Raw genomic sequence first — 57,671 nt, 5'->3', positions numbered from 1 at the left:
TCGGTGAGGGGCGTCATCCTGCGAGCATAGCCGGTTTGCCGCTGGACGGTCGTTTCGACCATAATCCGTCTATCGTTACCCGCTATCGTTACCCGCCGCACGGCCTTGCAGGAGCACCATGGAGCAATTTCGCAATATCGGTATCATCGGCCGCCTGGGCAGCTCACAGGTGCTCGACACCATTCGCCGACTGAAAACGTTCCTCCTTGATCGCCATATGCACGTGATCCTCGAGGACACGATTGCCGAAGTGCTGCCAGGGCATGGCCTGCAGACCTCGACCCGCAAGCTGCTCGGCGAGGTCTGTGACCTGGTCATCGTGGTCGGCGGCGATGGCAGCCTGCTCGGCGCCGCCCGCGCGCTGGCCCGGCACAATGTGCCGGTGCTCGGTATCAACCGCGGCAACCTGGGCTTTCTCACCGACATCCGCCCGGATGAGCTCGAGGTCAAGGTCGCCGAAGTGCTCGACGGCCACTATCTGGTGGAAAACCGCTTCTTGCTGCAGGCCGAAGTGCGCCGTCACGGTGAAGCCATTGGCCAGGGCGACGCGCTCAACGACGTGGTCCTGCACCCGGGCAAGTCGACGCGGATGATCGAGTTCGAAATCTACATTGACGGCCAGTTCGTCTGCAGCCAGAAGGCCGACGGCCTGATCGTCGCCACCCCCACCGGCTCGACCGCCTATGCGCTGTCGGCCGGCGGGCCGATCATGCACCCCAAGCTCGACGCCATCGTCATCGTGCCGATGTACCCGCACACCCTGTCGGGCCGGCCGATCGTGGTCGATGGCAACAGCGAGCTGAAGATCGTCGTCTCGCAGGACCTGCAGATCTATCCGCAAGTGTCCTGTGACGGCCAGAACCACTTCACCTGCGCCCCCGGCGATACCATCACGGTGAGCAAGAAGCCGCAGAAACTGCGCCTGATCCACCCGCTCGATCACAACTACTACGAAGTCTGCCGCACCAAGCTCGGCTGGGGCAGCCGCCTGGGGGGTGGGGGCGACTGATGCTCGATCCGGCGCGCAGTTTCGATATCATCGGCGACGTGCACGGTTGTGCACATACCCTCGAACGCCTGCTCGATACCCTCGGCTACAAGCGCGTGGGCGGGGTCTGGCGGCATCCACGGCGCCAGGCACTGTTCCTCGGCGATATCGTCGATCGCGGCCCGCGAATTCGCGAGGCGCTGCATATCGTCCACGACATGGTCGTGGCCGGTCAGGCGTTCTGCATCATGGGTAACCATGAGTACAACGCCTTGGCCTGGTTCACGCCGGCGCTGCCCAGCAGTGGCAAGGCATTTGTCCGTGAGCACACGCCGCGCAACGCGCGCCTGATCGACGAAACCCTGACCCAGTTCGCCCAGCACCCGGGCGACTGGCACGATTTTTTGGCCTGGTTCTACCAGCTGCCGCTGTTTGTCGATGCCGGGCGCTTCCGGCTGGTGCACGCCTGCTGGGACCCGAGCCTGATCGAGCAGTTGCGCCCGCAGTACCCAAGCGGCTGCATCGACGAGCACTTCATTCAGGCCTCGGGTGTGTCCGGCAGCTTTGCCTCGACCGTGTGCAATCGCCTCCTGCGCGGCACCGACATGCGCCTGCCGGATGGCCTCACCCTGACCGGTGGCGATGGCCTGACGCGGGCGTTCTTCCGCACCAAGTTCTGGGAAGAAGACCCGCAGACCTACGGCGACATCGTGTTCCAGCCCGATGCCTTGCCGGACGAGGTGGCCAGCGCGCCGCTCAGCCACACGCAGAAAAACACCTTGCTGCGCTATGACGAAGCGCAACCGATGCTGTTCGTCGGCCATTACTGGCGCAGCGGTCGCCCGGCGCCGATCCGGCCCAATCTGGCCTGCCTGGATTACAGCGCCGTGCTCTACGGCAAACTGGCGGCCTATCGCCTGGATGACGAAACCGGCATCGACCCGCACAAGTTCGTCTGGGTCGATGTCGAGCGCCCACAGGACACTCAATGAATGTGATCGAAGTGCTGCGCCTGCCGTTGACCGTCGACCTCAGTGGTTTTGTCAGCCTGCTGCGCCGCCTGCAGGTGCCGCACCGGGTCAGCGAGGAGGGCGAAGAGCAGGTGCTGTGGGCGCCGCAGGCCTTGCTCGAGGATGTCCGCCAGCTGTACGAGCGCTACCCCGAAGGCAACGACCAGATCGAACTGCCGGCCTCGGCTCAGGCCAGCCTGCCCAGGCAACCGTCCCTGGCCCAGCAGGCCCGCGCATGCAAGGTCACGGCTGGCGTACTGCTGCTGTGCGTGGTGGTCGCGGCAATCACCGGGCTGGGCGACAACCTGTCGACTCTGAGCTGGTTCACCTTTCTCGATTTCCGTGTGCAGGGCGAGTACCTGTACTTCAGCTCGCTGGCCCAAGGCCTCAGCGATGGCCAGTGGTGGCGGCTGGTGTCACCGATGCTGCTGCACTTCGGCTTCCTCCACCTGGCCATGAATGGCATGTGGTACTGGGAGCTGGGCAAGCGCATCGAGCTGCGCCAGGGGCCTTGGTTGCTGCTGTTGCTGACGCTGCTGTTCAGCCTGATCTCCAACCTGGCCCAGCACCTGGTCGGCGGCCCGAGCCTGTTCGGCGGGCTGTCCGGCGTGTTGTACGGCTTGCTCGGCTACGTCTGGCTGTACCAGTGGCTGGCACCCAACCCGCATTACCGCCTGCCCAAGGGCGTACTGGTGATGATGCTGATCTGGCTGGTGGTGTGCCTGACCGGCGTGGTCGGCCAGCTCGGCTTCGGCCAGATCGCCAATGCCGCGCATGTCGGTGGCCTGCTCATCGGATGCCTGACTGGGCTCTTGGGTGGCGCGCTGGCGCGGCGTAAACTGTCGGCTTGATTGAGGAGAGACAATGTCCACGTTCGCCCAAATGATTGAAAACATCACCCCCGAGATCTACCAGAGCCTCAAGCTTGCGGTCGAGCTGGGCAAATGGTCCGACGGGCGCAAGCTCACCGTCGAGCAGAAAGAGCTGTCGCTGCAGGCGGTCATCGCCTGGGAACTGCAGAACCTGCCGGAAGACCAGCGTACCGGTTACATGGGCCCGCAAGAGTGTGCCTCGAAGTCGGCGCCCATCGCCAATATTCTGTTCAAGTCGGACTCGGTACATTGATCGAACTCGCTCGTGGCTCTTTGAGCAAGATGTCGGTGCAGTTGCAGGCACCGGTTGTGCAATACAGCTTTCGCCTGGGTGATTCGCTGGTGCCGGTCAACCCGATGATCGGCAAGACCCTGCGTCTTGAATACCTCGGTGCCATCCACTGTAGCCACTGCGGCAAGCGCACCAAGACCAGCTACAGCCAGGGCTACTGCTACCCGTGCATGACCAAGCTGGCCCAGTGCGACCTGTGCATCATGGCTCCGGAACGTTGCCACTACGACGCCGGCACCTGCCGCGAGCCGTCCTGGGGCGAGCAGTTCTGCATGACCGATCACGTGGTCTACCTGGCCAACTCGTCGGGGGTCAAGGTCGGTATCACCCGCGCTACCCAACTGCCAACCCGCTGGCTCGATCAGGGCGCCATCCAGGCCCTGCCGATCATGCGCGTTTCCACTCGGCAGCAGTCGGGCCTGGTCGAGGATGTATTGCGCAGCCAGGTGCCAGACCGCACCAACTGGCGCAACCTGCTCAAGGGCGATGCCGAGGTGCTCGACCTGGCGGCGATTCGCGAGCAGATCTTCGACGCCTGCGCCGACGGTATTCGCACCCTGCACGAACGTTTTGGCCTGCAGGCGATCCAGCCGCTGCCCGATGCCGAGGTGGTCGAGATCCGTTACCCGGTCGAGGCCTATCCGAAAAAGATCGTCAGCCTCAACCTGGACAAGACCCCGGTCATCGAAGGCACTCTGCTCGGGATCAAGGGCCAGTACCTGATCTTCGATACCGGCGTGATCAATATTCGCAAATACACGGCCTACCAGTTGGCCGTGCATCAGTAAAAGGACAGCCACATGCGCACCGAACAACCGCAAGTGATCTACCTCAAGGATTACCAGGCGCCCGAGTACCTGATCGACGAGACGCACCTGACCTTCGAGTTGTTCGAGGACCACAGCCTGGTCCATGCGCAACTGCTGATGCGCCGCAACCCGGCGCGTGGCGAAGGCTTGCCGCCGCTGGTGCTGAACGGTCAACAGCTGCAACTGGTCAGTGTGCAACTGGATGACCAGGCCCTGAGCGCGGGCGATTACCAGCTTGATGACGACAGCCTGACCCTGCATCCGAAAGCGCAGACGTTCACCCTCGACACCACGGTGAAGATCCACCCCGAGAGCAACACGGCTCTGGAGGGCCTGTACAAGTCGGGGTCGATGTACTGCACCCAGTGCGAGGCCGAGGGCTTTCGCAAGATCACCTACTACCTCGACCGCCCGGATGTGATGAGCACGTTCACCACCACGGTGATCGCCGAGCAGCATCGCTATCCGATCCTGTTGTCCAACGGCAACCCGATCGGCAGCGGCCCGGCTGACGACGGCCGTCACTGGGCAACCTGGGAAGACCCGTTCAAGAAGCCGGCCTACCTGTTCGCCCTGGTGGCGGGCGACCTCTGGTGCGTCGAAGACACCTTCACCCGCCAGTCCGGCCGTGACGTGGCGCTGCGCATCTATGTCGAGCCAGAAAACATCGACAAGTGCCAGCACGCGATGGTCAGCCTCAAGAAGTCGATGCGCTGGGACGAGGAAGTCTACGGCCGCGAGTACGACCTGGACATCTTCATGATCGTCGCGGTCAACGACTTCAACATGGGCGCCATGGAAAACAAAGGCCTCAACATCTTCAACTCCAGCTGTGTGCTGGCGCGTGCCGAAACGGCCACCGACGCCGCTCACCAGCGCGTTGAAGGGGTGGTCGCGCACGAGTACTTCCACAACTGGACCGGCAACCGCATCACCTGCCGCGACTGGTTCCAGCTGTCGCTCAAGGAAGGCTTCACGGTGTTCCGCGACGCCGAATTCAGCGCCGACATGAACTCGCGCACGGTCAAGCGCATTGAGGACGTGGCGTATCTGCGCACCCATCAGTTTGCCGAAGACGCAGGCCCGATGGCCCACCCGGTGCGCCCGGACAGCTTCATTGAAATCTCCAACTTCTACACCCTGACCATCTACGAGAAGGGCGCAGAAGTGGTCGGCATGGTCCGCACCCTGCTGGGCGCCGAGGGCTTCCGCAAGGGCAGCGACCTGTACTTCGAGCGTCACGATGGCCAGGCCGTTACCTGCGATGACTTCATCAAGGCCATGGAAGACGCCAACGGCGTTGACCTGACTCAGTTCAAACGCTGGTACAGCCAGGCCGGCACGCCGCGCCTCGAGGTCAGCGAAGCCTATGACAGCACAGCGCAGCGCTACAGCCTGACCTTCCGCCAGAGCTGCCCGCAGACGCCGGACAAGCGCGAGAAACTGCCGTTCGTGATTCCGGTCGCGCTGGGCCTGCTCGACGCCGACGGCAACGACCTGCCGCTGCGCCTGGACGGCGAAGCCAGCGCCCAGGGCAGCAGCCGCGTGCTGTCGCTGACCGACACCGAGCAGACCTTCACCTTCCTCGACATCGCCGCCAAGCCATTGCCGTCGCTGCTGCGCGGCTTCAGTGCGCCGGTCAAGCTGAGCTTCCCGTACAACCGCGACCAGCTGATGTTCCTCATGCAGCACGACAGCGACGGTTTCAATCGCTGGGAAGCCGGCCAGCAATTGTCGGTGCAAGTGCTGCAGGAGCTGATCGGCCAGCATCAGGCTGGCCAGCCGTTGAGCCTCGATCCGCGTTTGATCACTGCCCTGGCCACGGTCATCGGCAATGACGCGCTGGACCCGGCCATGGTCGCGGAAATGCTCTCGCTGCCAGGTGAGGCCTACCTGACCGAGATCAGCCAGGTGGCCGACGTCGACGCGATCCACGCGGCCCGCGAATTTGCCCGCAAGCAGATCGCCGAGCAGCTGTTCGACGCCTTGTGGTCGCGCTATCAGGCCAACCGTGAAGTGTCGCGGCGCACGCCATATGTGGCGGCCGCCGAGCACTTCGCCCGGCGCAGCCTGCAGAACATCGCCCTGTCGTACCTGATGCTCAGCGGCAAGCCGCAGGTGCTGGCGGCGACCCTTGAGCAGTTCAAGGACAGCGACAACATGACCGAGCGCCTGACCGCGCTGGCGGTGTTGGTCAACTCGCCGTTCGAGGCCGAGCGCGCCGAAGTGCTGCAAGCCTTCGCCGAGCACTTCAAGGACAACCCGCTGGTCATGGACCAGTGGTTCAGCGTGCAGGCAGCCAGCTCGTTGCCGGGCGGCCTGGCGCGGGTCAAGGCGCTGATGCAGCACCCGGCATTCACCTTGAAGAACCCGAACAAGGTGCGCGCACTGATCGGCGCGTTTGCCGGGCAGAACCTGGTCAACTTCCACGCGGCCGACGGTTCCGGCTATCGCTTCCTGGCGGACCTGGTCATCGAGCTTAATGCGCTCAACCCGCAGATCGCCTCGCGCCAGCTCGCGCCGCTGACCCGCTGGCGCAAGTACGATAGCGCGCGTCAGGCGTTGATGAAGGCCGAGCTGGAGCGGATTCTGGCGTCGGGCACCTTGTCCAGCGACGTTTACGAGGTGGTCAGCAAGAGCCTGGTATGAACCTGGCGAGCGCCCGCGATCTGGCGTAGGAGCGGCCTTGCCGGGGCGCCGGACCGGTCGGAAAGGCCAGCGTAGCTGGCCCGGGGATATCGGCTGCGAAGCTGAAATCTGGGGCCGCTGCGCAGCCCTTTCGCGACACAAGGCCGCTCCTACGCCGACCGCGCAGCACCCCGGCGACGCGGTCGAAACAACAGGGCGCTGTCGCCGTTAACAAAACATAACGTCCCGCCAATTGTGTTGCCGCAGAACTCCCCGCTAGGATGGTTCGAAGCTGTTGCAGGCCTCTGAATCAGGCTTCTTGCAGTGCCTGCACTGGATGACCCACCAAGAAAAATACAATAGGGGAAGGGCATGAGGGAACGGGTGATGGCGCACGCCAGGCCACTGGCCGCGGGCGCACTGTTGCTGCTGGGTATGTGGAGCGGCACTGTCGTCGCTGCTGCCGCCGAGGAGTACTCGACTGAATCGGCCAAGGCAGTCGACAACCTGCTGATCGACGCCGCCCACGCCGGCAAGCGCCTGGTGGTGGTCGGTGATCGTGGCCATATCCTGTTCTCCGACGACCAGGGCAAGACCTGGAGCCAGGCGCGCGTGCCGACCCGGCAACTGCTCACCGCGGTGTTCTTCATCGATGACAAGCGCGGCTGGGCAGTCGGTCACGACGCGCAGATCCTCGCCAGCAGCGATGGCGGCGCCACCTGGAGCAAGCAGTTCGAAGACCTCGCCCGCGAAGCGCCGTTGCTCGACGTCAGCTTTGTCGATGCCCAGCATGGCTTTGCCGTCGGTGCCTACGGCGCGCTGCTCGAGACCACCGACGGCGGCCAGCATTGGCAGGACGTCGCCGAGCGCCTCGACAACCCCGATCAACTGCACCTGAATGGCATCGCCGCGATCAAGGACTCCGGCCTGTTCATCGTCGGCGAGCAGGGCAGCATGTTCCGCTCCGGCGATAACGGCGCCACTTGGTCGCGCGTCGAGGGCCCGTACGAGGGCTCGTTGTTCGGCGTACTCGGCACTGCCCAGGCGCACACCTTGTTGGCCTACGGACTGCGGGGCAACCTCTACCGCTCCAGTGACTTCGGCGACAGCTGGCAGCAGATCGCCCTGACCGCCAGTCGCGGCCCGCTGCAGTTCGGCCTGGCCAGCGCGGCGCTGCTCGAGGACGGCAGTATCGTCCTGGTCGGCAACGGCGGCAGTGTGCTGCGCAGCCGTGACGATGGCTTGACCTTCAGCGTATTCAACCGCGCCGACCGCATCGCGCTGGCCGGCGTCACCAGCCTGGCCGACGGCGGCTTGCTGCTGGTCGGGCAGGGCGGCATCCACCTGGCCAACGGCCAAGGCGCCGAGGAGCAGCAACCATGACCGGCCCGGAGCGCTTCGACATGCCCCAGCATCATCAGGACAAACCCACCCTGCTCGAGCGGATGATCTTCAACAACCGCCCGGTAGTGATCGGCCTCTGCCTGCTGGTGAGCATCCTGCTGTTCTGGCAGGCCACGCAGATTCGCCCCTCGACCAGTTTCGAGAAGATGATCCCACTGCAGCACCCGTTCATCGAACAGATGCTCGAGCACCGCAATGACCTGGCCAACCTCGGCAACACCGTGCGCATCTCGGTCGAGGCGGTCAACGGCGACATCTTCGACAAGGATTACATGGAGACCCTGCGCCAGATCCATGACGAGGTGTTCTATATCCCGGGTGTCGACCGCGCCGGCTTGAAGTCGCTGTGGAGCCCCAGCGTGCGCTGGACCGAGGTCACCGAAGAAGGCTTCGCCGGTGGCGAGGTGATCCCCAACACCTACGATGGCAGCGCACAAAGCCTCGATCAGCTGCGCGACAACGTGCTCAAGTCCGGCCAGGTCGGGCGCCTGGTGGCGAACAACTTCAAGTCGAGCATCGTCGACGTGCCGCTGCTGGAGAGCTACCCCGATCCGCAGGACCCGGGCAAGCAGGTCAAGCTCGACTACCAGCAGTTCTCGCACCAGCTGGAAGAGAAAATCCGCGACAAGTTCCAGGCGCAGAACCCCAATGTGAAAATCCACATCGTCGGCTTTGCGAAAAAAGTCGGTGACCTGATCGACGGCCTGGTGATGGTGGTGCTGTTCTTCGGCGTGGCGCTGGCGATCACCTGGGTCCTGCTGTACTGGTTCACCTGGTGTATCCGCAGCACCATTGCCGTGTTGATCACCACCCTGGTAGCGGTGGTCTGGCAGTTGGGCCTGATGCACGCGGTGGGCTTCGGCCTCGACCCTTACTCGATGCTGGTGCCGTTCCTGATCTTTGCCATCGGTATTTCCCACGGGGTGCAGAAGATCAACGGCATCGCCCTGCAGTCCAGTGGCGCCGACAATGCCCTGACCGCTGCACGGCGGACCTTCCGCCAGCTGTTCCTGCCGGGGATGATCGCGATTCTGGCCGACGCGGTGGGCTTCATCACTCTGTTGATCATCGACATTGGCGTGATCCGCGAGCTGGCCATCGGCGCCTCGATCGGCGTGGCGGTGATTGTCTTCACCAACCTGATCCTGCTGCCGGTGGCGATCTCCTATGTCGGCATCAGCAAAAAGGCCGTCGAGCGCTCCAAGCGTGACGCCACCCGCGAGCACCCGTTCTGGCGCCTGCTGGCCAACTTCGCCAGCCCTAAAGTGGCACCGGTGTCGGTTGCGCTGGCACTGGTCGCCTTTGGCGGCGGCCTCTGGTACAGCCAGAACCTGAAGATCGGCGACCTCGACCCGGGTGCCCCGGAGCTGCGCCCGGACTCACGCTACAACCAGGACAACCACTTCATCATCAGCAACTACTCGACCAGTTCCGATGTGCTGGTGATCATGGTCAAGACGCCCTCGGAGAGCTGCTCGATCCACTCGACCCTGGCCCCCATCGACGAGCTGATGTGGACCATGCAGAACACCCCCGGGGTGCAGTCGGCAATCTCCCTGGTGAGTGTGTCCAAGCAGATGATCCGCGGCATGAACGAGGGCAACCTGAAATGGGAAACCCTCTCGCGCAACCCGGATGTGCTCAACAGCTCGGTGGCCCGCGCTGACGGCCTGTACAACGCTGACTGTTCGCTGGCGCCGGTGCTGGTGTTCCTCAACGACCACAAGGCAGAAACCCTTGAGCGCGTCACCGCCGCAGCCAAGGCCTTTGCCGATACGCACAACCGTGACGGCTTGCAGTTCCTTCTGGCGGCGGGCAATGCCGGCATCGAGGCGGCCACCAACGAGGTGATCAAGTCGGCCGAGCTGACCATTCTGATTCTGGTCTACCTGTGCGTGGCGATCATGTGCCTGATCACATTCCGCTCGTTTGCCGCGATGCTGTGCATCGTCCTGCCGCTGGTGCTGACCTCGGTGCTGGGCAACGCGCTGATGGCGTTCATGGGCATCGGCGTCAAGGTCGCGACCTTGCCGGTGGTGGCGCTTGGCGTGGGTATCGGGGTCGACTACGGGATCTATATCTACAGCCGTCTGGAGAGCTTCCTGCGTGCTGGTCTGCCGTTGCAGGAGGCCTATTACCAGACCCTGCGCTCGACCGGCAAGGCGGTGCTGTTCACTGGTTTGTGCCTGGCCATCGGCGTGTGCACCTGGATCTTCTCGGCGATCAAGTTCCAGGCCGATATGGGCCTGATGCTGACCTTCATGCTGCTCTGGAATATGTTCGGTGCACTCTGGCTGCTGCCGGCACTGGCGCGCTTCCTGATCAAGCCGGAAAAACTGGCAGGCAAGCAGGGCGGCTCGATCTTCGCCCACTGACGCTTGTGCGGTCAGGCCGCTGCGGTGAGCAGCGGGCCTGGCCCGGGTTTGGTTATACTGGACGCTTTGCGCATCAAGGTAGCCCCATGACCACCCTCGCCACTGCCCTCGCCACCAGCGACATGCTCCTGATCGATGGCCTGCACGCCTTCGGTTTCACCTTCGACGCCAGCGGCCTGGTGATCGAATGCATGGACGGGCGCAACCTCAAACGCTGGAAATTCACTGCCGAACAGGTCGCGGCCGCGGTCGGCGCAGGCGAAGAGTGGCGCCTCAACGATGACCAGGGCGAGCATGAGCTAGTCTGCATGAGTGCCGTGTACGGCTCGGACGAAGACGATGATGACCAGGAAGATGATCAGCCGCAGCTGGAAAACCCTGTTGAGCGCTAGCGCATTGGGCGCGGTGCTCGGCACTGCGCAGGCGGCCACCCTGCTGGTTGGCAGCTATACCGAAGGCACTGCCAGCGAGGGTATCTATCGATATCAGTTCGATACAGCCAAGGGCCGTATCGAGCCGACCCCGCTGCAGGTGGTCAAGACGGTCAGCCCGTCCTGGCTGGTGCTGTCGGCCGACCAGCGCTTGCTGTTCGCCGTCAATGAAACCCCGCGCGGCCATGTCAGCAGTTTTGCAGTGAGCAGCAAGGGCGTGATCACGCCACTGAACCAGGTGTCCAGCGCCGGCGATGAGCCGACCCACGCCAGCCTCAGCCAGGATCAGCGCTACCTGTTCGTCGCCAACTACGCGGTCGCGCCCGACCCGGGTGGCAGCCTGGTGGTGCTACCAGTGGCCAAGGACGGCAAGCTCGGCGACAAGGTGCAGCAGTTGGCGCACATGCCAAGCAAGGTCAACTCGGAGCGCCAGGCCGGCGCCCATGTGCATTCGGTCGTGCCTTCGGCCGAAGGCCTGCATCTGTACGCCAGCGATCTGGGCGCCGACCGGGTGTTTGTCTACGCCTATGACGGCGCCAGCCCGATGCAGCCGCTGAGCCCGGCAACGCCGGCTTCGGTGAGCCTGCCGCCGGGCAGCGGCCCGCGCCATCTGTTGTTTGACGCGCTGGGCAAGCACGCCTATCTGACCCTCGAGATGAGCGCTGAAGTGGTGATGTTCGATGTGCGTGACGATGCCCTGATCGAGCGCCAGCGCCTGCCGCTGACCGACAGCCAAGACCCTGCCGCCAAGGCCGGCGGCGGCTTGCACCTATCGGCCGATGGGCGTTTCCTCTATGTCAGCAATCGCGGCACGGCCAATCAGATCGTGGTGTTTGCGATCGGCAAGCAAGATGGCCAGTTGAGCCTGTTGCAGCGGCGTTCGGTTGAGGGCGACCACCCACGTGAATTCGCTATCGATCCAAGCGGCAAGTATTTGCTGGTGGCCAACCAGAAGAGTAATCAGATCGTGGTCATGCACCGCGACCCACGCACTGGCCAACTCGGTGAAACGCTGCAGAAGTTCGACCAGCCGGCCCCGTCGGACCTGAAGTTTCTCGACTGAGTCAGCGCGCCATCACGGCCTTGAACAGGTCTGACGCAAGCCAGCCCTGCAACCAGTCACGCAGCTGGGGGTAGGGCGCCTCGGCGAACCATAAAGGCTCGACCCCGGCGAACTGACGCAGCAACGGCAACAACGCGGCGTCGGCCAGGCTTGGGTGCTGGGCCAGCAGGTACGGCCTGCCTTGCAGCAGCGCCTCCAGCTCCTCAAGCCATGATTCGGCCTGCAGGCGGTACTCCTCGCGAGTGTGCTCGGGGTAACGCTCGGCATACTTGTACAGGTTGACCTGAGCCTTGAAGGTGCTGTCATTGCGAGCAATCAGGGCGTCCACCTGCACAGCTGCCGCTGGATCATCGCGTAGTAGCCAGTCCTGCGGGTCATGCTGAAGCAAGGCCCAGCGCATGATATCCAGGCTCTCTTCCAGCACCCCGGCGCCGGTGTCCAGCACCGGCACCGTGCCTTTGGGCGACAACGCCAGCAGCTCGGCCGGCTTGTGCTTCATCGACACTTCACACACCTCGACGGTGCAGCCAGCATACGCCAGCGCCAGCCGCGCGCGCATGGCCCAGGGGCAGCGGCGAAACGAGTAGAGGATCATCCGCAGACCTCCACCTCGCTCAGGCCATTGCCCTGGCGCCGGACCTGGATCTGCACCGGGATGCGCTCGTGCATCTCCTGCACGTGGGAGATCACTGCCACCTTGCGCCCTTGCGCCTGCAGGCCGTCCAGCGCATCCATCGCCAGTTGCAGTGACTCGGGGTCAAGGCTGCCGAAACCTTCGTCGATGAACAGCGATTCGATGCGCAGGGTGCTCGAGGCCATCGAGGCCAGGCCCAGGGCCAAGGCCAGCGATACCAGGAAGGTCTCGCCGCCGGACAACGAGTGCACCGAGCGCAGTTCGTCGCCCATTTCGGTATCCAGCACCAAGAGGCCCAGTGCGCTGCCGCCACGCTTGAGGCGGTAGCGCTTGGCCAACTGGCGCAGTTGGCTGTTGGCATGGTGCAGCAGCAGGTCGAGGTTGTAGCCCTGAGCGATCTTGCGGAACACATCGCCCGAAGCCGAGCCGATCAAGCTGTTCAGGCGCGCCCAGCGTTGCCACTGTTGCTGGGCCTGCTCGATTTCAGCGGCAAGGGCGCTGTGCGCGTGCTGCCGGCGTTGGTCGTCGGCCTGCTGCGCGCGCAGCTCGGCGCATTGTTGCTCATGCCCGACCAGCTGTTGCTGCAAGTCGGCGAGGTGCTGCTCGAGTTGCTCGCTGGACAGCTCGGTCCGAGCCTGTTGGTTGTGCTGTTGCAGGCGCTGCTCGCGCTCCTGCAGCAGTACCCGGCCTTGCTCGATGGCCTTGTCGACGCTATGCAGTTGCTGGCGCAGCGCGTCCAGCGTGGCTTCATCGACACTGAGCAAGCGCTCAAGGCCCGCATCATCGAGTTCTGGATGGGCCGCTCGCCATTGGCTGATCTGGCCCTGCAGCGTCTGCTGTTCCTGCTCCAAGGCCTGCTGGCGTTGCTGATTGGCCTTGAGTTCAGCAGCCAGTTGCACGCTTTGGCTGTGGGCGTCCTGCAGCGCTTGCACGGTGCTGGCCTCAACGCTGCGGGCGTGCTCGACCTGCTGCTCAAGGTGCTGCTGCCAGGCACCGGCATTGGCGTGTTCGCCAAGCAGTTCGGCGAGCACGCTGCGCGCCTGTTGCTGCTGCTCGGCAAGGCTTGCGAGTTGTCTGTGCAGCTCGCTCTGGCGTTGCAGCCGGCTCTGCTGCTGGTCGGCCAGACGCTGCTGCTGTTGCAGGCGTTGTTGCTGCTCGTTTTGCTCGTCCTTTTGCTGCTCCAGCTGTTGCAGGCGCTGGGCCACCTGTTGATCGAGGGCGAGAAACGCATGGGCTGGCTCGTCGCGCAGGGCCTTGAGGATATCGCCGGGCAGGATCTCGGCAAAATCGGCCAGGGTCTGCTCCAGGCGTTGCTGATCGGCGGCCATGGCCTGGTGCTGCTGATCCAGGCGCTGCTGTGCTTGCTGCTGCGCGTCGCTGGCGGCCTGCAGTTGCTGGGTCAGTCGGGCGGCGTCTTTCTGCAGGGTGAGCAGGGCGCTCTGGCGCTGCTCGTCGCGGTTGATTTCTTCTTCGAGGCGGCGCAGCTGGCCGTCCAGCCAGGCACTGCGGGTGCTGTCGGTTTGGGTGCTGAGCGATGGCCACAAGGCGTGCGCTTGCAGCTCCTGCTGCAGCGGTAGCAGTTGTTCGCTCAGCTGTAGCTGTTGCTGCTGGTACTCCTTGCCCTGGCTGTTGAGCATGCCGACCTGGGTGCGCAACTCGACCACGCGGGCATTGAGCGCCTCGACCTGAGCCAGCGCTGCAGCCTCTTCGACCTGGTCATGCCGGCCCAGGCTTTGCAGCAGGGCTTCAGGCTGATGGAACGGGTGCTCGGCGCTGCCGCACACCGGGCACGGCTCGCCATCACGCAGTTGCCCGCGCAGCTCCTCGACACTGGTGTTGCGCGCCAGGCGTTGGCGTTCAAGCAGTTGCCGGGTCAATGTCAGAGCCTGCTCGGCGGTGTCCAGTTCGGCCTTGGCCGCCTGGCCTTCGCTGATCAGTTGCTGACGCTGCTGCAAGCCTTGCTGCTGACGTTCGCGCACGCTGTGCAGGGTGTGCTGCAGTTCCTGCTCGCGAGCGTGCAGGCGGGACAATTGCTCGACCGCGCGCTGCTGCTTGCGCTGCTCCTGGAGCAAGGTCCCGAGCAGGTCCAGCTGTTCGGCCAGGGCGTGCGGTTCGGCGCCGGCTTCGTGGAACAGCAGCTCGATGGCGGCGCGTTGCTCCTGCAGCAGGGCATTGGCCTGGCTGGCCTGGGCTTGCAGGCTGGGCAACTCGTCGCGGCCTTGGCTGAGGCGGTTGCCGATCTGCAGCAGTTGCTGCAACTGGCCGCGGTAGGCCTGCCAGGCGCTGCTGATAGCAGCCAGTGCGGCGCTGTCGGCCAGCGCGGCGTCGATGGCGGCGAGCTGCTGCTGGCTGTGCTGCTGCTGTTGCTCAAGCTGCTGCAGCTGCGACTGGCCTTCGCTGACGGCCTGATCGGCTTGGGCACCGACAGTGGCCAACTGCGCCAGCTCTGTGTCGAGGCGGGCCAGGTTGTCCTGAGCAGCAAACGCCTGGCGCAGGTTCGCGGCGCTGTCGGTGTGTTTAGCCTGCGCTTGTGCCAGCGCCTCGCGGGCAGCTTGCAGGGCCTGCTGCAACTGCTCGCTATGGCTGTGCAGGTTGCGCTGCTCAACCAGTTGCGCCGCGACCGCTGCGGCCAGCGGAGTAAGCTCGCCGGCCAGCGCCAGTTGCCGCTGGAACTGATGACGCTGCGGCGCCAGGCGCTCGAGGTGTTGCAGGTCCAGGCGCTGTCCGGCCAGTTGCTGCCAGTCGTGTTCGGCACTGTGCGAGGCCTCGCGAGCCGCGCTGAGTTGCTGCTGCAGCTGCACCTGATCGCGCAGCCAGGCGCGTTGCTGGTCCAGTTCGCGTTCGCGCGCCTGCTCGGCCTTGAGCAGCTGTTGCGCCTGCTCCAGGCGCTGGTCAAGCTCGGTACGCTCGGTTTCGACCATCGGCAGCAGGTGGCTGGCGCGCTCCTGCAGGCCCTGATAGACCTCGCCGGCCTGCTTGGCCTTGGCAAACGCCCGTTGGCCGAGGCGGGTGTAGATGGCGGTGTTGGTGAGCTTTTCCAGCAAGTCGCTGCGCTCGCGGTCATCGGCCTTGAGAAACGCGCTGAACTCGCTCTGGGCGAGCATCACGGCGCGGGTGAACTGCTCGAAGTTCAGGCCCAGGCGTGCCTCGACCAGTTGCTTGTATTCGTTCTTGCCGCTGCCCAGCAGTTGCTCGCCATCCAGGTCGTAGAGGCTCTGGCGACTCATCTGCAACTTGCCATTGGCCTTGTCGCGGGCGCGGTTGGCCTCCCAGCGGGCGCGGTAACGCTTGCTGTCGATACCGACGAAGTCGACTTCGGCATAGCCGCTGCCGGTGCCGCGCCGCAGCAGGTTGCGCGGGTCATAGGTGGGGATGTCGCCATCGGCGTCCGGCACCTTGGCCTCACGGCCGATGTCATTGAGCCGCGGCACGCTGCCGAACAGCGCCAGGCACAGGGCGTCGAGCAGGGTGCTCTTGCCGGCACCGGTGGGTCCGGTAATCGCGAACAGGCCGGCACTGGCCAGCGGTTCGGCGGTGAAGTCGATGTCGATCGGGCCTGCCAGCGAGGCGAGGTTTTTCAGGCGAATGGCCAGAATTTTCATGGCTGTTCCTCCTCCAGCTGCACATCCTGCAGGAGCAGGGCAAAGTCGCTCAGGGTCTGCTCATCGACCGGGTTGCCGTAGGCCTGCTCCCAGACGCGGCTGAACAGGTCTTGCGGAGTCATCTGACTGAGTTCGACGAACTGCAATTGGTCCTCGTCCAGCGCGCTGCGGCCGGCGTACTCGGCGCTGATCCGCACCAGCCGCACCGCTTTGCCTTGCAGGGCGCTCTCGATCTGCTGGCGCAGGTCGGGCTGCGGTTCGTCGAGGCGCACACGTACTTCCAGCCACGGTTGACGGTTGGGGTCTTCCAGCAGGTCGATCACCGGCAGCTCGGCCAGTTGCTCGAGCAGCTCGGCCAGCGGCGCCGGGCCGATCCGCTGCAGCGCCACCGCCCGTGGGACCAGGCGCGGCTCGACGCTGACCAGTTGGCTGCCTTCAAGCTCGATCTCCAGCACCTGGTGCGGATAGCCGATCTCGGCAAACGACAACGGAATCGGCGAGCCGCTGTAGCGGATGCGCTCCTCGCGGTTGACCTTCTGCGGCTTGTGCAGATGGCCCAGGGCAACGTAACTGATGGCGGGATCGAACAGCTTGGCCGGCAGCGCTTCGGCGTTGCCGATGATCAGGCTGCGTTCGGAGTCTTCCGAGATCGAGCCACCGGCCATGTGCGCATGGCTGATGGCGACCAGCGCCTGGTCTTTCTTGCGCTTGGCCATGGCGGCTTTGATCAGTTGCTGGTGCACCTGGGTGATGCCCTGCACATAGTCGTCGCCCAGCTGTGGGCCGGTGACTTCGGCCGGGCGCAGGAACGGCAGCGCCAGGCACCAGGCGGCGACCTTGCCACGGCTGTTGGTCAGCGGGATCAGCAAGCGCTCAGCGTCGAGCTGGCCCTCATCGAGCCAGTGCACCCGGCCCAGGGCATGGGTGCGCAGGCGGCGCATGAGCAGGCCGGGCAGCTCGATGCGCGAGCCGGAGTCGTGGTTGCCGGCGATCATCACGATGTCCAGCTTGGGCTGTTGCTCGTGGGCCTCGACGATGAACTGGTAGAGCCGCTCCTGGGCTTTGACCGGCGGGTTGACCGTGTCGAAGATATCGCCGGCGATCAGCAGCGCATCGGGTTGGCGCAAGTGCAACTGGCCCAGCAGCCAGGTGAGAAAGCAGGCGTGTTCGAAGTCGCGTTCCTGGCCATGCAGGCTTTGGCCAAGGTGCCAGTCGGAGGTGTGGAACAGACGCATGAATAACCTGTTTGAAGTGAATTCGAGGGAAGCAGCGGTCGCGGCGCATGGTAACTCAACGGGTCAGCCGCGCCGGGCTACTTCGGATAGAGCGGCGGCAAGCTGCCGCCATCGCCGACCGGGTCGAGCAACTGCTCGGCCGGCGGAATCGCATTGATCGCACGCCACAGATCGTCGCCCTGCCAGTGCTGGCCGCTCTCGCTGTACAGCGCGCCGTTCAAGCCATCCAGCGCATCCGACAGCGGCACGAAGCGCGCCGCCATCTCGGCCAGCGTCTCCGGATGCTGGCGCGCCCAGGCATCCAGGGCCTGGCGGGTCGCCTGCGGGTCGTTGGCCTGGCACGCGCGTTTAAGGTCATCGAGCAAGGTCCGCGGGCTCGGGCCGGTCTGCGCCGCACGCAGCACCGCTGGCTGCGAGCGGGCTCGCCACCACAGGGTGAAACCGAGCACAGTGCTCAGGGCCAGCAGCAGGGTTGCCAGTTGCCACGGCCAGAGCAGGCGACTGGATGAACTGCTGTCACCCACCGGCGTCTCGGCGCTCAGGGCCGGGTTGTCCTGCACGCTGAGGCTGCGCGCCGGCAGGCTGGTGTTTTCCAGATGGTCTTCGCGGGTGTTCCACCAGGTGACTTCCAGCGCCGGCAGGGTCAACTCGCCGCTGTGGGTCGGCACCAGCGCTTCGCGCTCTTCGCGGTTGGCGGTCATGCCGCGCTCGGTGACCTCGTTGCGCAGCAGTGGCTGGTCCGGGTAGCGGCGCAGGCCGATGATTTCGGTGGCCGGCAGCGGCGCCAGCTGGGTGCTGGAGAGGCCGTCGGCGCGCAGCGTAATACTGCGCGTCAGCGAGTCGCCGATCTGCACGGTTTGTTTGCTCGGGTCCGGGTTCCAGTGTTCTTCCAGGGTCAGGCTGCGCGCCGGTAGCCAGGCGGCGCCGGCTGGGTAATTGGCCGGTATCGGCCGCACGCTCAGGCGCAGCGGCAACGAGCTGACCTGGACCTGGCGGCCTGCGCGCGGGGCAGCAGACGGCTGCTCGCCGGTATCAGCGGCAGCAGCGGTGGCGGTAAAGGTCATCGGTGGAATATCGAGCGTGCCGCTTTGCTGCGGATACAGCGCGTAGCGCGTTTCGATCACGCCATGGCGCACGCCGTTGATCTCTTTCTCATAAGTACGCGACTCACCCAGCGGCTCGACCTTGGCGTTGTCCAGTTGCAATGGGCTGAGGCTACTGTCGTCATACAGCGACACCGAATGATAGATGCGCAGGGTCAGCACGGCCTGGGCCTGAACGTAGACATCGTTGTTGTCCAGGGTCGCCTCGACGAACACCTGCGAGGCGCTTTCCGGGCGGTTGTCGCCGGCCTGCAGCACTTGCACCTCGATCGGCTGGCTGAACGACTGGCCCAGTTGCAGCGCGGGAATGCTCAGGCTGCCGCTGCGCCTTGGCAGCAGGGTGATGATCCAGCGGGTGCTGGCGCGGGTCTCGCCATCCAGCGTGTGCAGGCTGTTGAGCTGGCGCGTGCCACGCACATCGAAGTCGCCCTCCAGCGCACGCAGGTCGGGTTTGCCGAACTGGGTGACGTCCTCGCTTTCGAGGATCAGCTCCAAGGTTTCGCCGGCTTCCAGGCGGGTGCGATCGACGCTGGCCTGCAGCGGCGGTTGGGCCTGGACCTGAAGCATCCAGAGCAGACTGACAAGCAAGACGCCGCAGCGACTCATCGTGGGGTTTCCTGATGCAATTGCTGTTCATACCAGAATTTGCGCCGCAGCAGCTGCGCAGGGTTGTCCGGGATCTCCCGCAGCCACTGTTCCAGGGCCTGGCGTTGTTCGCCATCGAGGCTGGTGGAAACCGGGCGTTGCGGCGGTTGGGTAAGGTTATCGTCGTCACCCGCCTGATTGCCGGCGGGGGGCGGGGTGTTGCTGGCGCTGTCGCCTTGCTCCTGGCCGGCCTTGGCCTGGGGCTGGTCGGCATCGCCGGGTGCCTGATCGCTGGCCGAGCTGCTGTTGCCGTCGGTGTCCTTGCCGGGGGCGCCTTGTGCATCTTCCTTGGCTTGCTGCTCTTCGGCTTGGGCCTTGGCCTGGCGCTGCAGCAACAATTGCTGGACCAGCGCCTGGTTATCCAGCGCCGCTTGTAGATCCGGGCGCCGTTCCAGGGCCTGCTCGTAGGCGTCCAAGGCGGCTTCCAGCTGATCGGCGCGAGCCAGTGCGTTGCCTCGATTGTAGTGTGCGGCGGCGGAACTGCCTTGGGCGAAGGCCTTGGCCGCGCCTTCATAGTCGCCGGCCTGGTACAGGGCCATGCCGCGCCATTGCGGGTCTTCGAAGTGGCGCGCGGCAGCGGCGGGGCGTTGCTGTTCCAGCAGGCGCTGGCCTTGCTGGTCGGGGCGCAGCCACAGGTCGTTGAATTCAAAGGCCTGGCTGGGCTGCGGCAGGGAGAACAGCAGCGGCAGGCAGAACAGCCAGCCACGCCGCCCGGCGCAGGCGGCCAACAGCAGCAGCGGTAGCAGCAACCAGTAACCCTGATCAGCCCAGCTGTCCAGTTGCACGGTCTGGCCGTCGCTGCGCAGGGCGCGTGGATTGTCGTACAGGCCCAGCCCGCGCAGGTCGAGGTCGTCGATGCGGGCGTGGCGGTAGCGGCCACCGGTGCTGTTGATGAAGCCCTTGAGGCTGGCGCTGTCCAGTCGTGGCAAGAGGATTGCGCCTTGCTCATCCTTGAGGAACTCGCCGTTTGCCTGGCGGACCGGCGCGCCTTCGCTGCTGCCGATGCCGAGCATCAACAGGTTTGGTCCTTGCCGGCCCAGGGCACGCAGAATGCCATCGCGTTCGCTATTGCTCAGGGATGAGCCGATCAATAGCAGGCGGCCTTGGCCGAGGCCGCTCTGGGCGAGCAGGGCCAGCCCCTTTTGCACGGCGAGGTCGGCGCGTTGGCCGGGTTGCGGCATGATCGACGGGTCGATCGCTTCCAGCAGGTTACGCGTGGTGCCAAGGTCATCCGACAGCGGCACCAGCGTGTGCGCACTGCCGGCGTAGACCACCAGCGCGGTCTGGCTGTCGCGGCGGTGCTCGAGCAGGTCGAGGATCTTGCGCCGGGCCTGTTCGAGGCGATTCGGCGTGCTGTCCTCGGCGAGCATCTGCGGGGTCAGCTCGAGCATGATCACCAGCGGGTCGGCCGGGCGCTGGCGGGTTTCCTCGACGCGTTGCCAGCTGCTGCCGAGCAGGGCCAGTACGATCAGTAGCCAGGCACCGCCGAGGGCGATCCATGGCAGCTTGCTGTTGCTGCCACTGCCGCCACCGAGCAATACCGCATGAAACTGCGCCGGCAGAATCATCTGCCAGCGGCCCGCGCGCTTGCGCCGATGCCACAGCTTGAACAGCAGCCAGACCAGCAGCGGCACGGCCAGCAACCACAGCGGGCGCAGCCATTGGGGCCACAGATCGATCATCGCCGCCTCCGCAGGCGCAGACGCTTGAGGCGCTGGCGCCATTCAGGGTGCGGTTGCAGAAAACGTGGCCGGCGCAGGGCGCGCTGCAGCAGGTTGTCAGGCCATAGCGTGGTAATCACCAATAACACGCTGAGCAGCAGCACCAGAGCCAGCGGCCAGGCGTAGAGTTCTTTCGCGGTGCGGGTCTGGGTCGGTTGCTGAGCGACCGGTTCAAGCTGATCGAGGCTGTCGCCGATGGCATCCAGTTCAGCACCATCATGGGCGCGGAAGTATTTGCCGTGGGTGATGTCGGCGATTTCGCGCAGCGACGCTTCGTCCAAGTCCAGACTTGGGTTGAGGCCGAGTAAACCGGGAGTGCCGCTGGCTTCGGGGTTGGCACCAATGCCGATGGTATAAATGCGCACGTTCTCCTGGGCCGCCAGGCGGGCCGCGGTCAGCGGATGAATCTGCCCGCCGTTGTTGGCGCCGTCGGTGATCAGCACCAGCACCCGGCTCTGCGCCGGGCGTTGGCGCAGGCGCTTGACGGCCAGGCCAATGGCGTCGCCGATGGCGGTATTTTTGCCGGCGATGCCGATTTGCGCTTCGTCGAGGAAGGTGCGCACGGTACGTCGGTCGAAGGTCAGCGGCGCTTGCAGGTAGGCCTCGCTGCCGAACAGGATCAAGCCGACCCGGTCGCCCTGGCGATCCTGGAGAAAGTCGCCCATCAGCGCCTTGACCAGGTCCAGCCGGCTGATTTCGTCGTTCTGCCACTGCATGTCGGGGAAGTCCATCGAGCCGGACACATCAACGGCCACCAGCAGGTCGCGACCGCTGGCTTCCACCGGTACCGGTTCGCCCAGCCACTGCGGGCGCGCCGCTGCCAACAGCAGCAGCAGCCAGATCAGCACGAACGGCGCCTGCTGGCGCCAGGTGGGCAGATTGAGACGGGCACGGCGCCCGGCCAGGCCTTCGAGTTCGTTCATGAAGCCGACCTTGAGCACCGGCTCGCCGCTGTCGGCAGCCGGCAGCACCAGCCGTGCCAGCCACGGCAGCGGCAGCAGCACGAAGATCCACGGCCAGGCCAGTTCAAACATGCTTGCGAATCCAGATTTCGACCGCCTGGCTGAGGCCGACGATGGCTTTGTCGTCGAGCTTGCACTCGGGCTTGTAGGTGCCTTCGACCAGCACCATCCAGCGGGTCAAGCCTGCCGCCGGGCAGCGGTTGTCGAGAAACGCCAGCCACTGCCGGCCACTCAGGGTATGGCTGTTGGCGCCCGGATAATGGTTGCGGCACAGGCGTTTGAGCAGCGCGTTGATCTGCTGCAGCCAGGCACCGGCCGGCGCGCCGTCGTAGGGGCGCGGCAGGCGCGCGAGTTCGGCCAGGGCTGCTTCGCGGACCGGGTCAAGCGGCAGTTCGGCGCGCACTACGCGGCGTTTGCCCGGGCGCCAGTAGCGTTGTCGCCACAGGCCCCAGGCGAGCACCGGCAGCAGTGCCAGCAGCAGCCACCAGCCGGGCGCCGGCGGCCACAGGCTGATCGCCGGCGGCGCCAGCAACGGTTGCAGCTCGTCCAGCGGGTTCACTTGCGGTGCCCCGGGCGCTGCGCGTTGAGGTATTCACGCAGTTGCTCGACCATCTCGCTCTGGGTGCTCAGCGGCATCAGCACCACACGCAGTTTCTGCGCCAGCAGTTCCCAGCGCTCGATCCGCGCTTCGGCTTGCTGGCGGTAGGCCTGGCGCAGATTGCCGTCGAGGGTATCCAGCTCCAACTGCGCGCCGCGTTGGCCGAAGCGCAGCAGGCCGGCGGCAGGCAGGGCATGATCGAGTGGGTCGGAAACCGGCATCAGCAGCACATCGCAATGGCGTGAGAGCATCGACAGATGCTGCTCGATGCCTTCGCTGAGGGCGCGCTCATCGCAGATGACGATGGCCAGGCTGCCTGGGCGCAGGACTTCGCGCGCCCGGCGCAGGGCCAGCGACAGGCTGTCGGCCTGAGGCACGGCCTCGGGGTGCAGTGACTGATTGACCTTGGCCAGGCGGTTGAGCAGCTGCAACAGGCTTTGCTTGCTGCGCCTTGGCTTGACTTCATAGTGCTCGTTATCGCCGAACACCAGCCCGCCGATGCGGTCGTTGTGGCCCAGTGCCGCCCAACCGAACAGCGCAGCCGCCTGAGCCGCCAGCACCGATTTGAAGGTCAGCCCGGAGCTGAAGAACAGGCGCTGGCTCTGCTCGACCATGATGAAGATCGGCCGCTCGCGCTCTTCATGGAACAGCTTGGTGTGCGGCTCCTGGGTGCGCGCGGTCACCCGCCAGTCGATGTTGCGCACGTCGTCGCCGGCCTGGTAGACCCGCACCTGGTCGAAATCGACCCCACGCCCGCGCAGCTTCGACAGGTGCAGGCCCACCAGCGGGCTGCGCTGGCCGGGCCGCGAGAACAGCTGAATCTCGCGCACGCGGTGGCGCATGTCGATCAGCTCGCTGAGACTGGTGCGGATACCGGGTTCGGCCAATTGTGCGGTGGGCATGGGCGTCAGGCGACCGCGAAGCCGCGCAGGTCTTGCCGCGCTATGCGTGCGTCAGGATGGTGCATGGTTGACGGTTCCTGGGTAGGGAGCGCATCGGCCAGGGGGCGAGCTGCGCAGAGCGCAATACTTTAAAGCATCCGCAGCATTGCCGACCAACGTGAATGCTAAAAAACTGACTGCAACTGCGGCGTGTGGCCTTCGTCTGCACCGCTGATCACACGGTACTCACAGATTTGGCTGATGCTCGCGTGCAGGCCGTGTGCCGTTCAATGGTGCCCTTGATCACGGAGGTTCAACCATGGCAACGGAACATGAGCCAACCACGCTGCGTATCGGCGTGTTTTTCGATGGCACAGGCAACAACCGCAGCAACGCCGTCAAAGGGGACGAGCCTGTGCCCGAGCAGGCAACGGGTAGCTACGCGAGTGCACTCTCCAATATAGCCTTGTTGTATGACGCCTACCCAGTCGCGCGAGGATTTCTGAGCCTGTATGTTGAAGGGCCAGGAACCCTCCAGGGCAAACCGGATTCCGACATTGGCTGGTATACCGGTAGCGGCGGAACCGGGGTTCGTCAACGCCTCGGGCAAGCTGCCTTGGCCCTGGCCGCGAAATTACAGGCCTGGCGACAGAGCCATCCCTCGGTGCAGCTTCAGGCGCTGAAATTTGACCTGTTTGGTTTCAGTCGCGGTGCGGCTGGCGCGCGAGCGTTTGCCAATGACCTAGGCAAAGGCACTCAAAGCCTGCTTGCGCAAGCCTGCGATTTCTCACCATGCCTGGGATGGGAGCAGGGCGTCGCTATCGACTTCATAGGTCTATTTGACACCGTCGGGGCCATCGTCGAACCGCTGAAGTTCAATTTCACCTCGACCAATGGCGACTACGGACAGTTGCATCTGGCCCTGGCGCCGGGCGTCGCCGGCAAGGTCATACAGTTGGTAGCGGCTGACGAGCATCGCTACAACTATCCGCTGGTCGCGACCGGCAACGACCTGCGTTTGCCCGGTGCCCATGCCGATCTCGGCGGCGGCTATCTGCAAGTGAGCCGCGAAAAAATCGACCTGTCTCGTGTGCAAACGAGTGATTTGAATGCGGATGCCGATCCGTTCGACAGCGAGGCTTACGCTGCGGCGCTCGCGCTGGCCGCAGACTATACCGATGTACCTGGGCTCACGCCGCAAGTGCGGGTGTGGGAAGCGCTGGCAGGCTTGCTTGGACACCGCAAGACCGTGAATGCCGTGCTGCATCGTGAGCGCGAGGTTCATGGTCATTTGTCGCGAGTCTATCTGAGGATCATGCATGCCCTTGCGGTCGACTCGCAGGTGCCGATGCAGCCGCTGTCGGCGCCCTCGCCAGGATGGGAGCTGCCTCAGGATTTGCTGGTTATCGCTGGCAAACTGGAAGATTTCGCCCTAGGCCGCTCGGCGGAGATTGGCCTGACCGAGACAGAGCGACACTTGCTGTACCGCAAATACGTGCACACCACGGCGAATTGGGAGGCATTCACTGCCTGCGGGTTTCTGCCAGACGATCTGGTCTATCTCAACCGCCCGGCTGATGAGGGGCGGTTGGTAGAGCCAAACGTCTGATCGGCCTCAGGCAACGGCAACCACATCAAGGATGCGCTGGACCACGCGGTCCTGATCGACCCCGGCCGCTTCCGCCTCGAACGACAGGATCACCCGGTGGCGCAGCACGTCGAACAGCACCGCCTGGATATCCTCGGGGCTGACGAAGTCGCGCCCGGCCAGCCAGGCGTGCGCACGGGCGCAACGGTCAAGCGCGATAGATCCACGCGGGCTGGCGCCGTAGGCGATCCAGTCAGCCAGGTCGCTGTCGAACTTGGCCGGGGTGCGCGTGGCCATCACCAGTTGCACCAGGTATTCCTCCACTGCATCGGCCATGTACAGGCCGAGGATTTCCTTGCGCGCAGCAAAAATCGCCTGCTGGCTGACCCGCCGCTCGGGCTTGGTCTCGCCATTGAGCGCCTCGCCGCGGGCCTGCTGCAGAATGCGCCGTTCGACTGCCGCGTCGGGGAAGCCCATCTTGACGTGCATCAGGAAGCGGTCGAGCTGAGCTTCGGGCAGCGGGTAGGTGCCTTCCTGCTCGATCGGGTTCTGCGTGGCCATCACCAGAAACAGCGGCGACAGGTCGTAGGTGCTGCGGCCGACACTGACCTGGCGCTCGGCCATGGCCTCGAGCAGTGCTGACTGAACCTTGGCCGGCGCGCGGTTGATCTCGTCGGCCAGCACCAAGTTGTGAAAGATCGGCCCCTGCTGGAAGACAAAGCTGCCGGTTTCCGGGCGGTAGATCTCGGTTCCGGTGATATCGGCGGGGAGCAGGTCGGGGGTGAACTGGATGCGGTGGAATTGCGCCTCGACGCCCTCGGCCAGCTCCTTGATCGCCTTGGTCTTGGCCAGCCCCGGGGCGCCTTCGACCAGCATGTGGCCATCGGCAAGGAGGACGATCAGCAGGCGTTCGACCAGTTTTTCCTGGCCCAGAATCTGGGAGGAAAGAAAGGTGCGTAGCGCGTTCAGCGCTTCACGGTGTTCCATCGGCGACGGTTCCTGGAGAGAGGCCGGGGAGTTGCCAGCAGGCAGCCCGGGCAGGGCCTGCTACTTTAATCCATCCGGGGTGGTGACGACCAATGGCAGAGGCGAAATTTATCGCTGGCACAGGCTGTTGGGTGTCACAGGCCACTGCCCTGTTTGCAGTGAGGTCGCCAACAGGGCGGTGGCGCTGGGCGGCCGTCAGTTTTTCGAGCTGGAGTGCTTGCGGCCTTGATCAAAGAACGCAAACACCACAACCAATATCCCGGCAATGGTCAGCATCAGCGCGACGCCGTCGGTGGAATGCGTCGCCGAGCTGGCCACCAGGGCCAGCCCGCCCAACGGCGCCAGGCCGCCGGCCACGGCGGTACCGACTTCGCGGCCCGTGCCAAACCCGGATGAGCGGGTCTGGGTCGGGAACTGGCGGCTGAGGAACGAGCCCTGCGGGGCAAACATCATCGGTGCCAGAATCCCGGTGCCGATCCCGATCGCCAGGTAGATCATGCTCGTCTCGCCGGTGCTCAGCAACTGCAGGAATGGGTAGGCGAACAGGGCAGACAGCACGCCACCCAGCATCAACACGGTCTTGCTGCTCCAACGGTCGCACAGCCAACCGAAGAACGGCACGGCAAAGATCGCAACCAGGCTGGCGATGGTCACCGACAGCGACGTGACGTGCGCCTCTACACCTTTGAACTGGGTCAGGTAGGCCAGCGAGAATGTCTTGAAGATGTAGCTCAGGGCGTTGTAGCCGATGGCGACGAAGAACACCACTGCGAGGCCTTTCAGGTCATTTTTGAACAGCAGTTTCAGCGGTGATATCTGCGGCTTGGCGTCGGAGCGATCGAGTTCCTTGAAGTCTGGGGTTTCCGGAATGCTCTTGCGCACCCACAGGCCCACTGCCACCAGCACGATGCTGGCAATGAACGGGATGCGCCAGCCACCGGCGAGCAGGAAGTCATTGCCATTCATGGTCAGCAGGTAGACGGTCAGCGACGACAGCAGCAGGCCCAGATTCAAGCCCAGTGCCGGCCAGGCGCCTTGGCTGCCGCGCTTGCCTTCGCTGGCATGTTCATAGGAGGTAACGGCCGCCCCCGACAGCTCTGCGCCCGCACCCAGGCCTTGAATGATCCGGATCACCACCAGCAGGATCGGCGCCCACACGCCGATCGTTGCATAGCTTGGAATCAAGCCGATCAGCGCGGTGCATACGCCCATCATGCAAAAGGTGATCACCAGTACGTGTTTGCGTCCGAACCGGTCGCCCAGGTAGCCGAACAGGACGCCGCCGAAGGGCCGGGCGATGAAGCCGATGGCGAATGTCGAGAACGCCAGCAGCGATGCCACGGCAGGGTTGCTAGCGTCGAAGAAGATCTTCGAGAAGACGATCGCGGCCATGGTGGCGTACAGGTAAAAGTCGTACCACTCCAGCATCGAGCCGAAAATGGTCGCCGCGGCCACTTTGCGCAGGCGTTTGCGTGTCTGTTCTGGCGTTTCACTTGCGGTCACTGCTGCTTGATGTACCGACATCTGATTGTCCTTATTGTCTTTGTAGTTAGGGGTGCAGCTCAGCGGGCGTTGAGGATCTTTTCGGCGATCATCTGACCGATCGGGATGGCCGAGGTGGCAGCGGGCGAGGGCGCATTGCAGACATGCACCATGCGCGGTGTCTCGGCGAACAGAAAGTCATGTACCAGGCTGCCGTCACGCATCACCGCCTGGGCACGGATGCCGGCTTCGTAGGGCAGCAGGTCGTCGACCTCGAGCGACGGGCAGTACTTGCGGCACTGCTGCAGATAGCCGCGTTTGAACAGCGAGTTCTTCATCTCGGCGGTACCCGAGCCGAGGTTGTTCCAGAGGGTTTTCCAGAAGCCTGGGAAACGCGCGAATTCGCCGATATCGGCCCAGTTGCGGGCGAACTTGCGGTAATCCTCGCGGGCAAAACCGAGTACCGCGTTAGGTCCGACGGTTACACTGCCGTCGATCATGCGGGTCAGGTGGACCCCTAGAAACGGCAGTTGCGGATCCGGAATCGGGTAGATCAGGTGGTTGACGATCTGGCTTTTGCTCGCAGGCAAGCGGTAGTACTCGCCACGGAACGGGATGATCTGGTGATCGATGCGCACGCCGGCCAGGCGTGCCAGGCGGTCGGACTGCAAACCAGCGCAGGCCACCAACTGGCGCGCCTGCCAGCGGTACTCGTCGCTGCATACCTCGACATGCTCGGAGTATTCCTTGATCGAGCGGACGCTGGTCGACAGGCGCAGCTCGCCGCCAGCGCGTTCGATTACCTTGGCCATTGCCTGGCACACCTGGCGGTAATCGACGATCCCGGTGGCATCGACGAACAGCGCGCCCAGCCCTGCGATGTTGGGTTCGCGGTGGTTGAGCTCAGCGGCGTCGAGCTGCTCGACCTTCAACCCGTTTTCCTGCGAGCGCTGATACAGCGCCTGCATGCGCTGCATCTCCAGTTCGTTGGAGGCAACCAGCAGTTTGCCGCAGACCTGGAAATGGATGCCGTGTTCGCTGCAGAAGTCTTTGGTCGCTTGCGCGCCGCGTTTGCACAGCTCGGCCTTGAGGCTGCCAGGCGCGTAGTAAATCCCGGCATGGATCACGCCGCTGTTGTGGCCTGTCTGGTGGCGGCCGAGGCTGGCCTCTTTTTCCACGATCAGCAACGAAGCGCCGGGGCGCTGCTCGAGCAGTGCCATCGCTGTGGCCAGGCCGACGATGCCGCCGCCGATGATCAAGTAGTCGTAAGTCATGCAGGGTACCTTGGCATTCTTGTCAGTGGATCTGCTTATCAGGTTGTCAGACTAAGTGGTGCGTTAAAAACCCTGCCTTGATTGGGCAGGGTCGGTTTGCTCGGTTCAGTTCAGTTCAGGAAGCTCAATTTTCAGGCGTTTGGCCGAGGCCCGCAGATGCGCTTCGGCGCAGCTCGCAGCGGCGTGACGGTCGCCATCGGCGATGGCCTGGTACAACGCCTGATGTTCCCGGTTGGCGTCTGCCGGGCCGCCTACCGCAGGCGACGCCGAGTTTTCCCAGGCACGCTGCCGCGCGGCGGCCAACTGGCTGCCGAGAAAGTCATGAAAGGCGACGAAGTAGTCGTTCTTGCTCGCCTCGGCGATGGCCCGGTGAAAGGCCACGTCGGCGGCCGCGGCGGCGGCCAGGTCATTGCGCGGGTCGAGCATCTGCTCCAGTGCTGCAGCGATGTTGCTCAGGTCGCCGGCATCGCGGCGACGGGCAGCGATGGCGGCCGCTTGGGTTTCGATCCACAGGCGCATTTCGAACATCTGCACCAGATCAGGCTTGCGCCCGTTGCTGCCGGGGAAGCGAAACACCGTGCCATGGGGCGTCTGCGAGATATACGAGCCCAGGCCACGACGGGCGATCAGCACCCCGTCGGCCTTGAGCTGAGCCACTGCCTCGCGCACCACCGAGCGGCTGACGTTGAGTTGCTCGGCCAGTTGCTGTTCGGTGGGCAGGCGTGCTTCGGCAGCCAGGCGGCCGCTGTCGATTTCCGCACGGATGGCGCCGACAACCCTTTCTACCAGAGTATCTGGGCGCTGTAGCTCTAACATGGACGGAGTGCCTATTGATCAGGTTGTCAGACAATGCCCGCTATCCGCTGTGTCTGTCAATTATTTCCCCAGCTCAGCCAGATTACAGCTCGCTGACGTAAGTGCCGGTGCCGTTCAGAATGATCCGTAAAGTCTCGTCGATCTCGGCCAGGTCATTGCCGTCACTGGTCAATACGATCTCCAGGGTCTCATCGCCCTTGAGGGCGTCGGTGTCACCGGCGGCAACTTCCAGCAGCAGGCGCTTGGCGCTGAAGGTGATTTTGATACCGTCCAGGGTCGACGGCTCATCGTCCAGGGTCAGGTCGACGGTGTCTTCGTCCGGGTAGCGGGTCAGCAGGAACATCTGGCCCTGGTCGCTGTGGCAGCACAGGGTCGCCATGTTGTCTTCTTCATCATCGCAAGGGGTGGCGAACAGCAGGGGGGTGGTCAGTTGCATGGTCGGCTCGAATTGACGAAATGAAATGGAATTCTGCCAGTCTTGGGCCGTTCCATAAACGAATGTTACCGGGCATTGACCGAATATGTCGCAGCGCTGCAAGCCGCGGTGACCGCTCAGTCGTTAAGCTGCGCAGTCGATGGGTCCCCGTAAAGGCACAGCCACAGGCAGTCGCTTTTGCAGGTACCCAACAGATGAGCGTGGCAAACACGCTCAGCGCCTGGTTTCATCGGCCTGTTTTGCCCCGGGTTGCTATTGTTGATCCCAGGCAACACGCACATGCACGACGCTTCACTACAAAACAAAGCCCAAGCGGAGTACCACAGATGGCGTTTTTCACCGCAGCCAGCAAAGCCGACTTCCAGCACCAACTGCAAGCGGCCCTGGCGCAGCACATCAGCGAACAGTCACTGCCACAAGTGGCACTGTTCGCCGAACAGTTCTTCGGCATCATCTCTCTGGACGAACTTACCCAGCGGCGGCTTTCCGACCTGGCTGGCTGCACCCTGTCTGCCTGGCGCATCATCGAGCGCTTCGACCCTGAAACCCCGCTGGTGCGGGTGTACAACCCCGACTACGAGCGCAATGGCTGGCAGTCGACCCACAGTGTGGTCGAAGTCCTGCACCATGACCTGCCGTTCCTGGTCGACTCGGTACGCACCGAGCTGAACCGCCGCGGCTACAGCATCCACACCCTGCAGACCACCGTGCTCAGCGTGCGCCGCGGCGCCAAGGGCGAACTGCTCGAGCTGCTGCCCAAAGGCACCCACGGTGACGGCGTTCAACATGAATCGCTGATGTACCTGGAAATCGACCGTTGTGCCAACGCAGCCGAACTGAGCTCGCTGGCCCGGGAAATCGAACAGGTCCTGGCTGAAGTGCGCGTTGCGGTTGCCGACTTCGAACCGATGAAAGCCAAGCTGCGCGAAGTGGCGGCGCTGGTCGAGCAGACCCCGTACCCGCAAGCCCAGCACGAGAAGGCCGAGGTCAAGGCGTTCCTCGAATGGTTGCTGGACAACCACTTTACCTTCCTCGGCTATGAAGAATTCACCGTCGAGGGCGGCGCCGATGGCGGCCGCATGAACTACGACGAGCAGTCCTTCCTCGGCCTGCCACGTCGCCTGCGCATCGGCCTGACCGCCGAAGAGCTGCGCATCGAAGACTACGCTGTGGCCTACCTCAACGAGCCGCTGCTGCTGTCCTTCGCCAAGGCTGCACTGCCGAGCCGTGTGCACCGCCCGGCCTACCCGGACTATGTGTCGATCCGCCAGCTGGATGCCGACGGCAAGGTCATCAAGGAATGCCGCTTCATGGGCCTGTACACCTCGTCGGTGTATGGCGAGAGCGTGCATGCCATTCCGTACATCCGCGGCAAGGTAGCCGAAGTCGAGCGCCGCTCCGGCTTCGATGCCAAGGCCCACCTGGGCAAGGAACTGGCGCAGGTGCTCGAAGTGCTGCCGCGCGACGACCTGTTCCAGACCCCGATCGACGAGCTGTCCAGCACTGTCATGTCGATCGTGCAGATCCAGGAGCGCAACAAGATCCGCGTGTTCCTGCGCAAAGACCCTTACGGCCGCTTCTGCTACTGCCTGGCCTATGTACCGCGCGAGGTCTACTCGACCGAAGTGCGCCAGAAGATCCAGCAAGTGTTGATGGAGCGCCTGAAGGCCAGCGATTGCGAATTCTGGACGTTCTTCTCCGAGTCGGTACTGGCGCGCGTGCAACTGATTCTGCGGGTAGACCCGAAGAACCGCATCGACATCGACCCGCAGCAGCTGGAAAACGAAGTGATCCAGGCCTGCCGTTCGTGGCAGGACGATTACTCCGCACTGGTCGTGGAAAACTTCGGCGAAGCTCAGGGCACCAATATCCTGGCGGACTTCCCCAAGGGCTTCCCGGCGGGCTACCGCGAGCGCTTTGGCGCCCATTCGGCGGTCGTCGACCTGCAACATGTGCTGGCCCTGAACGAAGCCAAGCCGCTGGCGATGAGCTTCTATCAGCCCCTGAGTCAGTACGGCGAGCGTCTGCTGCATTGCAAGCTGTACCACGCCGATACCCCGCTGGCGCTGTCGGACGTGCTGCCGATCCTGGAGAACCTTGGCCTGCGTGTGCTGGGTGAGTTCCCGTACCGCCTGCGCCACGCCAATGGCCGCGAGTACTGGATCCACGACTTTGCATTCACCTACAGCGAAGGCCTGAGCCTGGATATCCAGCAGCTCAACGACACTCTGCAGGATGCCTTCATCCATATCGTCAAGGGCGACGCCGAAAACGACGCCTTCAACCGCCTGGTACTGACCGCCGGCCTGCCATGGCGTGATGTGGCGCTGCTGCGCGCCTACGCCCGCTACATGAAGCAGATTCGTCTGGGCTTCGATCTGGGCTACATCGCCAGCACCCTGAACAACCACACCGACATCGCGCGCGAGCTGACCCGGTTGTTCAAGACCCGCTTCTACCTGGCACGCAAGCTCACCCAGGATGATCTGGAAGACAAGCAGCTGCGTCTGGAACAGGCCATCAATAGCGCCCTGGATGACGTTCAGGTGCTCAACGAAGACCGCATCCTGCGTCGCTACCTGGACCTGATCAAAGCCACCCTGCGTACCAACTTCTATCAGCCGGACAGCAGCGGCCAAGCCAAGTCGTACTTCAGCTTCAAGTTCAACCCCAAGCTGATCCCCGAACTGCCCAAGCCGGTGCCCAAGTTCGAGATATTCGTCTACTCGCCGCGTGTCGAAGGCGTCCACCTGCGCTTCGGCAACGTCGCCCGTGGCGGCCTGCGCTGGTCGGACCGTGAAGAAGACTACCGCACCGAAGTGCTCGGCCTGGTCAAGGCGCAGCAGGTGAAGAACTCGGTGATCGTGCCGGTCGGCGCCAAGGGCGGGTTCCTGCCCCGGCGCCTGCCGCTGGGCGGCAGCCGTGACGACATCGCCGCTGAAGGTATCGCCTGCTACCGCATCTTCATCTCGGGCCTGCTCGACATCACCGATAACCTCAAGGACGGCGGCGTCGTGCCACCGGCCAACGTGGTGCGGCATGACGATGACGACCCGTACCTGGTGGTGGCGGCCGACAAAGGCACCGCGACCTTCTCCGACATCGCCAACGGCATTGCCATCGACTACGGCTTCTGGCTCGGAGACGCGTTCGCCTCGGGCGGCTCGGCTGGTTACGACCACAAGAAGATGGGTATCACTGCCCGCGGCGCCTGGGTGGGCGTGCAGCGCCACTTCCGGGAGCGCGGCATCAACGTCCAGCAAGATTCGATCACGGTGGTCGGCGTCGGCGACATGGCCGGTGACGTCTTCGGTAACGGCTTGCTGATGTCCGACAAGCTGCAACTGGTGGCTGCCTTCAACCACCTGCACATCTTCATCGACCCTAATCCGGACCCGGCCAGCAGCTTCGCCGAGCGCCAGCGCTTGTTCGACCTGCCACGTTCGGCATGGACCGATTACGATACCAGCATCATGTCCGCAGGCGGCGGGATCTTCCCGCGTAGCGCCAAGAGCATCAGCATCAGCCCGCAGATGAAGGAACGCTTCGCCATCGAAGCCGACCGTCTGACGCCGACCGAGCTGCTGCACGCGCTGCTGCAGGCGCCGGTCGATCTGCTCTGGAACGGCGGTATCGGTACCTACGTCAAAGCCAGCAGCGAAAGCCACGCCGACGTCGGCGACAAGGCCAACGACGCCTTGCGCGTCAACGGCAACGAGCTGCGCTGCAAGGTAGTGGGCGAGGGCGGCAACCTGGGCATGACCCAGCTTGGCCGGGTCGAGTACGGCCTCAACGGCGGTGCGACCAACACTGACTTCATCGACAATGCCGGTGGCGTCGACTGCTCCGACCACGAAGTCAATATCAAGATCCTGCTCAACGAAGTGGTGCAGGGTGGCGACATGACCGAGAAGCAGCGCAACCAGCTGCTCGGCAGCATGACCGAAGAAGTTGGCGCGCTGGTATTGGGCAACAACTACAAGCAGACCCAGGCGCTGTCGCTGGCGGCCCGTCGCGTACGCGAGCGGATTGCCGAGTACAAGCGCCTGATGGCCGACCTTGAAGCGCGCGGCAAGCTCGATCGGGCGATCGAATTCCTGCCGTCCGAAGAGCAACTGGCCGAGCGTCTGGCCGCAGGCCAGGGCCTGACCCGGGCCGAGCTGTCGGTGCTGATTTCGTACAGCAAGATCGACCTCAAAGAGCAACTGCTGAAATCGCAGGTGCCGGATGACGACTATCTGACCCGCGACATGGAGACGGCCTTCCCGCCGTCACTGCTCAACCAGTTCGGCGAGGCCATGCGCCGTCACCGTCTGAAGCGCGAGATCGTCAGCACCCAGATCGCCAATGACCTGGTCAACAACATGGGCATCACCTTTGTCCAGCGGCTCAAGGAGTCGACTGGCATGAGCCCGGCCAACGTCGCCGGGGCCTATGTGATCGTGCGCGATATCTTCCATCTGCCGCATTGGTTCCGCCAGATCGAGGCGTTGGACTATCAGGTCCCGGCCGAGATTCAGCTGACCCTGATGGATGAGCTGATGCGTCTGGGCCGCCGCGCCACGCGCTGGTTCCTGCGTAGCCGTCGCAACGAGCAGGATGCAGGCCGTGATGTGGCGCACTTCGGGCCGAAGATCGCCCAGCTTGGGCTGAAACTGGACGAGCTGCTGGAAGGGCCGACCCGTGAGCGCTGGCAGGTGCGTTATCAGGGCTTCGTCGAGGCTGGTGTGCCCGAGTTGCTGGCGCGGATGGTTGCCGGGACCACGCATTTGTACACGCTGCTGCCGATCATCGAGGCTTCGGATGTGACCGGGCATGACCCGGCGCAGGTGGCCAAGGCGTTCTTCGCGGTGGGTAGTGCGTTGGATCTGACCTGGTACCTGCAGGAGATCAGCAACTTGCCGGTGGAGAACAACTGGCAGGCGCTGGCGCGTGAGGCGTTCCGTGACGATATCGACCTGCAGCAGCGGGCGATCACCATTTCTGTGCTGCAGATGGCCGATGCGCCGCAGGACATGGATGCGCGGGTGGCATTGTGGTCTGAGCAGCGGCGGGTGATGGTGGAGCGCTGGCGCGCGATGCTGGATGACCTGCGCAGTGCTTCGGGGCATGACTATGCGATGTATGCGGTCGCTAACCGGGAGTTGGTTGATCTGGCTATGAGTGGGCAGGCTGTGGTTGTGCCTTCCTGATAGCTGATTTGGTTGGTTTGTGAGTGAGAGACCCTGGTGCCTTTGGTGGTGCCGGGGTTTTTTGCTTTTAGGGGTTTGGGGCTTATCCGGATTTTGTGGTGGGTTTGCGGGCCCCTTTCGCCCTTACGGCGAGTCACTTTTTTGGCAAACGCCCCAAAAAAGTAACCAAAAAAATGCTTGGCTCCACATCCGGCCCCTTCGCTGCGCTGCGGGGTTCCCTCGCTCCGGCCTTGCTCCCGGGAGGACCGCGCTGTAAGGCCCATCCGGGGCCGCAGCGCTTGCCGGCCATCCATGGCCGGCACCTCCCTTCGCAAGAACTGCGCTTGGCCTCCTGAGTCGCCGGTGGATCAAGAGCAAGATCAAGATCAACAGCACGCCTCGCTGCGCTGGCGCAGATCAAGAGCCAACGTCAAAAGCTGGGCCGCTGCGCGACCCTTCGCGGCGGTCCGGCGTCCCGGTGAACCCGCTCCCACAGGGTCAGCGTTGTTCATGAGTTGTGTAGCAAATTTGCTGGAGCGCCGTAGCGTCCAAAGGGATTAATGCTGACCTGAGACCCCGCAGATCCCTGTGGGAGCGGGCTTGCCCGCGAAGGGCCGCAAAGCGGCCCTAGCTTTTGACTGTCGCTTTTGATCTGCGCCAGCGCAGCGAGGCGTGCTCTTGATCTACCCGCGACCTCAGAAGGCCGAACGCAGGTCTTGCGAAGGGAGGTGCCGGCCATGGATGGCCGGCAAGCGCTGCGGGCCAGGATGGCCCGTTCAGCGCGGTCCTTCCGGGAGCAATGCCGGAGTGAGGGAACCCCGGAGGGTAGCGCAGGGGCCACTAAATCAAACAGATAAGCCCACATCCAATAAAGCCAACCTACTTGAACCGCCGCTCAACCCCCTTCTCAACCAAGATCTTCGCCGAAATCTCCTCAACCGAAAAATGCGTCGAATCAATGTTCGGAATATTCTCCCGGCGGAACAGATTCTCCACCTCACGCACCTCGAACTCACACTGCGCAAAGCTCGAATATCGGCTATTAGGCTTGCGCTCATGGCGAATAGCCGTCAACCGGTCCGGGTCAATGGTCAGGCCAAACAACTTGCTGTGATGCTTCTTCAGCACCGCCGGCAACTGCAGCCGCTCCATGTCATCCTCAGTCAACGGATAGTTCGCCGCACGAATCCCGAACTGCATCGCCATGTACAGACAGGTCGGCGTCTTGCCGCAGCGCGACACCCCCACCAGAATCAGGTCGGCTTTGTCGTAATAATGCGTGCGCGCACCATCATCGTTGTCCAGCGCAAAGTTCACCGCCTCGATCCGCTCCATATAGTTGGAGTTGCCGCCAATCGAGTGCGACTTGCCCACCGAATACGACGAATGCGCGGTCAGCTCCTGCTCCAAGGGCGACAGGAACGACGAAAAGATATCGATCATGAACCCGTTGGAAGTCGCCAGAATCTCGCGAATGTCCTGGTTGACAATGGTGTCGAAGATGATCGGCCGCATCCCGTCACGCTCCGCCGCTGCGTTGATCTGCAGCACCATCGTGCGCGCCTTATCCGGGCTGTCGATGTACGGGCGGGTGAATTTATTGAACGGAATGCTCTCGAATTGTGCGAGCAGGCTTTGACCCAGGGTCTCGGCAGTGATGCCGGTGCCGTCGGAGATGAAAAACGCGGTTCGTTTCATTTGCACCCTAGGCCTTAAGCTGATGACGTTTCTTGGATATGATAAGTTCGCTTTGCCGAATGCGGCTTTTGGCATTCTCACTTATTTTCCAGGTCCCGGCCATAAGCGCCCGGCCCAGTCTGAACCGTCAGGCGGGCGCTCTGAGCTTTTCCAACACCGTTAGTGGAGAGATCACCTTGGTAGAGTACGTAGTTTCCCTCGATAAGCTCGGCGTCCATGATGTAGAGCATGTGGGGGGCAAGAACGCATCCCTCGGCGAGATGATCAGTAACCTCGCAGGTGCCGGCGTCTCGGTGCCGGGCGGCTTTGCCACTACGGCTCAGGCGTACCGTGACTTTCTCGAGCAGAGCGGGCTGAATGCGCAGATCCATGCCGCGCTCGACGCACTGGACGTGGATGACGTCAACGCCCTGGCCAAGACCGGCGCGCAGATCCGTCAGTGGATCATGGAAGCCGAGTTCCCCGAGCGCCTGAATGCCGAAATCCGCGCTGCCTTCGCCGAAATGGCCCAGGGCAACGACAACATGGCCGTGGCCGTGCGCTCTTCGGCCACCGCCGAAGACCTGCCAGACGCCTCCTTTGCTGGCCAGCAAGAGACCTTCCTCAATATCCGTGGCGTTGAAAACGTGATCCGCGCGGCCAAGGAAGTATTCGCTTCGCTGTTCAACGATCGCGCCATTTCCTACCGCGTGCACCAGGGCTTTGACCACAAACTGGTCGCCCTGTCGGCTGGCGTGCAGCGCATGGTCCGTTCCGAAACCGGCACTGCCGGGGTGATGTTCACCCTCGATACCGAATCGGGTTTCCGCGACGTGGTGTTCATTACCGGCGCCTACGGCCTGGGCGAAACCGTGGTTCAGGGCGCGGTCAACCCTGACGAATTCTATGTCCACAAGCACACCCTGCAAGCCGGCCGCCCGGCGATCTTGCGCCGCAACCTGGGCAGCAAGGCGCTGAAGATGATCTACGGCGACGAAGCCAAGGCCGGTCGTTCGGTCAAGACCGTCGAAGTCGACCGTGCCGAACGTGCGCGCTTCTGCCTGAGCGATGACGAAGTCAACGAGCTGGCCAAGCAGGCCATGATCATCGAGCAGCATTACCAGCGGCCGATGGACATCGAGTGGGCCAAGGACGGTGACGACGGCAAGCTGTACATCGTTCAGGCCCGCCCAGAAACGGTAAAAAGCCGCGCCAGCGCCAATGTCATGGAGCGCTACCTGCTCAAAGAGAAGGGCACGGTACTGGTCGAAGGCCGCGCCATTGGCCAGCGCATCGGCGCCGGCAAGGTGCGGATCATCAACGACGTGTCGGAAATGGACCGCGTCCAGCCGGGCGACGTGCTGGTGTCGGACATGACCGACCCGGATTGGGAACCGGTCATGAAACGCGCCAGCGCCATCGTCACCAACCGTGGCGGGCGTACCTGCCACGCGGCGATCATCGCTCGTGAGCTGGGCATTCCGGCCGTAGTCGGTTGTGGCAACGCCACCCAGCTGCTCAAGGACGGCCAGGGCGTGACCGTGTCCTGCGCCGAGGGCGATACCGGCTTCATCTTCGAAGGTGAGCTGGGCTTCGACATCAAGCAGAATTCGGTCGATGCCATGCCCGACCTGCCGTTCAAGATCATGATGAACGTCGGCAACCCGGATCGCGCCTTTGATTTTGCCCAGTTGCCCAACGCCGGTGTCGGCCTGGCGCGTCTGGAGTTCATCATCAACCGCATGATCGGCGTGCACCCCAAGGCGCTGCTCAACTACGCCGGGTTGCCACCTGAGCTGAAGGACAGTGTCGACAAGCGTATCGCCGGTTATTCCGATCCGGTCGGCTTCTATGTCGAGAAACTGGTCGAAGGCATCAGCACCCTGGCTGCGGCGTTCTACCCGAAAAAGGTCATCGTGCGTCTGTCGGACTTCAAGTCCAACGAATACGCCAACCTGATCGGCGGCAAGCTGTACGAGCCGGAAGAAGAAAACCCGATGCTGGGCTTCCGCGGTGCTTCGCGCTACATCAGCGAGTCGTTCCGTGACTGCTTCGAGCTCGAGTGCCGTGCGCTCAAGCGCGTGCGCAACGAGATGGGCCTGACCAACGTCGAGATCATGGTACCGTTCGTGCGCACCCTGGGTGAGGCCAGCCAGGTTGTCGATTTGCTTGCCGAAAACGGCCTGGCTCGTGGCGACAACGGCCTGCGCGTGATCATGATGTGCGAGCTGCCGTCCAACGCGATTCTGGCTGAAGAGTTCCTCGAGTACTTCGACGGCTTCTCGATCGGCTCCAACGACCTGACTCAGCTTACCCTGGGCCTGGACCGCGATTCGGGTATCATCGCGCACCTGTTCGATGAGCGTAATCCTGCGGTGAAAAAGCTGCTGGCCAACGCCATCCAGGCCTGTAACAAGGCCGGCAAGTACATCGGCATCTGTGGCCAGGGCCCTTCCGACCACCCAGACCTGGCCAAGTGGCTGATGGAACAGGGGATCGAGAGCGTGTCGCTGAACCCGGATTCGGTACTCGAGACCTGGTTCTTCCTGGCCGAAGGTCAAGCCCCGGCCTGATCCAACCACTGCGCAGGCATGTCCAACGTGCCTGCGCGCGTATTCTTCGGGGCGAGTTCCAGCGATGGTTCCCGCCCTTTTTCATACAAGTATTCTATGCAAAGCAGTAGCGCTCTCTTCCCCGTGGCCTTGCAAAGTGCCGAACGCCGCGGTGACCTCAGTGAAGACGTGTACCGGATCAAGGCTGGCAACAGCCCCGACCCCAGCGTCGAGCTGGCGGTCACGCGTCTTGGCCTTGCCGATCACGGCGGCGTTCATGGCATACCGGTGATTCTGCTGCACGGCAGCTTCTCCAATCGACGGTTCTGGTTTTCGCCCAAAGGCATCGGCTTGGGCGCGTTTCTGGCGAGGGCCGGTTTTGATGTGTGGATCCCGGAGATGCGCGGTCATGGCCTGTCACCGCGTAATCGCCAGTGGCGGCAAAACCGCGTAGCCGACTACGCGCGCTACGATCTGCCAGTGATTGCTGCATTTGTCCATGAACAAGCCGGCCGGGCTCCGCACTGGATCGGCCATTCGCTGGGCGGGACCACGCTTACGGCAGCATTGGGTGGCGCTTACCTGCCATCTGAACAGGTGGCCAGCGTGGCCCTGTTTGGCACCCAGATCAGCCGCGTGTACTGGCCGTTGAAGGTGCCGACAGTGGAGTGGGGCGCGCGCTTGCTGCTCAAACGCTTTGCACATATTTCTGGCTCCCGGCTCAAGCGCGGGCCGGAAGACGAGCCGATCGGCCTGGCGCTGGAGAGCATGCGTTGGCATGGCCTGTTCGGGCGCTTCGGCGAGAAGGGCAAGGATTGGTGGGCAGGGCTGACCGAGGTCGATGTGCCACTGCTGGCGGTGGCGGGCGCGGGTGATCTGCAGGACCCGGTGTGGGCCTGCCGCAAGCTGTTCGAGCAATACGGCGCCGAGCGCAAGCAGTTTCTTTGCCTGGGCCGGGAGCAGGGCTTCGATGCCTTTGGCCATGTCGACATGTTGGTAAGCAAGGCTGCGCAGATCCAGGTATGGCCGCTGATCGAAGGCTGGTTGCGTGATCCTGACGCGCCGGTACGTGGCGCCGAACTGGCGGCCAGCCTGACTGAGCAGTCGCAGATGACTGCACCACCTCGTGCGGTGTAGCCTTGGCCGGACTTTCCGCTTTCGTTGTGCCTGACAGGAGCCTTCCCATGCAGCATTACGTAACGCCCGATCTGTGCGACGCCAACCCAGACCTGGTCCAGGTGCTGGAACCGATGTTCAGCAACTTCGGTGGCCGCGACTCGTTCGGCGGCCAGATCGTGACCATCAAGTGTTTTGAAGACAACTCGCTGGTCAAGGCCCAAGCCGAGCTTGATGGCCACGGCAAGGTGCTGGTGGTCGACGGTGGCGGCTCGCTGCGTTGCGCGCTGCTGGGCGACATGATTGCCGCCAAGGCTGCGCAAAACGGTTGGGAAGGCCTGGTCATCTATGGCTGCGTGCGCGATGTCGACGTGCTGGTGCAGACCAACGTCGGTGTGCAGGCGCTGGCCGCGCATCCGCTGAAGACCGACAAGCGTGGCCTTGGCGACCTCAACGTGGTGGTGACCTTCGCCGGCGTGACCTTCCGCCCGGGTGAATACGTTTACGCCGACAACAACGGCGTGATCGTTTCGCCGCAACCGCTGCAAATGCCCGAGTGATGCGCCGCGCGCGCTGATGGAGCTGGAATGTTCGAGGAAGACAACGCGCAGTGGGGGCTGGTGCATGCCCTGGTGCTCGATGGCAAAGGTGGCGCGCGTTCTATCGCTCGGACCGAACTGGATGACCTGCAGTTGCAGCCAGAGCAGAGCCTTTGGCTGCACTGGGACCGCAGCCATCCGCAGACCCGCAGTTGGTTACTGCGCGAAAGCGGGCTGAGCGAGTTCAGCTGCGAGCTGCTGCTTGAAGAAAACACCCGACCACGGCTGTTGCCGTTGGCGGATGAGCAGTTGCTGCTGTTTTTGCGCGGGGTCAATCTCAATCCTGGTGCCGAGCCTGAAGATATGGTCTCGGTGCGCATATTTGCCCAGGCGCAACGGATCATCTCGCTGCGCTTGCGGCCACTGCGTGCCAGCGACGAAATCCTGCAGCTGCTGAGCGAGGGCAGGGGGCCCAAATCGGCCTCCGAGTTGCTCTTGCTGATGGGCGAACTGCTGACCGAAAAGGTCCAGGCGCTGGTCAGTGATCTGTCCGAACTGGTCGATTTCGAAGAAGAGAAGGTGGAATCCGACGAACGGTACACGCCAGAAGACGGCGTGCTGCAGCAGATTCGCCGCCGCGCTGCCGGCCTGCGCCGCTTCCTGGCGCCGCAACGGGAAATCTACGTACAGCTTGCAAGGCACAAGTGGAGCTGGTTCGCTGACGCCGATGCCGATTACTGGAACGAGCTCAACAACAGCCTGATCCGCTACCTCGAGGAGCTGGAACTGACCCGCGAGCGCGCCGCACTGGTGCTCGAGAGCGAAGACCGGCGGCGCAGCGAGCGGATGAACCGGACCATGTTCCGCTTCGGCATCATCACCTGCATTTTCTTGCCGATGAGCTTTGTCACCGGCCTGCTGGGGATCAACGTCGGCGGCATTCCGGGCGCCGACAGCCCCTATGGATTCCTGTTCGCCAGCCTGCTGGTCCTGGCACTGGCGGCAGGGCAGTGGTGGTTGTTCCGCCGCCTGCGCTGGGTGTGATCCGGTGCATTTTGAAACATTCGCGTGCGGTGACGTTGTGACCCGTTGCCCGGCGCCCTCGTCTTTGACTGACATTACGCGAGGTGCCCATGCACGATCCGTTTGAACAATCCTTGCGTGACCTGCTCAATGCGTCGCCGTCCGGTCAGGACCGAGACGACGCAGCGTGTCTGGGTCGCGTGCTGAAAACCGCCAACCGTCAGGTTGGTGCAGGCGATCTATTCAGCTTGCTTGGCCGTTGGAGCCAGGCGCTGATGATTGCCGTCAACAATGGCTCGGCGCATGTTGCGCCGGTGCGCCGTAATCCTGCCGCTGGCAGCAAAGCTGATAAGGCTGATTGAATATGGAACTCGATCTCTGGACCCAGAGCCTGGTCACCGCCATGACTGCCCTTTGGACCAAGGTGGCGAACTTCATCCCCAACCTGTTCGGCGCGCTGGTCGTGGTGCTGCTCGGTTTCGTGGTGGCCAAGCTGCTCGATACGCTGTTGTCCAAGCTGCTCGCCAAGTTTGGCCTGGACCGTCTGATGGCCGGTACCGGCATGACCAAGATGCTCAGCCGCGGCGGCATTCAGGTGCCGATATCGACCCTGATCGGCAAGATCGTGTATTGGTTCGTGCTGCTGATCTTCCTCGTCTCTGCGGCTGAGTCACTCGGCCTTGAGCGGGTCTCGGCAACGCTGGACATGCTCGCGCTGTATCTGCCCAAGGTATTTGGCGCGGCCCTGGTGCTGCTGGCCGGGGTCATGCTTGCGCAACTGGTCAATGGCCTGGTCCGCGGCGCCGCGGAAGGCATCGGCCTGGAGTACGCTGCAGGCGTCGGGCGCATCGCTCAAGGCCTGGTGATCATCATTGCGATCTCGGTGGCTATCAGCCAGCTGGAGGTCAAGACCGACCTGCTCAACCACGTAATCGTCATTGGCTTGATTACCGTTGGTCTGGCAATTGCCCTGGCGATGGGCTTGGGCAGCCGCGAAATTGCCGGGCAGATTCTGGCTGGGATTTACGTGCGCGAGCTGTATCAGGTCGGCCAGCAGGTCCGGATTGGAGAGGTTGAAGGGCAGATCGAAGAGATCGGCACGGTGAAGACGACAGTGCTGACCGACGATGGCGAATTGGTGTCGTTGGCCAACCGCAGCTTGCTCGAACAGCGTGTCGATAGCCGCTAACCGGGTAAAAGCTGTTACTGTATGTCGCCGCGAAAACGCGCCCTGAGGGTGCGTGCGGCGACTTGACCTGACTGTCGGCCAGATTCGTTTTGAATAAAGTTCATTCGCCGCCCATGCGCTATGACCCACACGAACTCACCGACGAGGAGTTGGTGGCGCGTTCGCATGAGGAGCTGTTTCACGTTACCCGGGCGTATGAGGAACTCATGCGCCGGTACCAACGGACCCTGTTCAACGTTTGTGCACGTTATCTGGGGAACGACCGCGACGCTGACGATGTCTGTCAGGAGGTGATGCTGAAAGTGCTGTACGGGTTGAAGAACTTCGAAGGTAAATCCAAGTTCAAGACCTGGCTCTACAGCATCACCTACAACGAGTGCATCACCCAGTACCGCAAGGAGCGACGCAAACGCAGGCTGATGGATGCCTTGAGCCTTGACCCTATAGAAGAGGCGTCAGAGGACAAGGCACCAAAACCTGAAGAAAAGGGCGGCCTGGACAAGTGGCTGGTGCATGTGAACCCGATTGACCGCGAGATCCTGGTGCTGCGTTTTGTCGCAGAGCTGGAATTCCAGGAGATCGCCGATATCATGCACATGGGCTTGAGCGCAACGAAAATGCGCTACAAGCGTGCGCTCGACAAGCTCAGAGAGAAATTTGCTGGCGAGGTTGAAACTTAGTGGCCAGCAAATGTCTCTAAACCACCGGTGAGTTCTGCTAGACTTGCCGTCGAGTTGTCCCCCGGTTTTTGGTGGGACTGCTTATCTATCACACGATGGGGATTTAACGGATGAAATTGAAAAACACTTTGGGCTTGGCCATTGGCTCGCTCGTTGCCGCTGCTTCGTTCGGCGCTCTGGCACAAGGCACAGGCGCTGTAGAAGTCGAAGGCTTCTACAAGAAAGAATTCTTCGACAGCCAGCGTGACTTCAAGAACGACGGCAACCTGTTCGGCGGCTCGATCGGTTACTTCCTGACCGACGACGTTGAACTGCGTCTGGGCTACGACGAAGTCCACAACGCTCGTGGCGAAGATGGCAAGAACATCAAGGGCTCGAACACCGCCCTGGACGCTCTGTACCACTTCAACAACCCGTACGACGCAATCCGTCCGTACGTGTCGGCTGGTTTCTCCCACCAGTCCATCGGCCAGACCGGCCGTGGTGGTCGTAACCAGTCCACCTTCGCCAACGTTGGCGCTGGTGCCAAGTGGTACATCACCGACATGTTCTACGCTCGTGCTGGCGTTGAAGCTCAGTACAACATCGACCAAGGCGACACCGAGTGGGCGCCAAGCGTTGGTATCGGCCTGAACTTCGGCGGTAGCCCGAAGACTGCTGAAGTCGCTCCAGCTCCAGTTGCTGAAGTGTGCTCCGACAGCGACAACGACGGCGTCTGCGACAACGTCGACAAATGCCCAGACACCCCAGCCAACGTTACCGTTGACGCCGACGGCTGCCCAGCAGTTGCCGAAGTCGTACGTGTTGAGCTGGACGTCAAGTTCGACTTCGACAAGTCGGTTGTCAAGCCTAACAGCTACGGCGACATCAAGAACCTGGCTGACTTCATGAAGCAGTACCCATCGACTACTACCACTGTCGAAGGTCACACTGACTCCGTAGGTCCAGACGCTTACAACCAGAAGCTGTCCGAGCGTCGCGCTAGCGCCGTTAAGCAAGTTCTGACCCAGCAGTACGGCGTAGAATCGAGCCGTGTTGACTCGGTTGGCTACGGCGAAACCCGTCCGGTTGCTGACAACGCCACCGAAGAAGGTCGCGCTGTTAACCGTCGCGTTGAAGCGCAAGTAGAAGCTCAAGCCAAGTAATTGGTCTGAGATTCAGGAAAAACCCGGCCTAGGCCGGGTTTTTCTTTGCCTGTAAAAAAGTCCGCTGTGCCGCGTTCAGGCAACGCCTACGGCTGCGGTCACCAGCTCGGCCACCGCGCCTTGCCGCGCTACTTCGCCTATCACCAGCACTGCTGGGCTGCGCAGGGCGAAGGCGGTCGCATCCATGGCCATCTCCAGCAGCGTACTGCGGCACTCGCGCTGGCTCGGGAGCGAAGCGTTTTCGATCATGGCGACGGGCGTGTCTGCCGCCATGCCGGCCTCGAGCAAACCCCGGCGAATGTCACCCAGGCGAGCCACGCCCATGTACACCACCAAGGTGGTGCCGCCCTGAGTCAGGCCTGCCCAGTTCAGCTCGCTGTCATCCTGGGTATGTGCAGTCACCAAGGTCACGCCACGGCTGACCCCGCGCAGGGTGAGGGGGATGCCGCACTGAGTGGCACCGGCCAGTCCAGCGGTGATGCCGTTGACCAACTCCACCTCGATACCGCGCTGCTGCAGCCACAGTGCTTCTTCGCCGCCACGGCCAAATATGCATGGGTCGCCGCCTTTCAGGCGCACCACGCAGCGCCCCTGGCGGGCATGGCGCAACATCAGGCGCTGAATGAACGCTTGCGGCGTCGAGCGACAACCGCCGCGTTTGCCCACGGCAATCACCCGTGCCCCTGGGCAATGCTCAAGCACAGCCGGATTGACCAGGTCATCGATCATCACCACCTGCGCCTCGCGCAAGGCCCGTACCGCTTTCAGCGTTAGCAGTTCAGGGTCGCCGGGGCCGGCACCAACCAACCAGATTTTTGCGTTCATCAGATGTTCCTCATCAAGCAGCGCGCTCAGCCCTTGAACAGGCTGAACAGCAATATCAGGTTGAACAGCAGAGACAGCACGGCAAGCGTCTGCCAGACCTTGAGCGGCTCGCGCTCCAGCAATGGCCGTGGCCGCTCGCTCAGTTCCTGGCGGTCGCCACGTTCGAGCAACAGCAGCCATTGCTCGGCGGTTTCGAAACGTTGCCGGGGATCGGCCGCGACGGCTTGCTCCAGATTGCGTTGCAGCCATTCAGGCAGGTCCGGGCGATAACGGCCGGGGCTGACTAGGTGGGTGAAGCGCGGCCGTTGGAAGGCCTCGATTTCACCGTAGGGGTAGTGCCCGGTGAGCAGGTAGTAAAGAGTTACACCCGTGGCATAGAGGTCCTGGCGGGCCTGCGGCAGTTGCCCGTCGAACGCCTCCGGGGCAATGAACGACGGCGTACCGGGCAGGTCATGGGGGGCGTCTTCAGACAGCCCTGGGCAATAAGCAAGGCCAAAGTCGAGCAGGCGCAACTGGCCGTCTGTGCCCAGGTGCAGATTCTCGGGCTTGATATCCCGATGCAGCAGGTTGCGCCGGTGCAGCACGCCGACTGCCTGCAGCAACTGACGGGCGATTTCCAGCCACTGCGCCAGGGGTAGCGGGCCTTGCACGTTGTACAGGGCGCTGAGGGTCTGGCCCGGGTATTCGCGCATCAGGTAGTACACATGCTGACGGTGATTGGCCGCATGCACCTCAGGGAAGTGCCGACCGGCCACCCGCCGCAGAAACCACTCTTCCTGCAGCAAGCGCTGAGCGGCACCCGGATCTGCTTCGACGGCGCCGGGCAGGGTCTTGAGCAGCCACGCCTGGCCCTGGCTATCATGCACCCGATACAGCAGCGACTGGCGGCTGCGGGCCAACTGGGCATCGACCTGCCAGCCATCGATGGCTTGCCCGGGGCGCAGCGGCCCGGGCACTGGCCATTGCTGCAGTTGCGCCAGGGTGTCGCTGAAGTTGCTCGGGCCGAGCTGTTCGACCTGCACCAGCACGGCACTGGCGTTGTCCTGGCTACCGGCATGATGGGCGCTGGCGACCAAGATGTCGGCGGCGTCCTGCAGGTCAGGTTGATCTCTGAGGATGGCGGCAATCGCTTGCTCGCCAAGGCAGGCCCAGACACCATCGCTGAGCAGCAGCAGGGTTTCGCCGGCAACCAGCTCACCGTCCAGGTAGTCCACCAACAGATGCTGGTCCAGGCCCAGCGCGCGCTTGAGGACATGCTGCATGCCCGGCTGATCCCAGACATGGTCTTCGCTCAGGCACAGCAAGCGGCCCTGATCCCAGCGATAGGCACGGCAGTCACCGACGTGGGCGAGGGTGAAGCGGCGCCCGCGCAGGACCAGCGCAGTGAGGGTGGTCAGCAGCGGCTGGCCGCTGCCTTGGGCGCGCAGCCAGCGGTTTTGCGCCAGCAGCAGGCGATCCAGCGCCTGCGCGACCGGCCAGGTAGCCGGCGTGGCGTAGTAGTCCAGCGCCAACGCCTGCAGGCTGGCTCGCGCGGCCAGGCCGCCATCGGCGCACTGACTGACGCCGTCGGCCAGTGCGACCAGATAGCCTTTGCTCGCTGCCAATTCCGGCGCCGGTGTCACCAGGCGCAGAGCGTCCTGGTTTTCGCTGCGCGGACCGGTGGCGCTGGCTTGGGCGAAGCGCAATTGCAGGCTCATGGGTTTGCCCTATACCCGCGCTGCGGTAACCGCAGCCGAGCCCCAGGTGGTGCGCCAGCGTAGTTTGACCCCATGCAGGCCAAACCAGGCCAGCAGGCCCAGGCTTGCGAACAGCCACAGACCCAGCTGGTAGTCACCGGTGTGCTGCTTGATCATGCCCAGCCCTGCGGCCAGGAGGAAGCCACCGATGCCGCCGGCCATGCCGATCAAGCCAGTCATTACTCCGATTTCCTGGCGGAAGCGCTGCGGCACCAGCTGAAACACTGCGCCATTGCCGGCGCCCAGGCCAAGCATGGCGCTGACGAAAAGAGCCAGCGCAGCCGTGGCGCTAGGCAGGTTAAAGCCGACCGCGGCGATACATACCGCAGCTACGCCATACATGCCGAGCAGGGTGCGGATGCCGCCAAAGCGGTCGGCCAGAGCGCCGCCCAGCGGGCGCATCATGCTGCCGCCAAACACGCAGGCCGCGGTGTAGTAGCCGGCAGTGATCGGGTTCAGGCCATATTGGTCGCTGAAGTAGCCCGGCAGGGCGCTGGCCAAGCCAATGAAGCCGCCAAAGGTGACGCTGTAGAAGAACATGAACCACCAGCTATCGCGATCACCCAGCGCCTTGAAGTAGTCGGCCATGGCTTTGCGTTTTGGTCGTTGCGGCGCGTTGCGGGCCAGCAGGGCAAACACCAGCAGAGTCAGCAGCAGCGGGATCAGGGCGAAGCCGAACACGTTGTTCCAGCCATAGGCTGCGGCCAGGGCCGGCGCCAGCAGCGCCGCGAAGACGGTGCCGGAGTTGCCGGCGCCAGCGATGCCCATCGCTTTGCCCTGATGCTGCGGCGGGTACCACTGCGAGGCCAGCGGCAGTGACACGGCGAACGAAGCGCCGGCAAATCCGAGAAAAACTCCCAGCAGCAAGGCTTGTTCGTAGCTGTGCACGCCCCAGTGCCAGGCGCAGGCCAACGCCACGATCACCACCACCTGGCCCATCAGTCCAGCGGTTTTGGGCGACAGACGATCGACCAGCAGACCCATGCCAAAGCGTAGCAGGGCGCCGGCCAGGATGGGCGTGGCGACCATCAGGCCGCGCTCTTGTGGGGTCAACTGCAGGTCGGTGGCAATCTGCACCGCCATCGGGCCGAGCAGGTACCAGACCATGAAACTCAGGTCGAAATACAGGAATGCAGCAAACAGGGTAGGCACATGCCCGGATTTCCAGAAGCTCGTATTCATCGAACACCTCACGCGGCTTGCAACGGTTGTCATGCCCAGGCTGTGCTGGGCTGGAACGAAAAAGACGCCGCTACCCGATCCATCTTGATGGAGGGGTGAGCGACGTCTTTGTCGGAAACTGTGGCAACCGCCGTTGGCTACCTGTAGTGATTGCAGAGCAAAAGCCGGGCCAACCCCTTGGGAGGCAACCGTTTCAGCCGAGCAACTCGTGCATGGCGATGATCTGCTCCGCCACCTGGATGAGCTTCTGCTGCTTGCTCATGGCCTGGCGGCGCATGAGGGTGTAGGCCTGCTCTTCATTGCAGTCCTTCATCTTCATCAGCAAGCCCTTGGCATGCTCCACACGCTTGCGCTCGGCCAGTTGCTGGTCGCGCGCCAACAGCTGGGCCTTGAGCGCCTGGTCGCTCTCGAAGCGGGCCATCGCTACATCCAGAATCGGCTGCAGGCGGCTGCTCTGAATGCCCTCGACGATGTAGGCACTGACCCCGGCGTGGATCGCTTGGCGCATCACATCCGGGTCGTGTTCGTCGGTGAACAGGACAATCGGCCGCGGCAGATCGCGGCTGACCAGCACCACCTGCTCCATGACATCACGCCCCGGTGACTCGGTATCGATCAAGACCACGTCCGGGCGCACCGTTTCGACGCAGGCAGGCAGGTCGATGGTCAGGCCCGTGGCCTCGATGACCTCGAAGCCGGCTTCGATCAGTGCCAGCTTGAGCCGGCCGACTTTTTTTTCTGTGTCGTCGATCAACAGGATCCGTAGCATGTTCAGCCCCTTCACCGAGCGAGATGGGCGCTAGGCGCCGGTGTCATGGCGTGCAGGTGAAAACTGCGGGCGTAGCCATGCGGGTCGCTGCCATCCCAGCGGATGCCGTCGATCAACAGGCTGCTGCGCATTGCTGATACGTCGCCTGGCAAGCCGAGCTCAGCGGCAGCAGCGCGGTACAGGGCTAGCTGCTGCACCTGGTTGGCGACCGTCAGGTAGTCGGGGTCTTCGCGCAGCAAACCCCAGCGGCGGAACTGGGTCATGAACCACATGCCATCGGACAGGTAGGGCTGGTTGGCCCGGCCTTGGTCATGAAAGCGCAGTGCGTGGGGGTCCTGCCAGTGATTGCCCAGCCCGTCCTGATAGTCGCCGAGCAGGCGCGGTTCAATCGTCGCCACTGCAGTATCCAGGTAGGCACTGCCGCTCAGTAGATGAGCCGTGCTACGGCGATTCTCCTGGCTCTGCTCGATAAACTGGCTGGCGGCCAATATCGCCTTGACCAGTGCACGGGCGCTGTTGGGGTACAGCTCAACGAACGCTCGCGCGCAGCCAAGGACCTTTTCCGGGTGGTTCGGCCAGATCGACTGGCTGGTGGCGAGGGTGAAGCCCTGGCCCTCGGCCACCGCCTGGGCTGACCACGGTTCGCCGACGCAGAAGCCATCGATGCGACCGGCCTGTACATGGGCGACCATTTGCGCGGGCGGCACCACGACGCTGGCGACGTCTTGCAGCGGATGAATGCCCTGGCTGGCCAGCCAGTAATACAGCCACATGGCGTGGGTGCCGGTAGGAAATGTCTGGGCAAAGGTCAGCTTCGCCCCTGATTGGTGCACCAGTTTTGCCAGTGCTTCAGGGCTGGTCACGCCTTTGCGCTGCAGGGCGGGTGACAGGTTGATGGCCTGGGCGTTCTGGTTCAGGCCCATCAGCACGGCCATATCGCGGCGGGCGCTGCCGCCGATGCCCAGGTGCACGGCGTAGATCAGGCCATACAGGCAATGCCCTGCATCCAGCTCGCCACTGACCAGCTTGTCACGCATGCCGGCCCAGGAGGCCTGGCGCTTGAGGTTGAGGGTCAGGCCTTGCTGCTGGGCAAAGCCCTGGGTAGCGGCTACCACTACCGAAGCGCAGTCGGTAAGGGCCATGAAACCGATATCGAGGCTGGGTTTTTCCGGCGCGTCACTACCGTTGACCCAGGCCAGAGGTGTTGCGTGGGGAGCTGTATTCACAAAAATCCTCGCCTGTACCGAATAGGCTGTGCCTGCTGTTGAAGCAAGGCATATGCCAGACGGTCAGCAAAGGCCTGTCGCACCAGCGGCGTGCTGGCTATAATCGCCCCCTCACTCATCCCCGAGTCTTGCCCGCCCATGTATAACCTGGCCCGCCAGCTGCTGTTCAAGCTTTCTCCGGAAACCTCCCACGACCTGTCCCTGGACCTGATTGGTGCCGGTGGCCGGCTGGGGCTCAATGGCCTGCTGTGCAAGCAGCCGGCGCCATCGCCAGTGACGGTGATGGGCTTGAACTTCGCCAACCCGGTCGGGCTGGCGGCGGGTCTGGACAAGAACGGCGCGGCCATCGATGGCTTTGCCCAGCTGGGCTTCGGCTTTGTCGAAATCGGTACCGTGACGCCACGCCCGCAGCCGGGCAACCCCAAGCCGCGGCTGTTTCGTCTGCCTGAGGCAACGGCGATCATCAACCGCATGGGCTTCAACAACCTGGGCGTCGATCACCTGCTGGAGCGGGTGCGTGCCTCGCGCTTCGATGGCGTGCTGGGGATCAACATCGGCAAGAACTTCGACACGCCGGTCGAGCGCGCGGTCGACGATTACCTGATTGGCCTGGAGAAGGTCTACAACGACGCCAGCTACATCACCGTCAATGTCAGCTCGCCGAATACCCCGGGCCTGCGCTCGCTGCAGTTCGGTGACTCGCTCAAGCAGTTGCTGGATGCACTTGCGGTGCGCCGCGAGCAGCTTGCCACTGAGTATGCCAAGCGTGTGCCGCTGGCGATCAAGATTGCCCCGGACATGACCGACGAAGAAACCGCACTGGTAGCTGCGGCGCTGCTGGAGTCGGGCATGGATGCAGTGATTGCAACCAACACCACGCTGTCCCGTGAAGGCGTCGAGAGCATGCCGTATGGCGCTGAAGCCGGTGGCCTGTCGGGTGCGCCAGTGCTGGCCAAGAGTACCCATACGGTCAAGGTGCTGGCAGGGGAGTTGGCCGGGCGGATGCCGATCATCGCCGCAGGTGGGATCACCGAAGGCCGTCACGCAGCTGAGAAAATCGCTGCCGGTGCCAGCCTGGTACAGATCTATTCGGGCTTCATTTACAAGGGCCCGGCGCTGATTCGCGAAGCAGTCGATGCCATTGCAGCAATGCCACGGGGCTGATCAGCGGGCATAAAAAAGGGCCCCTTTAAGGGGCCCCTGGGCCGCAGCCCGCCGCCCGGATGGGGCGTGCATGGTGACTCGAATTCAGATTCCTTGATCAGCCAACGGCGTGATTTTCGTTGAGTCTATGAATGCCAGCAGTGCCGGTCATGCCGTCCCAGTTATCTCCGCGACCCTCGCGCCAGCCGTTTATCCAGGCCTGACGTACAGATGCTAGGGTGAAGGGGCAAAGTTCGCGAGATTTGCCGGTGACCCCATACTGGTAGCCACGTGAATATGCTCTTTCCAACGGATCACGCTTAAGTCTTCTCATAGGGTGTTGCCCTCACTTGTTGACTGTAATGTCCCGTCGGCCTCACAGAGGCCGGGCAGAATCTTTCTGCCGGTTTGCGCTCGCTGCCGGCGTGGCGAGCTTGAAGTGCCGTTTCGTTGCGAAGCGGCCTGTGGTCAGTTCTAACCAATGAAAGTCACAGTGTGAATGATCGTTTTGTCATAAGGACGTAACGTTTCTGTAGGTGAAGTGATAAGTAAATAAATGCGACTCAACCTTGTTTGGGCAAATGCCCGCTGTGATCGGGGTTTAGCCGCACTGGCCGCTATTTGGCCAGCGTCGTCAAAAAACGGCTGAATTAATTTGAAATGCGACGAAGGGTCACTTTAATGACCTGGCGCAAGAATTTTTCGTACTGCTCGACGATCAAAGGCTGCTTTCACCCTTGGGTGCATGCACAATTGTCGGGCGGCCAGGCCTTCGCGAATCACGCAAGGCCACCCGAGCGCCTGAAAAGGGCGCTCGGGAAAACCCTGACGGACGATGCGTCGTCCCGTCACTCAAATAGCCATAGGCACTGGATTACTCATGTCGGACCGTTTCGAACTTTACCTCACCTGCCCCAAGGGCCTAGAAGGCCTGCTCGCCGATGAGGCCCGAGGCCTCGGCCTTGAGGACGTGCGTGAGCACACCTCGGCCATTCGTGGCGAGGCCGACATGGAAACCGCCTACCGCTTGTGCCTGTGGTCCCGCTTGGGCAACCGCGTACTGCTGGTGCTCAAACGTTTTGCGATGAAAAATGCCGATGACCTCTACGACGGCGTCAATGCCGTCGAATGGCAGGATCATCTGCTCGCCGATGGCTCACTGGCCGTGGAGTTCAGCGGGCATGGCTCGGGCATCGACAACACCCACTTTGGTGCGCTGAAGGTCAAGGACGCCATCGTCGACAAGCTGCGCGACAAAGACGGCCTGCGCCCGTCGGTCGACAAGCTGAATCCGGACATGCGTGTGCACCTGCGCCTGGATCGTGGTGAAGCGATCCTCTCGCTCGACCTCTCTGGGCACAGCCTGCACCAGCGCGGCTATCGTTTGCAGCAGGGCGCCGCGCCGCTCAAGGAAAACCTCGCCGCAGCGGTGCTGATTCGTTCCGGCTGGCCGCGCATTGCTGCCGAAGGCGGCGCGCTGGCTGACCCGATGTGCGGTGTCGGTACCTTCCTCGTCGAGGCCGCGATGATTGCCGCCGATATTGCGCCCAACCTCAAGCGCGAGCGTTGGGGCTTCAGCGCCTGGCTTGGCCACGTGCCGGCGTTGTGGCGCAAGGTTCATGACGAAGCAACCCAGCGCGCCGAAGCCGGCCTGGCCAAGCCGCCGCTGTGGATTCGCGGTTACGAAGCCGACCCACGGCTGATTCAGCCGGGCCGCAACAACGTCGAACGGGCCGGCCTGAGCGACTGGATCAAGATCTACCAGGGTGAGGTCGGCACGTTTGAACCGCGTCCGGACCAGAACCAGAAAGGTCTGGTCATCAGCAACCCGCCTTACGGCGAGCGTCTGGGCGATGAGGCCAGCTTGCTCTACCTCTACCAGAACCTGGGCGAGCGTCTGCGCCAGGCGTGTCTGGGCTGGGAGGCGGCGGTGTTCACCGGCGCGCCTGAACTGGGCAAGCGTATGGGTGTGCGCAGCCACAAACAGTACGCGTTCTGGAACGGCGCGTTGCCGTGCAAACTGCTGCTGTTCAAGATCCAGCCTGATCAGTTCGTCACGGGTGTCTCCGGCGAGCGTCGGTCTGTCGAGGCCCAGGAAGCTGACAGCGATCGCCCGGTGGCAGTCGTCAACGAGCCGGCGCGCCTTTCCGAAGGTGCGCAGATGTTTGCCAACCGCTTGCAGAAGAACCTCAAGCAGCTGGGCAAGTGGGCCCGCCGCGAACATATCGACTGCTACCGCCTGTATGACGCCGACATGCCCGAATACGCTGTGGCGATCGACCTCTACCAGGATTGGGTGCACGTTCAGGAGTACGCCGCCCCGCGTACCATCGATCCAGAAAAGGCCCAAGGGCGTCTGCTCGATGTGCTTGCAGCGATCCCGCAGGCACTGGGCATCGATCAGCAGCGTATTGTGCTCAAGCGCCGTCAGCGTCAGAGCGGTACTCGCCAGTATGAGCGTCAAGCGACTGAAGGGCGCTTCCAGGAAGTCAGCGAAGGCGGCGTCAAGTTGCTGGTCAACCTGACCGATTATCTCGATACCGGGCTGTTCCTCGATCACCGTCCGATGCGCATGCGCATCCAGCGCGAGGCGGCCGGCAAGCGTTTCCTCAACCTGTTCTGCTACACCGCCACGGCGACTGTGCATGCGGCCAAGGGCGGCGCACGCGAGACCACCAGCGTCGACCTGTCCAAGACCTACCTCGATTGGGCGCGGCGCAACCTCTCGCTCAATGGCTACTCCGATCGCCATCGCCTGGAGCAGGGTGACGTCATGGCCTGGCTGGAGAGCTGCCGCGAGAGCTACGACCTGATCTTCATCGACCCGCCGACGTTCTCCAATTCCAAGCGCATGGAAGGGGTGTTCGACGTGCAGCGCGACCACGTGCAGTTGCTTGACCTGGCCCTGGCCCGGTTGGCGCCTGGCGGTGTGCTGTATTTCTCCAACAACTTCCGCAAGTTCCAGCTCGACGAGAGCGTGAGCGCGCGGTATGCCGTGGAAGAAATAAGCGCGCAGACGGTTGATCCGGACTTTGCTCGCAACAGCAAGATCCACCGTGCCTGGCGCTTGCAGCTGCGCTGAAGTGGCACTGGGTAATGTCGGAGTTGCGCCGCTAATGGCCAATAGCTATAAATAGTCAGGGTTGAAAAATTCGCAGGACGCTGACGTGACGAGATCGCTCTATGTCGAAGGTGCGTGCGAATGTGTTTAGCCTGCTCTATCAGGCATTACCGGCCTGGGCGTTGGCGCTGCTGGCGGTAATCAGCGGCGCTTTGTTCACGGCGGCGCTGACGACCGCCGCGTACAGCTTCTCCAAACAGCAACTGCGCCAGCGCTTCGAGCTGCTGGCCGCAGACCGCTACAGCCGTATTGCCGAACGCCTGGCAGACCAGCAACAGCGCCTGGATAGCCTGCGGCGCTTTTTCAGTTATTCCGATAACGTCACCGCAGGCGAATTTCAGGGTTACGTCAAACCGCTGTTGCAGCGCACTTTGGCCTACGCCTGGGCGCCCGCCGTTGCCACCGCCAGGTGGGGGGCGAGTGCCGAACTGGCTGTCCACAATGCGTCCCCTGATGCTGGCGGCCAGGCGCAGGTACAGCCCTTAGCATTACGCGGCCACGCCTACCCCATACGCTTTGTGCAAACTTCCAATCTGGCTGGGCTGCCTTCTGGCCTGGAGCTGTTCAACCTGAGACGCGTGCAAAGCACTTTGGTGCGCGCGACTACCCCAGGCAGCATGGCGGTGTCCGCGCCATGGCAGTTGCCAGAGCAGCCTGCGGCGGTAGTGCTGATGATGCTTGCTCCAGTCTTCGCCAATGTTGCAGGCGACGGTGTACCCAGTGGCTATGTGATTGTCCTGCTCGACTTGCAGCGCTTGGTCAGCGAGGGCGTGTCAGCTGCAACGGACGACGACCTGGTGGTGCGCATCAGCGATGGCAGCGGGCAAAACCTGCTGTACCAGTCGCTCAACCCGGCAGCGCCGCTGGCAATGGCCAGTGCCCGTCAACTGCAGCTGGCTGGTTATCCCTATCAGATGCTGATTCGTCCCAGCCAAAGCTTCGTGCACGCCAATCGTTCATCGTTGGTGCCGGCGGTCGCGATACTTGGGGCGCTGCTGAGCGTGCTGCTCGGCGCTTTGCTGTACAGCGTGCTCAGCCAGCGCCAGCGCGCATTGAAGCTGGTCGAGCAGCGCACGGCCGAATTGCGCATCAGTGAGCAGTCTCTCAGGGGCACCCATAACCAACTGCGCAGCGTGCTCGATGCGGCAACTCAGGTGGCGATTATCGCCACTGACCTCGAGGGCCGGATCATCACCTTCAATGCTGGCGCCGAGCGCATGCTGGGTTATGCCGCCAGCGAAGTGGTCGGCCGGCTTGATCTGCCCGCGCTGATTCAGGCCGACGAGTTGCACCAGCGCGCCCAGGCCCTGAGCCAGCAGCACGGCCGCGACATCAGCTGCGCTCAGGCAATCTTTGCCGATGCGGCGCAGGCCGCGGATAACCAGCCTGGCGAATGGACCCTGCAACGTAGCGATGGCAGCCAGCTGCTGGCGACCATGCTGGTCAGCCCGGTGCTCGATGAGCACGGCCGTTGGGTCGGCTACCTGGCAATCTGCATTGATGTCACTGAACGGCGCCGCGTGCATGAGGCACTGGCGGTGCGTGATCGGCTGCTGGAGAAGCTCAGTGCCGAAGTGCCTGGAGGCATCTATCAGTACCGTCTGGATGCGTCTGGACATACATGTTTTCCCTACGCCAGCCAGGGCTTGTTCGACATCTACGAGATCGATCTGCATCAGCTGCGTGAGGATGCGGCGCCGATTACCGAGCGGATTCATCCTGATGACCTGGAGCGGGTGCTGCGCTCGATCCGTTACTCGGCAGAGCACCTTGCCCCGTGGCGCGAAGAGTATCGGGTGATTCTGCCGCAGGCCGGTTTGCGCTGGGTGCGCGGTGAGGCCACGCCTGAACTGGGCGAGGCGGGATGCACCTTGTGGCATGGCTATCTGACCGATGTTTCCGAGCCCAAGCGGGTCGAGCACGAGCTGCGGGCGCTATCGATTACCGACGTGTTGACCGGTATTCACAACCGCCGCTACTTCCAGGAGCGGCTGAAGATCGAGCTTGATCGCGCCGCGCGTGATGGCCTGGAGCTGGCGGTGATCATGCTCGATGTCGATCACTTCAAGCGCATCAACGATGAGCATGGGCATGCGGTAGGTGACGATGTCCTGCGCAGCCTGTGCCAGCACATCAGCCATCGTCTGCGCCGTACGGACGTGTTCTGCCGGCTCGGGGGCGAGGAGTTCATGGTGCTGTGCCCAGGTAGCGATATCGCGCAGGCGCGCACCCTGGCGCTGGAGCTGTGGCAGGGGGTACGCAGTTTGGTGATCAACGGGGTCGGCAAGGTCACGGCAAGCTTCGGCGTGGCTGCCTGGCACCCGGGGGAGGGCGCCGATGCGCTGCTGCTGCTGCTGCTGCGCGCCGATGCCGGGGTGTACGCGGCCAAGCAGGGTGGCCGCGACCGAGTTGAAGTAGTGCAGCCTTAAGTCGGCCTGATCTGCCTGCCGAGCAGCGCCGCGGCGGCTGGCACGCGCTGCTCAGACTGCTTGGTTCAGAGCCCCGATGCGGCGGTGCCAGTATTCAGTTTCGGCTGGCGATACAGCTCAAGCAGCACCTGATCAAGCACTTGTGACGCACCCCATGGCTTGGGATCATTCAGGATCGCCGCCACTGCCCAGGTGTGGCCGTTGCTGTCGCGGCTGAAGCCGGCGATTGCGCGCACGGTATTCAAAGTGCCGGTCTTGATATGCGCCTGGCCGGTCATGGCAGTGCGTTTAAGGCGCTTGCGCATGGTCCCG

The 57,671-nt window shown here is 63.2% G+C and carries 46 protein-coding genes (2 of these 46 cut by a window edge); 23 read left to right on the top strand and 23 right to left on the bottom strand.

What is annotated here, in order from left to right:
- A protein-coding gene (locus IDM28_RS16060) for a DUF1853 family protein (protein WP_188036455.1) crosses the window boundary here: on the bottom strand, nt 1-62 show its 5' end (the start). The gene continues 928 nt to the left of window position 1, outside the view; the window shows 62 of its 990 coding nt (coding positions 1-62); its start codon is at nt 60-62; its stop codon lies off the left edge, out of view.
- Between the two features lie 56 nt (nt 63-118).
- On the opposite strand from IDM28_RS16060, the gene IDM28_RS16055 reads away from it, so the two are divergent.
- From IDM28_RS16055 to IDM28_RS16010, 10 genes are all read left to right on the top strand, one after another.
- Nucleotides 119-1,009 (top strand): NAD(+) kinase, encoded by an 891-nt coding sequence (locus IDM28_RS16055; protein WP_101321383.1) that lies wholly within the window; start codon nt 119-121, stop codon nt 1,007-1,009.
- Nucleotides 1,009-1,980: a metallophosphoesterase gene (locus IDM28_RS16050; RefSeq protein ID WP_188036454.1), complete on the top strand. Its 972-nt coding sequence runs from the start codon at nt 1,009-1,011 to the stop codon at nt 1,978-1,980. Before IDM28_RS16055 ends, IDM28_RS16050 begins: the two co-directional genes overlap by 1 nt.
- Entirely contained in the window at nt 1,977-2,849 is an 873-nt protein-coding gene (locus IDM28_RS16045) for a rhomboid family intramembrane serine protease (protein ID WP_188036453.1), read from the top strand. The genes IDM28_RS16050 and IDM28_RS16045 overlap by 4 nt, the downstream gene beginning before the upstream one ends.
- Nucleotides 2,850-2,862: 13 nt before the next feature.
- Nucleotides 2,863-3,123, top strand: coding sequence for a YeaC family protein (locus tag IDM28_RS16040; protein ID WP_101321377.1), 261 nt, complete (start codon nt 2,863-2,865; stop codon nt 3,121-3,123).
- Nucleotides 3,120-3,950 carry a DUF2797 domain-containing protein gene (locus IDM28_RS16035; RefSeq protein ID WP_150570219.1) on the top strand — a complete coding sequence of 277 codons (831 nt, stop codon included), beginning with the start codon at nt 3,120-3,122 and terminating at the stop codon, nt 3,948-3,950. Before IDM28_RS16040 ends, IDM28_RS16035 begins: the two co-directional genes overlap by 4 nt.
- A 12-nt stretch (nt 3,951-3,962) precedes the next feature.
- The gene (gene pepN, locus IDM28_RS16030; protein WP_188036452.1) at nt 3,963-6,620 is read left to right on the top strand and encodes an aminopeptidase N; all 2,658 of its coding nucleotides are present in this window, start codon (nt 3,963-3,965) and stop codon (nt 6,618-6,620) included.
- Nucleotides 6,621-6,971: 351 nt separating this feature from the next.
- A complete protein-coding gene (locus IDM28_RS16025) occupies nt 6,972-7,982 on the top strand; it encodes a WD40/YVTN/BNR-like repeat-containing protein (RefSeq protein ID WP_150570221.1) in 1,011 nt (336 codons plus the stop codon).
- 20 nt (nt 7,983-8,002) lie between these two features.
- The gene (locus IDM28_RS16020) at nt 8,003-10,378 is read left to right on the top strand and encodes an efflux RND transporter permease subunit (RefSeq protein ID WP_150570237.1); all 2,376 of its coding nucleotides are present in this window, start codon (nt 8,003-8,005) and stop codon (nt 10,376-10,378) included.
- Nucleotides 10,379-10,464: 86 nt separating this feature from the next.
- A complete protein-coding gene (locus IDM28_RS16015; protein ID WP_101321369.1) occupies nt 10,465-10,770 on the top strand; it encodes a DUF5629 family protein in 306 nt (101 codons plus the stop codon).
- Nucleotides 10,733-11,872: a lactonase family protein gene (locus IDM28_RS16010; protein WP_410524678.1), complete on the top strand. Its 1,140-nt coding sequence runs from the start codon at nt 10,733-10,735 to the stop codon at nt 11,870-11,872. Before IDM28_RS16015 ends, IDM28_RS16010 begins: the two co-directional genes overlap by 38 nt.
- 1 nt (nt 11,873) lies before the next feature.
- Here IDM28_RS16010 and IDM28_RS16005 read toward each other — a convergent pair whose 3' ends face one another.
- From IDM28_RS16005 to IDM28_RS15970, 9 genes are all read right to left on the bottom strand, one after another.
- Nucleotides 11,874-12,467 (bottom strand): glutathione S-transferase, encoded by a 594-nt coding sequence (locus tag IDM28_RS16005; protein ID WP_188036450.1) that lies wholly within the window; start codon nt 12,465-12,467, stop codon nt 11,874-11,876.
- Nucleotides 12,464-16,108: an AAA family ATPase gene (locus IDM28_RS16000; protein ID WP_188036449.1), complete on the bottom strand. Its 3,645-nt coding sequence runs from the start codon at nt 16,106-16,108 to the stop codon at nt 12,464-12,466. Before IDM28_RS16000 ends, IDM28_RS16005 begins: the two co-directional genes overlap by 4 nt.
- Complete coding sequence (locus IDM28_RS15995; RefSeq protein WP_150570225.1) at nt 16,105-17,343, bottom strand: exonuclease SbcCD subunit D C-terminal domain-containing protein; 1,239 nt, start codon at nt 17,341-17,343, stop codon at nt 16,105-16,107. Before IDM28_RS15995 ends, IDM28_RS16000 begins: the two co-directional genes overlap by 4 nt.
- A gap of 77 nt (nt 17,344-17,420) precedes the next feature.
- Nucleotides 17,421-19,052, bottom strand: coding sequence for a BatD family protein (locus tag IDM28_RS15990; protein WP_188036448.1), 1,632 nt, complete (start codon nt 19,050-19,052; stop codon nt 17,421-17,423).
- Nucleotides 19,049-20,461 carry a tetratricopeptide repeat protein gene (locus tag IDM28_RS15985; protein ID WP_409077671.1) on the bottom strand — a complete coding sequence of 471 codons (1,413 nt, stop codon included), beginning with the start codon at nt 20,459-20,461 and terminating at the stop codon, nt 19,049-19,051. The genes IDM28_RS15990 and IDM28_RS15985 overlap by 4 nt, the downstream gene beginning before the upstream one ends.
- Nucleotides 20,462-20,559: 98 nt before the next feature.
- A complete protein-coding gene (locus IDM28_RS24265; protein WP_409077670.1) occupies nt 20,560-20,637 on the bottom strand; it encodes a hypothetical protein in 78 nt (25 codons plus the stop codon).
- A 132-nt stretch (nt 20,638-20,769) separates the two neighbouring features.
- Nucleotides 20,770-21,846: a vWA domain-containing protein gene (locus IDM28_RS15980; RefSeq protein WP_101321354.1), complete on the bottom strand. Its 1,077-nt coding sequence runs from the start codon at nt 21,844-21,846 to the stop codon at nt 20,770-20,772.
- Entirely contained in the window at nt 21,839-22,333 is a 495-nt protein-coding gene (locus IDM28_RS15975; RefSeq protein ID WP_188036447.1) for a DUF4381 domain-containing protein, read from the bottom strand. Before IDM28_RS15975 ends, IDM28_RS15980 begins: the two co-directional genes overlap by 8 nt.
- Nucleotides 22,330-23,274: a DUF58 domain-containing protein gene (locus IDM28_RS15970; protein ID WP_101321350.1), complete on the bottom strand. Its 945-nt coding sequence runs from the start codon at nt 23,272-23,274 to the stop codon at nt 22,330-22,332. Before IDM28_RS15970 ends, IDM28_RS15975 begins: the two co-directional genes overlap by 4 nt.
- Before the next feature lie 298 nt (nt 23,275-23,572).
- On the opposite strand from IDM28_RS15970, the gene IDM28_RS15965 reads away from it, so the two are divergent.
- Entirely contained in the window at nt 23,573-24,862 is a 1,290-nt protein-coding gene (locus IDM28_RS15965; protein WP_188036446.1) for a DUF2235 domain-containing protein, read from the top strand.
- A 6-nt stretch (nt 24,863-24,868) separates the two neighbouring features.
- Here the strand turns inward: IDM28_RS15965 and IDM28_RS15960 are convergent, their stop codons facing one another.
- From IDM28_RS15960 to IDM28_RS15940, 5 genes are all read right to left on the bottom strand, one after another.
- Nucleotides 24,869-25,828 carry an AAA family ATPase gene (locus IDM28_RS15960; protein ID WP_101321346.1) on the bottom strand — a complete coding sequence of 320 codons (960 nt, stop codon included), beginning with the start codon at nt 25,826-25,828 and terminating at the stop codon, nt 24,869-24,871.
- 195 nt (nt 25,829-26,023) lie between these two features.
- Complete coding sequence (locus tag IDM28_RS15955; protein WP_188036445.1) at nt 26,024-27,352, bottom strand: MFS transporter; 1,329 nt, start codon at nt 27,350-27,352, stop codon at nt 26,024-26,026.
- 38 nt (nt 27,353-27,390) lie between these two features.
- Nucleotides 27,391-28,584, bottom strand: a complete 1,194-nt coding sequence (lhgO, locus tag IDM28_RS15950; RefSeq protein WP_188036444.1) for an L-2-hydroxyglutarate oxidase — start codon at nt 28,582-28,584, stop codon at nt 27,391-27,393.
- Nucleotides 28,585-28,689: 105 nt separating this feature from the next.
- Entirely contained in the window at nt 28,690-29,400 is a 711-nt protein-coding gene (locus IDM28_RS15945) for a FadR/GntR family transcriptional regulator (protein ID WP_103438073.1), read from the bottom strand.
- 82 nt (nt 29,401-29,482) lie between these two features.
- Nucleotides 29,483-29,836: a hypothetical protein gene (locus IDM28_RS15940; RefSeq protein ID WP_101321337.1), complete on the bottom strand. Its 354-nt coding sequence runs from the start codon at nt 29,834-29,836 to the stop codon at nt 29,483-29,485.
- A gap of 326 nt (nt 29,837-30,162) precedes the next feature.
- Here IDM28_RS15940 and IDM28_RS15935 point away from each other — a divergent pair, with 326 nt between their 5' ends.
- The gene (locus IDM28_RS15935; RefSeq protein ID WP_188036443.1) at nt 30,163-35,028 is read left to right on the top strand and encodes an NAD-glutamate dehydrogenase; all 4,866 of its coding nucleotides are present in this window, start codon (nt 30,163-30,165) and stop codon (nt 35,026-35,028) included.
- 858 nt (nt 35,029-35,886) lie between these two features.
- Here the strand turns inward: IDM28_RS15935 and IDM28_RS15930 are convergent.
- Entirely contained in the window at nt 35,887-36,705 is an 819-nt protein-coding gene (locus IDM28_RS15930; RefSeq protein WP_103438071.1) for a pyruvate, water dikinase regulatory protein, read from the bottom strand.
- 176 nt (nt 36,706-36,881) lie between these two features.
- On the opposite strand from IDM28_RS15930, the gene ppsA reads away from it, so the two are divergent.
- From ppsA to IDM28_RS15890, 8 genes are all read left to right on the top strand, one after another.
- A complete protein-coding gene (ppsA, locus tag IDM28_RS15925; RefSeq protein WP_101321331.1) occupies nt 36,882-39,257 on the top strand; it encodes a phosphoenolpyruvate synthase in 2,376 nt (791 codons plus the stop codon).
- A gap of 96 nt (nt 39,258-39,353) precedes the next feature.
- A complete protein-coding gene (locus IDM28_RS15920) occupies nt 39,354-40,373 on the top strand; it encodes an alpha/beta fold hydrolase (protein ID WP_150570712.1) in 1,020 nt (339 codons plus the stop codon).
- Between the two features lie 47 nt (nt 40,374-40,420).
- A complete protein-coding gene (gene rraA / locus IDM28_RS15915) occupies nt 40,421-40,912 on the top strand; it encodes a ribonuclease E activity regulator RraA (RefSeq protein ID WP_188036442.1) in 492 nt (163 codons plus the stop codon).
- A 27-nt stretch (nt 40,913-40,939) separates the two neighbouring features.
- Nucleotides 40,940-41,935 carry a CorA family divalent cation transporter gene (locus IDM28_RS15910; protein ID WP_150570713.1) on the top strand — a complete coding sequence of 332 codons (996 nt, stop codon included), beginning with the start codon at nt 40,940-40,942 and terminating at the stop codon, nt 41,933-41,935.
- Nucleotides 41,936-42,024: 89 nt separating this feature from the next.
- Entirely contained in the window at nt 42,025-42,276 is a 252-nt protein-coding gene (locus IDM28_RS15905) for a CrfX protein (RefSeq protein ID WP_101321323.1), read from the top strand.
- 2 nt (nt 42,277-42,278) lie between these two features.
- Nucleotides 42,279-43,103, top strand: a complete 825-nt coding sequence (locus IDM28_RS15900; RefSeq protein WP_101321321.1) for a mechanosensitive ion channel family protein — start codon at nt 42,279-42,281, stop codon at nt 43,101-43,103.
- 113 nt (nt 43,104-43,216) lie between these two features.
- A complete protein-coding gene (gene sigX / locus IDM28_RS15895) occupies nt 43,217-43,783 on the top strand; it encodes an RNA polymerase sigma factor SigX (protein ID WP_101321319.1) in 567 nt (188 codons plus the stop codon).
- Nucleotides 43,784-43,893: 110 nt separating this feature from the next.
- The gene (locus tag IDM28_RS15890) at nt 43,894-44,928 is read left to right on the top strand and encodes an OmpA family protein (RefSeq protein ID WP_101321317.1); all 1,035 of its coding nucleotides are present in this window, start codon (nt 43,894-43,896) and stop codon (nt 44,926-44,928) included.
- Between the two features lie 75 nt (nt 44,929-45,003).
- Here the strand turns inward: IDM28_RS15890 and cobA are convergent, their stop codons facing one another.
- The 5 genes from cobA to IDM28_RS15865 all read right to left on the bottom strand — a co-directional run bounded on the left by cobA (nt 45,004) and on the right by IDM28_RS15865 (nt 50,666).
- Complete coding sequence (gene cobA, locus IDM28_RS15885; RefSeq protein WP_188036441.1) at nt 45,004-45,753, bottom strand: uroporphyrinogen-III C-methyltransferase; 750 nt, start codon at nt 45,751-45,753, stop codon at nt 45,004-45,006.
- 26 nt (nt 45,754-45,779) lie between these two features.
- Nucleotides 45,780-47,450, bottom strand: coding sequence for a bifunctional protein-serine/threonine kinase/phosphatase (locus tag IDM28_RS15880; protein ID WP_181107897.1), 1,671 nt, complete (start codon nt 47,448-47,450; stop codon nt 45,780-45,782).
- Between the two features lie 9 nt (nt 47,451-47,459).
- Nucleotides 47,460-48,671, bottom strand: coding sequence for a nitrate/nitrite transporter (locus IDM28_RS15875; RefSeq protein WP_101321311.1), 1,212 nt, complete (start codon nt 48,669-48,671; stop codon nt 47,460-47,462).
- A gap of 193 nt (nt 48,672-48,864) precedes the next feature.
- A complete protein-coding gene (locus IDM28_RS15870) occupies nt 48,865-49,440 on the bottom strand; it encodes an ANTAR domain-containing response regulator (RefSeq protein ID WP_101323076.1) in 576 nt (191 codons plus the stop codon).
- 11 nt (nt 49,441-49,451) lie between these two features.
- Nucleotides 49,452-50,666 (bottom strand): CmpA/NrtA family ABC transporter substrate-binding protein, encoded by a 1,215-nt coding sequence (locus tag IDM28_RS15865; RefSeq protein ID WP_188036440.1) that lies wholly within the window; start codon nt 50,664-50,666, stop codon nt 49,452-49,454.
- A 138-nt stretch (nt 50,667-50,804) separates the two neighbouring features.
- On the opposite strand from IDM28_RS15865, the gene IDM28_RS15860 reads away from it, so the two are divergent.
- On the top strand, nt 50,805-51,830 hold the full coding sequence (locus IDM28_RS15860; protein WP_188036439.1) for a quinone-dependent dihydroorotate dehydrogenase: 1,026 nt from the start codon (nt 50,805-50,807) through the stop codon (nt 51,828-51,830).
- A gap of 97 nt (nt 51,831-51,927) precedes the next feature.
- Here IDM28_RS15860 and rmf read toward each other — a convergent pair whose 3' ends face one another.
- Nucleotides 51,928-52,143, bottom strand: a complete 216-nt coding sequence (rmf, locus tag IDM28_RS15855) for a ribosome modulation factor (protein ID WP_101321305.1) — start codon at nt 52,141-52,143, stop codon at nt 51,928-51,930.
- A 546-nt stretch (nt 52,144-52,689) separates the two neighbouring features.
- Between rmf and rlmKL the strand changes: the two genes are divergently transcribed.
- Together rlmKL and IDM28_RS15845 are read left to right on the top strand one after the other, a co-directional pair.
- Nucleotides 52,690-54,891, top strand: coding sequence for a bifunctional 23S rRNA (guanine(2069)-N(7))-methyltransferase RlmK/23S rRNA (guanine(2445)-N(2))-methyltransferase RlmL (gene rlmKL, locus IDM28_RS15850; protein WP_150570718.1), 2,202 nt, complete (start codon nt 52,690-52,692; stop codon nt 54,889-54,891).
- 101 nt (nt 54,892-54,992) lie between these two features.
- Entirely contained in the window at nt 54,993-57,359 is a 2,367-nt protein-coding gene (locus IDM28_RS15845) for a sensor domain-containing diguanylate cyclase (RefSeq protein WP_188036438.1), read from the top strand.
- Between the two features lie 65 nt (nt 57,360-57,424).
- Here the strand turns inward: IDM28_RS15845 and dacB are convergent, their stop codons facing one another.
- Nucleotides 57,425-57,671, bottom strand: partial view of a D-alanyl-D-alanine carboxypeptidase/D-alanyl-D-alanine-endopeptidase gene (gene dacB / locus IDM28_RS15840; RefSeq protein WP_188036437.1) — the end only. 1,214 nt of this gene lie beyond the right edge of the window; only the last 247 of its 1,461 coding nucleotides appear in the window; the start codon falls outside the window, past its right edge; the stop codon is at nt 57,425-57,427.

The sequence above is a fragment of the Pseudomonas sp. EZ-C24 genome (assembly GCF_014525325.1).
GTDB lineage: Bacteria > Pseudomonadota > Gammaproteobacteria > Pseudomonadales > Pseudomonadaceae > Aquipseudomonas > Aquipseudomonas shirazensis.
Note: the sequence above shows the minus strand (reverse complement) of the source record. Positions and strands in the feature narration are given on the sequence as shown.

What these genes read in the sequence shown, in the direction of transcription:
- IDM28_RS24265 (WP_409077670.1), bottom strand. Translation starts at nt 20,637, where the DNA reads ATGCGGTATTGCTCGGTGGCGGCAGTGGCAGCAACAGCAAGCTGCCAT.
- IDM28_RS15945 (WP_103438073.1), bottom strand. Translation starts at nt 29,400, where the DNA reads ATGTTAGAGCTACAGCGCCCAGATACTCTGGTAGAAAGGGTTGTCGGC.
- IDM28_RS16010 (WP_410524678.1), top strand. Translation starts at nt 10,733, where the DNA reads ATGATCAGCCGCAGCTGGAAAACCCTGTTGAGCGCTAGCGCATTGGGC.
- IDM28_RS16015 (WP_101321369.1), top strand. Translation starts at nt 10,465, where the DNA reads ATGACCACCCTCGCCACTGCCCTCGCCACCAGCGACATGCTCCTGATC.
- IDM28_RS15990 (WP_188036448.1), bottom strand. Translation starts at nt 19,052, where the DNA reads ATGAGTCGCTGCGGCGTCTTGCTTGTCAGTCTGCTCTGGATGCTTCAG.
- rraA (WP_188036442.1), top strand. Translation starts at nt 40,421, where the DNA reads ATGCAGCATTACGTAACGCCCGATCTGTGCGACGCCAACCCAGACCTG.
- IDM28_RS16040 (WP_101321377.1), top strand. Translation starts at nt 2,863, where the DNA reads ATGTCCACGTTCGCCCAAATGATTGAAAACATCACCCCCGAGATCTAC.
- IDM28_RS15935 (WP_188036443.1), top strand. Translation starts at nt 30,163, where the DNA reads ATGGCGTTTTTCACCGCAGCCAGCAAAGCCGACTTCCAGCACCAACTG.
- IDM28_RS15870 (WP_101323076.1), bottom strand. Translation starts at nt 49,440, where the DNA reads ATGCTACGGATCCTGTTGATCGACGACACAGAAAAAAAAGTCGGCCGG.
- IDM28_RS15930 (WP_103438071.1), bottom strand. Translation starts at nt 36,705, where the DNA reads ATGAAACGAACCGCGTTTTTCATCTCCGACGGCACCGGCATCACTGCC.
- IDM28_RS15965 (WP_188036446.1), top strand. Translation starts at nt 23,573, where the DNA reads ATGGCAACGGAACATGAGCCAACCACGCTGCGTATCGGCGTGTTTTTC.
- IDM28_RS15920 (WP_150570712.1), top strand. Translation starts at nt 39,354, where the DNA reads ATGCAAAGCAGTAGCGCTCTCTTCCCCGTGGCCTTGCAAAGTGCCGAA.
- IDM28_RS16025 (WP_150570221.1), top strand. Translation starts at nt 6,972, where the DNA reads ATGAGGGAACGGGTGATGGCGCACGCCAGGCCACTGGCCGCGGGCGCA.
- cobA (WP_188036441.1), bottom strand. Translation starts at nt 45,753, where the DNA reads ATGAACGCAAAAATCTGGTTGGTTGGTGCCGGCCCCGGCGACCCTGAA.
- IDM28_RS15985 (WP_409077671.1), bottom strand. Translation starts at nt 20,461, where the DNA reads ATGCTCGCCGAGGACAGCACGCCGAATCGCCTCGAACAGGCCCGGCGC.
- IDM28_RS15960 (WP_101321346.1), bottom strand. Translation starts at nt 25,828, where the DNA reads ATGGAACACCGTGAAGCGCTGAACGCGCTACGCACCTTTCTTTCCTCC.
- IDM28_RS15880 (WP_181107897.1), bottom strand. Translation starts at nt 47,450, where the DNA reads ATGAGCCTGCAATTGCGCTTCGCCCAAGCCAGCGCCACCGGTCCGCGC.
- IDM28_RS15875 (WP_101321311.1), bottom strand. Translation starts at nt 48,671, where the DNA reads ATGAATACGAGCTTCTGGAAATCCGGGCATGTGCCTACCCTGTTTGCT.
- lhgO (WP_188036444.1), bottom strand. Translation starts at nt 28,584, where the DNA reads ATGACTTACGACTACTTGATCATCGGCGGCGGCATCGTCGGCCTGGCC.
- IDM28_RS15940 (WP_101321337.1), bottom strand. Translation starts at nt 29,836, where the DNA reads ATGCAACTGACCACCCCCCTGCTGTTCGCCACCCCTTGCGATGATGAA.
- IDM28_RS15970 (WP_101321350.1), bottom strand. Translation starts at nt 23,274, where the DNA reads ATGCCCACCGCACAATTGGCCGAACCCGGTATCCGCACCAGTCTCAGC.
- IDM28_RS15955 (WP_188036445.1), bottom strand. Translation starts at nt 27,352, where the DNA reads ATGTCGGTACATCAAGCAGCAGTGACCGCAAGTGAAACGCCAGAACAG.
- IDM28_RS15890 (WP_101321317.1), top strand. Translation starts at nt 43,894, where the DNA reads ATGAAATTGAAAAACACTTTGGGCTTGGCCATTGGCTCGCTCGTTGCC.
- rlmKL (WP_150570718.1), top strand. Translation starts at nt 52,690, where the DNA reads ATGTCGGACCGTTTCGAACTTTACCTCACCTGCCCCAAGGGCCTAGAA.
- IDM28_RS15910 (WP_150570713.1), top strand. Translation starts at nt 40,940, where the DNA reads ATGTTCGAGGAAGACAACGCGCAGTGGGGGCTGGTGCATGCCCTGGTG.
- IDM28_RS15995 (WP_150570225.1), bottom strand. Translation starts at nt 17,343, where the DNA reads ATGCGTCTGTTCCACACCTCCGACTGGCACCTTGGCCAAAGCCTGCAT.
- IDM28_RS15980 (WP_101321354.1), bottom strand. Translation starts at nt 21,846, where the DNA reads ATGTTTGAACTGGCCTGGCCGTGGATCTTCGTGCTGCTGCCGCTGCCG.
- IDM28_RS16045 (WP_188036453.1), top strand. Translation starts at nt 1,977, where the DNA reads ATGAATGTGATCGAAGTGCTGCGCCTGCCGTTGACCGTCGACCTCAGT.
- IDM28_RS15900 (WP_101321321.1), top strand. Translation starts at nt 42,279, where the DNA reads ATGGAACTCGATCTCTGGACCCAGAGCCTGGTCACCGCCATGACTGCC.
- IDM28_RS16055 (WP_101321383.1), top strand. Translation starts at nt 119, where the DNA reads ATGGAGCAATTTCGCAATATCGGTATCATCGGCCGCCTGGGCAGCTCA.
- rmf (WP_101321305.1), bottom strand. Translation starts at nt 52,143, where the DNA reads ATGAGAAGACTTAAGCGTGATCCGTTGGAAAGAGCATATTCACGTGGC.
- IDM28_RS16005 (WP_188036450.1), bottom strand. Translation starts at nt 12,467, where the DNA reads ATGATCCTCTACTCGTTTCGCCGCTGCCCCTGGGCCATGCGCGCGCGG.
- IDM28_RS16050 (WP_188036454.1), top strand. Translation starts at nt 1,009, where the DNA reads ATGCTCGATCCGGCGCGCAGTTTCGATATCATCGGCGACGTGCACGGT.
- IDM28_RS15845 (WP_188036438.1), top strand. Translation starts at nt 54,993, where the DNA reads ATGTCGAAGGTGCGTGCGAATGTGTTTAGCCTGCTCTATCAGGCATTA.
- IDM28_RS16000 (WP_188036449.1), bottom strand. Translation starts at nt 16,108, where the DNA reads ATGAAAATTCTGGCCATTCGCCTGAAAAACCTCGCCTCGCTGGCAGGC.
- sigX (WP_101321319.1), top strand. Translation starts at nt 43,217, where the DNA reads ATGCGCTATGACCCACACGAACTCACCGACGAGGAGTTGGTGGCGCGT.
- IDM28_RS15905 (WP_101321323.1), top strand. Translation starts at nt 42,025, where the DNA reads ATGCACGATCCGTTTGAACAATCCTTGCGTGACCTGCTCAATGCGTCG.
- pepN (WP_188036452.1), top strand. Translation starts at nt 3,963, where the DNA reads ATGCGCACCGAACAACCGCAAGTGATCTACCTCAAGGATTACCAGGCG.
- IDM28_RS16020 (WP_150570237.1), top strand. Translation starts at nt 8,003, where the DNA reads ATGCCCCAGCATCATCAGGACAAACCCACCCTGCTCGAGCGGATGATC.
- IDM28_RS15860 (WP_188036439.1), top strand. Translation starts at nt 50,805, where the DNA reads ATGTATAACCTGGCCCGCCAGCTGCTGTTCAAGCTTTCTCCGGAAACC.